At 52.5% G+C, this 49,239-nt stretch carries 47 protein-coding genes and 5 pseudogenes (1 of these 52 cut by a window edge); 20 read left to right on the top strand and 32 right to left on the bottom strand.

Going from position 1 to position 49,239, the window contains the following annotated elements:
* Positions 1–2,847, bottom strand: the beginning of a protein-coding gene (locus QMZ30_RS11835; protein ID WP_502921476.1) for an autotransporter-associated beta strand repeat-containing protein. Its footprint begins 6,357 nt before the window's first position; the window shows 2,847 of its 9,204 coding nt (coding positions 1–2,847); it begins with the start codon at positions 2,845–2,847; its stop codon lies beyond the left edge, outside the window.
* A 258-nt stretch (positions 2,848–3,105) separates the two neighbouring features.
* Positions 3,106–3,219 (bottom strand): annotated as a pseudogene (locus tag QMZ30_RS25895) (ESPR-type extended signal peptide-containing protein); the annotation flags it as partial.
* Positions 3,220–3,726: 507 nt separating this feature from the next.
* Between QMZ30_RS25895 and QMZ30_RS11840 the strand changes: the two are divergent.
* The gene (locus QMZ30_RS11840) at positions 3,727–3,993 is read left to right on the top strand and encodes a YdgH/BhsA/McbA-like domain containing protein (protein WP_283227523.1); all 267 of its coding nucleotides are present in this window, start codon (positions 3,727–3,729) and stop codon (positions 3,991–3,993) included.
* A gap of 50 nt (positions 3,994–4,043) precedes the next feature.
* On the opposite strand, the gene QMZ30_RS11845 is transcribed toward QMZ30_RS11840, so the two are convergent.
* Complete coding sequence (locus tag QMZ30_RS11845) at positions 4,044–5,066, bottom strand: DUF481 domain-containing protein (protein WP_283227524.1); 1,023 nt, start codon at positions 5,064–5,066, stop codon at positions 4,044–4,046.
* A 258-nt stretch (positions 5,067–5,324) separates the two neighbouring features.
* Between QMZ30_RS11845 and QMZ30_RS11850 the strand changes: the two genes are divergently transcribed.
* From QMZ30_RS11850 to QMZ30_RS11865, 4 genes are all read left to right on the top strand, one after another.
* The gene (locus QMZ30_RS11850; RefSeq protein ID WP_283227525.1) at positions 5,325–6,119 is read left to right on the top strand and encodes a MipA/OmpV family protein; all 795 of its coding nucleotides are present in this window, start codon (positions 5,325–5,327) and stop codon (positions 6,117–6,119) included.
* Positions 6,120–6,476: 357 nt separating this feature from the next.
* On the top strand, positions 6,477–7,508 hold the full coding sequence (locus QMZ30_RS11855; protein ID WP_283227527.1) for a tyrosine-type recombinase/integrase: 1,032 nt from the start codon (positions 6,477–6,479) through the stop codon (positions 7,506–7,508).
* A 125-nt stretch (positions 7,509–7,633) separates the two neighbouring features.
* Positions 7,634–8,407, top strand: coding sequence for a nucleotidyltransferase domain-containing protein (locus QMZ30_RS11860; protein WP_283227528.1), 774 nt, complete (start codon positions 7,634–7,636; stop codon positions 8,405–8,407).
* A gap of 79 nt (positions 8,408–8,486) precedes the next feature.
* Positions 8,487–9,389 carry an Rpn family recombination-promoting nuclease/putative transposase gene (locus QMZ30_RS11865; RefSeq protein ID WP_283227529.1) on the top strand — a complete coding sequence of 301 codons (903 nt, stop codon included), beginning with the start codon at positions 8,487–8,489 and terminating at the stop codon, positions 9,387–9,389.
* Between the two features lie 134 nt (positions 9,390–9,523).
* Here the strand turns inward: QMZ30_RS11865 and QMZ30_RS11870 are convergent, their stop codons facing one another.
* From QMZ30_RS11870 to QMZ30_RS11920, 10 genes and pseudogenes are all read right to left on the bottom strand, one after another.
* Positions 9,524–10,114: a DUF2913 family protein gene (locus QMZ30_RS11870; protein WP_283227530.1), complete on the bottom strand. Its 591-nt coding sequence runs from the start codon at positions 10,112–10,114 to the stop codon at positions 9,524–9,526.
* 743 nt (positions 10,115–10,857) lie between these two features.
* A complete protein-coding gene (locus QMZ30_RS11875; protein WP_283227531.1) occupies positions 10,858–12,138 on the bottom strand; it encodes a histidine-type phosphatase in 1,281 nt (426 codons plus the stop codon).
* 22 nt (positions 12,139–12,160) lie between these two features.
* Entirely contained in the window at positions 12,161–13,519 is a 1,359-nt protein-coding gene (locus tag QMZ30_RS11880; protein ID WP_283227532.1) for an MFS transporter, read from the bottom strand.
* 106 nt (positions 13,520–13,625) lie between these two features.
* Positions 13,626–14,435, bottom strand: coding sequence for an inositol monophosphatase family protein (locus QMZ30_RS11885; protein WP_283227533.1), 810 nt, complete (start codon positions 14,433–14,435; stop codon positions 13,626–13,628).
* A gap of 126 nt (positions 14,436–14,561) precedes the next feature.
* On the bottom strand, positions 14,562–15,542 hold the full coding sequence (locus QMZ30_RS11890; protein WP_283227534.1) for a LacI family DNA-binding transcriptional regulator: 981 nt from the start codon (positions 15,540–15,542) through the stop codon (positions 14,562–14,564).
* A gap of 97 nt (positions 15,543–15,639) precedes the next feature.
* A complete protein-coding gene (locus tag QMZ30_RS11895; RefSeq protein ID WP_283227535.1) occupies positions 15,640–15,897 on the bottom strand; it encodes a hypothetical protein in 258 nt (85 codons plus the stop codon).
* A gap of 112 nt (positions 15,898–16,009) precedes the next feature.
* Positions 16,010–17,611: a methyl-accepting chemotaxis protein gene (locus tag QMZ30_RS11900; protein WP_283227536.1), complete on the bottom strand. Its 1,602-nt coding sequence runs from the start codon at positions 17,609–17,611 to the stop codon at positions 16,010–16,012.
* 417 nt (positions 17,612–18,028) lie between these two features.
* Positions 18,029–18,599 (bottom strand): annotated as a pseudogene (locus QMZ30_RS11905) (pyrroloquinoline quinone-dependent dehydrogenase); the annotation flags it as partial.
* Between the two features lie 376 nt (positions 18,600–18,975).
* Positions 18,976–19,959 carry an SDR family oxidoreductase gene (locus QMZ30_RS11915; protein WP_283227539.1) on the bottom strand — a complete coding sequence of 328 codons (984 nt, stop codon included), beginning with the start codon at positions 19,957–19,959 and terminating at the stop codon, positions 18,976–18,978.
* A gap of 226 nt (positions 19,960–20,185) precedes the next feature.
* Positions 20,186–20,899 carry a MauE/DoxX family redox-associated membrane protein gene (locus tag QMZ30_RS11920; RefSeq protein ID WP_283227540.1) on the bottom strand — a complete coding sequence of 238 codons (714 nt, stop codon included), beginning with the start codon at positions 20,897–20,899 and terminating at the stop codon, positions 20,186–20,188.
* Positions 20,900–21,230: 331 nt separating this feature from the next.
* On the opposite strand from QMZ30_RS11920, the gene QMZ30_RS11925 reads away from it, so the two are divergent.
* Entirely contained in the window at positions 21,231–23,633 is a 2,403-nt protein-coding gene (locus QMZ30_RS11925) for a membrane-bound PQQ-dependent dehydrogenase, glucose/quinate/shikimate family (protein WP_283227541.1), read from the top strand.
* Positions 23,634–23,735: 102 nt separating this feature from the next.
* Here the strand turns inward: QMZ30_RS11925 and QMZ30_RS11930 are convergent, their stop codons facing one another.
* A complete protein-coding gene (locus QMZ30_RS11930) occupies positions 23,736–25,208 on the bottom strand; it encodes a sensor domain-containing diguanylate cyclase (RefSeq protein ID WP_283227542.1) in 1,473 nt (490 codons plus the stop codon).
* A gap of 708 nt (positions 25,209–25,916) precedes the next feature.
* Here QMZ30_RS11930 and QMZ30_RS11935 point away from each other — a divergent pair.
* The 6 genes and pseudogenes from QMZ30_RS11935 to QMZ30_RS11960 all read left to right on the top strand — a co-directional run bounded on the left by QMZ30_RS11935 (position 25,917) and on the right by QMZ30_RS11960 (position 29,315).
* Positions 25,917–26,129 carry a hypothetical protein gene (locus QMZ30_RS11935; RefSeq protein WP_283227543.1) on the top strand — a complete coding sequence of 71 codons (213 nt, stop codon included), beginning with the start codon at positions 25,917–25,919 and terminating at the stop codon, positions 26,127–26,129.
* A 130-nt stretch (positions 26,130–26,259) separates the two neighbouring features.
* Positions 26,260–26,747: pseudogene (locus tag QMZ30_RS11940) on the top strand (transposase); the annotation flags it as partial.
* 866 nt (positions 26,748–27,613) lie between these two features.
* Positions 27,614–27,760: a recombinase family protein gene (locus tag QMZ30_RS11945; RefSeq protein WP_283227544.1), complete on the top strand. Its 147-nt coding sequence runs from the start codon at positions 27,614–27,616 to the stop codon at positions 27,758–27,760.
* Between the two features lie 65 nt (positions 27,761–27,825).
* A complete protein-coding gene (locus QMZ30_RS11950) occupies positions 27,826–28,119 on the top strand; it encodes a recombinase family protein (protein ID WP_283227545.1) in 294 nt (97 codons plus the stop codon).
* A 178-nt stretch (positions 28,120–28,297) separates the two neighbouring features.
* Positions 28,298–28,732, top strand: coding sequence for a hypothetical protein (locus QMZ30_RS11955; protein WP_283227546.1), 435 nt, complete (start codon positions 28,298–28,300; stop codon positions 28,730–28,732).
* Between the two features lie 184 nt (positions 28,733–28,916).
* A complete protein-coding gene (locus QMZ30_RS11960; RefSeq protein ID WP_283227547.1) occupies positions 28,917–29,315 on the top strand; it encodes a hypothetical protein in 399 nt (132 codons plus the stop codon).
* 29 nt (positions 29,316–29,344) lie between these two features.
* Here the strand turns inward: QMZ30_RS11960 and QMZ30_RS11965 are convergent, their stop codons facing one another.
* The 3 genes and pseudogenes from QMZ30_RS11965 to QMZ30_RS11975 all read right to left on the bottom strand — a co-directional run.
* Positions 29,345–30,853: a conjugal transfer protein TraG N-terminal domain-containing protein gene (locus QMZ30_RS11965; RefSeq protein WP_283227576.1), complete on the bottom strand. Its 1,509-nt coding sequence runs from the start codon at positions 30,851–30,853 to the stop codon at positions 29,345–29,347.
* On the bottom strand, positions 30,853–31,218 hold the full coding sequence (locus tag QMZ30_RS11970; protein ID WP_283227548.1) for a hypothetical protein: 366 nt from the start codon (positions 31,216–31,218) through the stop codon (positions 30,853–30,855). The genes QMZ30_RS11965 and QMZ30_RS11970 overlap by 1 nt, the downstream gene beginning before the upstream one ends.
* A gap of 14 nt (positions 31,219–31,232) precedes the next feature.
* Positions 31,233–31,991 (bottom strand): annotated as a pseudogene (locus QMZ30_RS11975) (integrating conjugative element protein); the annotation flags it as partial.
* Here QMZ30_RS11975 and QMZ30_RS11980 point away from each other — a divergent pair.
* The 3 genes and pseudogenes from QMZ30_RS11980 to QMZ30_RS11990 all read left to right on the top strand — a co-directional run.
* Positions 31,988–32,280, top strand: a pseudogene (locus QMZ30_RS11980) (ATP-binding protein); the annotation flags it as partial. The pseudogenes QMZ30_RS11975 and QMZ30_RS11980 overlap by 4 nt on opposite strands.
* 72 nt (positions 32,281–32,352) lie before the next feature.
* The gene (locus QMZ30_RS11985) at positions 32,353–33,885 is read left to right on the top strand and encodes an IS3 family transposase (RefSeq protein WP_283227549.1); all 1,533 of its coding nucleotides are present in this window, start codon (positions 32,353–32,355) and stop codon (positions 33,883–33,885) included.
* 118 nt (positions 33,886–34,003) lie between these two features.
* Complete coding sequence (locus tag QMZ30_RS11990; RefSeq protein ID WP_283227550.1) at positions 34,004–34,687, top strand: GGDEF domain-containing protein; 684 nt, start codon at positions 34,004–34,006, stop codon at positions 34,685–34,687.
* 305 nt (positions 34,688–34,992) lie between these two features.
* Here QMZ30_RS11990 and QMZ30_RS11995 read toward each other — a convergent pair whose 3' ends face one another.
* From QMZ30_RS11995 to QMZ30_RS12040, 10 genes are all read right to left on the bottom strand, one after another.
* Positions 34,993–35,202 (bottom strand): CsbD family protein, encoded by a 210-nt coding sequence (locus tag QMZ30_RS11995; protein ID WP_017345754.1) that lies wholly within the window; start codon positions 35,200–35,202, stop codon positions 34,993–34,995.
* Positions 35,203–35,472: 270 nt separating this feature from the next.
* Positions 35,473–36,567: an SMP-30/gluconolactonase/LRE family protein gene (locus tag QMZ30_RS12000; protein WP_283227552.1), complete on the bottom strand. Its 1,095-nt coding sequence runs from the start codon at positions 36,565–36,567 to the stop codon at positions 35,473–35,475.
* Positions 36,568–36,590: 23 nt separating this feature from the next.
* The gene (locus QMZ30_RS12005; protein ID WP_283227553.1) at positions 36,591–37,112 is read right to left on the bottom strand and encodes a VOC family protein; all 522 of its coding nucleotides are present in this window, start codon (positions 37,110–37,112) and stop codon (positions 36,591–36,593) included.
* Between the two features lie 90 nt (positions 37,113–37,202).
* On the bottom strand, positions 37,203–39,017 hold the full coding sequence (locus QMZ30_RS12010; RefSeq protein ID WP_283227554.1) for a glycoside hydrolase family 15 protein: 1,815 nt from the start codon (positions 39,015–39,017) through the stop codon (positions 37,203–37,205).
* Positions 39,018–39,088: 71 nt separating this feature from the next.
* A complete protein-coding gene (locus QMZ30_RS12015) occupies positions 39,089–39,982 on the bottom strand; it encodes an SDR family oxidoreductase (RefSeq protein WP_283227555.1) in 894 nt (297 codons plus the stop codon).
* A 419-nt stretch (positions 39,983–40,401) separates the two neighbouring features.
* Positions 40,402–40,764 (bottom strand): hypothetical protein, encoded by a 363-nt coding sequence (locus QMZ30_RS12020; protein WP_283227556.1) that lies wholly within the window; start codon positions 40,762–40,764, stop codon positions 40,402–40,404.
* 376 nt (positions 40,765–41,140) lie between these two features.
* Entirely contained in the window at positions 41,141–41,407 is a 267-nt protein-coding gene (locus tag QMZ30_RS12025) for a biofilm development regulator YmgB/AriR family protein (protein WP_283227557.1), read from the bottom strand.
* 503 nt (positions 41,408–41,910) lie between these two features.
* Positions 41,911–42,228 (bottom strand): hypothetical protein, encoded by a 318-nt coding sequence (locus QMZ30_RS12030; RefSeq protein ID WP_283227558.1) that lies wholly within the window; start codon positions 42,226–42,228, stop codon positions 41,911–41,913.
* A gap of 39 nt (positions 42,229–42,267) precedes the next feature.
* Positions 42,268–42,672 (bottom strand): hypothetical protein, encoded by a 405-nt coding sequence (locus tag QMZ30_RS12035; RefSeq protein WP_283227559.1) that lies wholly within the window; start codon positions 42,670–42,672, stop codon positions 42,268–42,270.
* A gap of 139 nt (positions 42,673–42,811) precedes the next feature.
* Positions 42,812–43,054 carry a hypothetical protein gene (locus tag QMZ30_RS12040; protein WP_283227560.1) on the bottom strand — a complete coding sequence of 81 codons (243 nt, stop codon included), beginning with the start codon at positions 43,052–43,054 and terminating at the stop codon, positions 42,812–42,814.
* Positions 43,055–43,436: 382 nt separating this feature from the next.
* Here QMZ30_RS12040 and QMZ30_RS12045 point away from each other — a divergent pair, with 382 nt between their 5' ends.
* Positions 43,437–43,676 carry a biofilm development regulator YmgB/AriR family protein gene (locus tag QMZ30_RS12045; RefSeq protein ID WP_283227561.1) on the top strand — a complete coding sequence of 80 codons (240 nt, stop codon included), beginning with the start codon at positions 43,437–43,439 and terminating at the stop codon, positions 43,674–43,676.
* Between the two features lie 208 nt (positions 43,677–43,884).
* On the opposite strand, the gene QMZ30_RS12050 is transcribed toward QMZ30_RS12045, so the two are convergent.
* Entirely contained in the window at positions 43,885–44,112 is a 228-nt protein-coding gene (locus QMZ30_RS12050) for a hypothetical protein (RefSeq protein WP_283227562.1), read from the bottom strand.
* An 835-nt stretch (positions 44,113–44,947) separates the two neighbouring features.
* Here QMZ30_RS12050 and QMZ30_RS12055 point away from each other — a divergent pair.
* On the top strand, positions 44,948–46,111 hold the full coding sequence (locus QMZ30_RS12055) for a diguanylate phosphodiesterase (protein WP_282997085.1): 1,164 nt from the start codon (positions 44,948–44,950) through the stop codon (positions 46,109–46,111).
* 101 nt (positions 46,112–46,212) lie between these two features.
* On the opposite strand, the gene QMZ30_RS12060 is transcribed toward QMZ30_RS12055, so the two are convergent.
* A complete protein-coding gene (locus QMZ30_RS12060; protein WP_282997086.1) occupies positions 46,213–46,542 on the bottom strand; it encodes a hypothetical protein in 330 nt (109 codons plus the stop codon).
* Between the two features lie 186 nt (positions 46,543–46,728).
* Between QMZ30_RS12060 and QMZ30_RS12065 the strand changes: the two genes are divergently transcribed.
* The 3 genes from QMZ30_RS12065 (at position 46,729) to QMZ30_RS12075 (ending at position 47,748) form a co-directional block, all read left to right on the top strand.
* Positions 46,729–47,016 carry a hypothetical protein gene (locus QMZ30_RS12065; protein WP_283227563.1) on the top strand — a complete coding sequence of 96 codons (288 nt, stop codon included), beginning with the start codon at positions 46,729–46,731 and terminating at the stop codon, positions 47,014–47,016.
* 181 nt (positions 47,017–47,197) lie between these two features.
* A complete protein-coding gene (locus tag QMZ30_RS12070) occupies positions 47,198–47,464 on the top strand; it encodes a hypothetical protein (RefSeq protein WP_283227564.1) in 267 nt (88 codons plus the stop codon).
* Between the two features lie 86 nt (positions 47,465–47,550).
* The gene (locus tag QMZ30_RS12075) at positions 47,551–47,748 is read left to right on the top strand and encodes a hypothetical protein (RefSeq protein WP_283227565.1); all 198 of its coding nucleotides are present in this window, start codon (positions 47,551–47,553) and stop codon (positions 47,746–47,748) included.
* A 139-nt stretch (positions 47,749–47,887) separates the two neighbouring features.
* Here the strand turns inward: QMZ30_RS12075 and QMZ30_RS12080 are convergent, their stop codons facing one another.
* The 3 genes from QMZ30_RS12080 to ycgZ form a co-directional block, all read right to left on the bottom strand.
* A complete protein-coding gene (locus QMZ30_RS12080) occupies positions 47,888–48,154 on the bottom strand; it encodes a biofilm development regulator YmgB/AriR family protein (RefSeq protein ID WP_283227566.1) in 267 nt (88 codons plus the stop codon).
* Positions 48,155–48,262: 108 nt separating this feature from the next.
* Positions 48,263–48,526, bottom strand: coding sequence for a hypothetical protein (locus QMZ30_RS12085; RefSeq protein ID WP_283227567.1), 264 nt, complete (start codon positions 48,524–48,526; stop codon positions 48,263–48,265).
* A gap of 107 nt (positions 48,527–48,633) precedes the next feature.
* Entirely contained in the window at positions 48,634–48,870 is a 237-nt protein-coding gene (gene ycgZ / locus QMZ30_RS12090) for a regulatory protein YcgZ (RefSeq protein ID WP_058962400.1), read from the bottom strand.
* Between the last annotated feature and the right edge of the window lie 369 nt (positions 48,871–49,239).

Below are 49,239 nucleotides of genomic sequence, written 5' to 3' on the forward strand. Positions count from 1 at the left end.
ACCACTGCCGGTGAGCTGGACGGCCGCCAGGCCGCCATTGGCGCTCACGCTGCCTAACCGGTCCACAATCGCGCCTGCGCCCTGTACCCGGATACCGACATTGCCACTGTTTACCACGCCACCGACGCTGATGGCATTGTTATTGGTCAGTACGCCACTGTTCTCAATATCAACGCCGATATTGTCATTACCCTGCACGCTAACGGGGGCATTCACTGTCGCACTCCCGCCATCATGCAGCCACAGTCCTTTACCTCCACTGCCATTTAAATTAATGCCATTGACACCATTTAAAACCAGATTCCCCGCATGCGAGATGTCGTAGCCGGTTATGCCACTCTGGCTGGACGATGTGGTGGTTGAAGCCGTTGAGGTGACGTTAGTCAGTCGTTGATCGCTGTCTAAAGTGCCATCAATATTGTAATTTCGGCCATCAATACGAACGGCAGTTGTATTGTCGTGGTCAAGCACGATACCGCCTTCGCTGATAGTGCCTGCCGCGCCGCCTGAAACCAGCACGCCTACCGCATTGTCACCGTTGACATGAATGGTGGCGGGTCCGGTAATGAGCGAGCTGGTAATATCGTCAGACTCATCTGCTGTACCGCGATCGTCAACCCCATTTGCAATAACCCCAATCGCACTGTTACCGCTGACGGTAAGCTGATATCCGCTACCGCTGCCATTATTGCCGTTAAACACGGCGCCGTTATCCACCGCAAACAACACGGAATTTGCCTGTCCATTATCATTGATGGTGGCGTTACTGATATTGATTTTTGCCAGATTACCCCAGGCGTAATATCCAATCTGATGGTCGTTTTCGAACGTCAGCGATGCCGCGTTGCCGATATCGATTTGGGCATTGCCTCGCGCGTGCACGCCAATCGCACCGGCTGACAACAAGCGGATCGTGGCCTGAAGGTCGACTTTCGCTGGCTGATTATTGAGTCCCTCGGCATAGACCGCGTAGTTTCTGTAGGTGTACACATTGCCGTCAGAACCACCGGTGTCGCCTGCACTTCCCACCGTGATATTGCTGGTTGCCGATGAGGTGACATTCGCAGCGGAATTTTGTGCCTGCAGATAAATGGCCACGTTGTTGTCACCATCAACGAAAATATTCCCGTTATTGGTGACGCTTCCCTGGTTATCGGCCACATACAGACCGTAGTTACTCGCCGCTGCGCCATTGACCAGTTTGCCCAGCACGTTGATGGAGCCGTTGTTTATCAGTGACCCCGTGGCACCGTTGGTGAAAATACCCACAGCATTGCGTGTGCTGTCACCGATGAAAATATTGCCATCGTTAAGGATGTTGCCACTGCTGGTGGAATAAATACCGGCGGTCAGCGCACTGCCGCCGGTTAAAGAGACAGAGGCTGGGACGGTGGTGTCTGTGACCGGCGCATATCCCAGATACAGGGTCCCCTGATTGATGACACTGGCGGCTTGCTCGGCATAAATAGCATATCCCGCGGCTTTCCCTGCGCTGTTTCGGCTGTTGCCTGTGAGAACCAAAGTGCCTGTGCTGGTGTTCGTGGCACTGCTGGTGCCTGATACTGACATGCCACGGGCATTGGCCGTTGTGTTATCTGTAATCGCAACATTGATATGACTATTGTTGGTCAGTGTGCTTTGCCCGAGGCCCTGCATCGCGATGCTGCCCGCGTTGCTGACGTTCTGATTGGTCCCGTCTTTTTCTAAAAACAGTCCGGCATTGAGGGTGCCATTGTTCACCGCAGTCGCGTTGGTGACCTGCATACCGATCGACGTCGGGCTGGCGCTGTCACTTCGCCAGTGGTTAATTGCCCCGGCATTCGTGAGTACCGCCCCTGCATCGCCACGCATCACTGCGCTTGCACCATCTACGGCAAGTGAGCCCGTACTGCTTACGGTGCCTGCGGCATTGTTTCCGGTCGCATAGATGACGTTCAAATCCCCTGTAGGCAAGGTCGCATTATTGCTGTGGGCAGCTTCGTCATCCCAGACATGATAAGTCAGGTTTATAGACGTCTGCTGCTGCTGATTCAGTAAGCCTGAGATGATGGCGTTGTAAACTGACTGAGCCTCAGGCGCGGAGTCAATAACCTCACCATTCACCGAAGCTCCGGCAGTCAGCCAGTACTGCACTTGCGGCTTACCTGCGTAAGCGTTTTGTCCTGTCAGGTAATCATTAACCTCAGCAATATCAGCTGAAGAGGTGATATTAAACGTCTTAGACCCCACCTGAAGCGCCCGCTGGCCGACCTGGACATAGTTAGGAATGGTCAGCGTGTAATCATATTGCGCACTCTGCGCAGAAACACTCTGGCTGTCCCCCGAGATAACGGAAGCCGGCCGGAAATGGATCAGATTATCTGACAACCAGTTGACCTGACTGGCAGCAGCCTCCGTCCCATCCGCTTTAGCCAGTACGCTATTTTTGGCCAGTAAATCCAGGGTGTTGGCGGGTGCCGAAATCGGGGTTGTGCCAGCGGTATCATCCCCCACATTGATATTCGCCGTTCCCCCTGCTGAGGCCACTGAAACGATGCCAAAATTGTTATAAATCCGGAAAGAGTCAGGGTCATACACTGAAAGCATCAGATTGCTTACAGGAGTATCGCCTGCAGAGACAAAGGTGGTTGAGTCATAAACGTTGATGACCTGATAGCTGCCTTCAAGGCCCGGAATTTCAACATTTAACTCCTGGTTTTGCTGAGGATTTGCGGGCGAAGGCGAGTACGTAAACTGATTGATATTATCAGCAGTAATGGGCGTGATGTTTCCCTGAGAGTCGGTGGCGGTAATGACTGTGATCCGTCCTGCTTCGGCGCCACTCCCCCCCGGTAAAGCGTCAGACACACTGACTGACGTGGCTGTACCATTGCTTCCCGCTGAAAATACCGGGAGCGGTCCAAGAATGTTGAGCGTCGTGCCAGGAGAAAAATGAGTGGGTAACGATTCATTGTCGATAGTAAACGCAGACCCAGTGGTTAAAACGGAGTCATAGTTAATTCCCTGATTATCAGGAAAACTGTAACTCGGGTACGCATCTGTCCATTGAATATCGTCTGCGTAAGCGAATCCTGTTGAAAGTATTACGAAAAGCAGTCCTGTTAACTTTATTGGAAGGTTTTTCTTATGTCCGGAGACTCGATGTCTTTTTGTGACTTCGGACACGGGTACAAAAACACTGCGTGACGCACTCCAGATAAGCCTATAAACAAAGTTCATAAACGCACCCGCCCATTAGTTTTCAACCGATTGTTTTCAAAGAAAAATCAAAGTTACAATTTGTACCAGCTCATAATAAAAAACTTACAATCAACATTAGTTCAAATATGAAAAGTGGCAGGTAAAATGTTTGTTTTATTTTTCAGGGGGAGTGACCACGGCGAGGGTATTATCATATGAAGAATATGCTGAATTTCATTCCTACAGTAATTTTCGGCACCAAAACATCAAGTATTTTGGGGGGGATAAGTTTCTACATAATGCTGATGCGTAGAGCATAAGCGTGTTAAAATCAAAAAAATATTCAGCTTTTTTTGATGTTAGTCTTAATTTAAATTAATTTGACTTTATTTTCAGTTAGTTACTGAAAATAACAAAATGTTTCGTTGATATTTCATTAGTTTAAATAAATACTTGGTTTGCTTCAGAGCACTATTGCCTTAATTAAGATGAAGAAATCATAATTGGGTTATCAAGTTGTTAATTTTAACAATTCGGAGTGTATAAATGAAAAATGTGATGATGAAAGCGATGATTCTGGCCGGTGCTGCCTTCGTAACGACCAGTGTATTTGCGGCGCAGGAAATCAGTAAAGAAGAAGCTAAAAATTACACTGAAGTTGCCACCGTTTCGACATCGGGCACATTTACTGATCCAAAAGATGCAAAAGATGAGCTGTCAAAACTGGCGGATGAAAAAGGAGGAAAATACTACGTCATTACCTCTGCAAGGGTCGAAGGTAAGGTTCAGGGAACTGCTACAGTCTACAAGTGATTTTCGAACTGCCAGTCCTCATGACTGGCAGTTCTTCATCTGACAGTAAGTCATTTCCATGTCATACCTAAACCCGTTGAAAATATACGTTCATCCAGCGTATCCCGTTTTCCTTCAACGATATTCCTGTGGTACCCAATATGAAACGTTGACCAGGAAGTCAGTGCGTATCTTAGTCCAAGTTCTGCGTCCAAGGATATCACCCCCTCATTATCCAGAGAATGTCCGAGTTCACCATTACTGTATAGAGTTACGGTTTTATCGATCAGGAATCGCTGATAATCCCAGTGTATAGATGCGCCCAAATGGCTGTCACGTTTGTCATCACTGTACCCATAACTGAAGGCGCCTCCTAAAAGTGATAATGAGAGAGCCCCGGTATCATCATCCCATAACTGATAGCCCGGGCCGGTGCCAATGAGCAGCTGTCGGGATAAATCTTCAACCCAGTCACGTTTATAACTGAGTCTTGACTGCCAGAAATATTGTTCCTTAAAAATATAATCAATAGCATACCTTAAGCTGTAATTATCTGTATTAACATTGTTGTCCTCGACGGCACGATCATAAGTTGCGGATATATCGTGCCTCCATTTTTCTTTTTTCAATTTTGTATTAAGTGAAAGGCTGTAGTCATCTGTGTTAGTTGAGGAATTTTTGAGATTGACGCCAGCATCAATATTTCCCGACCAGTCCCATTGATCAGTTCTCACTTCTGACTTCATGAACTCTTCTATTCGCTTGACAGAAACTATTTCCTTCTTATTGTCATGATTGATAACGACATACCCAGCGTTATACGGGGAAACGGATACAGGATATTTTTCCTTGGTTTTGTTATTACCAATTGAAATCTGCGACTCACTCTCCATGGTGCTTACAGATGCCCATTTCATTTTTAAAAGACCAGCGTAGTCTGTCTTTAGCTCAAGTTCCCCATCACTCAGCGATTGAATCGTACCGCTCAATCGATCCCCATTGGTAAGCCAGAGCGTGTCGGCCTGAACAACACAGAGGGAAAGCGGTAAGTAAAAACACAAACAAACAGCACCATTTCTTATTGTTATACTCATGTTTATATTTCCCACAGTACTGGATTCCCACGGACGCCTTAGAAGATCCTTGCATCACACGGCCTCTTGAAATTCATCATGCATTCACATTTAACTGTAGTATATTTTAAGCATGTCTATTGAAATTACATGACCTCGGGTTTGAGATAAAATGTTTATAATCATTAAGTTAAGTCATGTGTTTTGAAAAATCATTTTCATATCTGTGTGAATGCATTTTAATGTTTTAACAGCATCGTTGACCAAAAGGCGGAGAGAATGAAATCTCTATATATTATCTGCACCTCAATATTAACATTATCATTCTGTCTTTATTCTCATGCGGAATCTGATCTTGGCTCATTAGGTTTACTGTCTGATGACCAGACTAAAAGTCCAATCCCTAAAGGAATAATAATAGGTGGCGCAGCGATATCTTCCCAGGCAAGGTATAATGAAAGCAGTAATGATAATTTAATCGTGCCCGGTGCACTCTACTTTGGCGACAACCTGATGTTTCTTGGAGACAGGGCACGTTACTACTTTAATAAAAATGACGATGTCGCATTCTTTGCTTATGGGCGTTATCGATTTTCTAACCTTAATCCGTCTGATGCTGGATTTAATGGAATGCATAAAAGAAAGGGTGAACTGGAGGCCGGATTAGGATTAACCTGGATTACACATTATGCACTGCTGACAACCCGTATTGTTTCTGATGTGACAGGCCATAGTAATGGACAGGAGTTACTGGTTTGGGCTGATTTTCCAATCGTCTGGGATCAATTGCTTGTAATGCCAGGTGTGGGTGCTGTCGTTCGCAGCGACAAACTGGCAAATTACTATTTTGGAGGCGTTTCTTCATCTGAATCATCATCAGACCGAAATAGCTGGGATACCGGTACTACTATTTCGCCGATGGCTTCAGTCGTAACCAGTTACCGATTCAGTTCCCACTGGATTGGAATGTTTGCAGCCAATTATGAGTATTACGATAAAGGGATCGCGGACAGTCCGCTGGTGCAACATAATGGTGAGTGGTTATTTATTACCGGGATTGGTTACTCCTGGTAGTTAAAACTCAGTATTAACCCTTAATTCCTCCATAAATTTTATTGAATTCAGTCCATCACATCTCTCATCATATAGACGCCAGTCAACTTTGGAATTTCTGACCTTATATAATATAAGTTATATAAGCACAGACAAACGCTCAAAACCCCTGTATCATGCGGATCCGGGCCGGATCCTGAGCTTTACGGCCATTTATACGAGACGGCAGTATCTGAACGTTATCCCTCGGCTCGGGCCCAGGCGCAGGCGGTTAAATCTCCGGCAGCGCTACGCGAAATCTGGTGGGCATGTGCCCTGCTCTCTCTTCAGAATTCACGTAGCGATGCTGTCATCAAAACGGGCAAAGACTGAGCAATCATGAATGATATATCCGGTTTCAACGGTGTGGCCCTCAGCGGCAGTGCCGGTGACGATCTCACCGCGAAGCTGGCCGCCTTTGTCCGGCACCGCGAGGCCTTTTCGCCCAATACGTGGCGCCAGCTGCTGAGCGTGATGCGGATCTGCTGGCGCTGGGCGCAGGAAAACCGGCGAACGTTTCTGCCGATGTCGCCGGAGGACATGCAGGACTACCTGTTTCACCTGCAGGCCATTGGCCGTTCAACTTCGACCATCTCAGTGCACGCCGCGCTTATCTCAATGTTACACCGTAACGCCGGACTGGTGCCTCCGACCGTATCACCTGACGTGGTACGCGCCAAAAAGAAAATTAACCGCACGGCCATCGTATCAGGCGAGCGTACCGGTCAGGCGGTGCCCTTCTGCCGGCCGGACCTGAATTGTCTCGATGCGGCCTGGAAGCATTCAACACGGCTTCAGCACCTGCGGGATCTCGCTTTCATACACGTGGCATACGGTACATTGCTGCGTATGAGTGAGTTGTCCCGCCTGAGGGTGCGGGACATTTCACGGGCGGCCGACGGTCGCATTATCCTCGACGTGGGCTGGACCAAAACCATTCTGCAGTCGGGTGGTATCGTTAAGGCGCTTAGCGCGCGCTCCTCTGAGCGGCTGATGGAATGGATTAACGCGGCCGGTCTGGCGGGTGAACCTGATGCGGTACTGTTCTGCCCCATACACCGGTCTAACAAAATTACCGCTGTTTCGACTGCCCCCATGAGCGCCCCGTGTCTGGAAGACATCTGGCGCCGGGCAAGACATCAGGCGGGAGCGAAGACTCCCCTTAAAACGAACAAGGGACGCTATTCCAGCTGGAGTGGCCACAGCGCGCGCGTCGGCGCCGCGCAGGATATGGCCAGAAAGGGCATTTCAATCGCACAGATCATGCAGGAAGGGACCTGGACACAGACTCAGACGGTGATGCGGTATATTCGTATGGTTGAAGCTCACCGGGGCGCAATGGTAGCGCTCATGGAAAGTGATGATGATTAACAGAATATCTTCTCCACAGGCCCCGACTGAACCTGTATGCCTTACGCCCAGAATGAAATCTTTCGATGCGGCTGGTAATATTCGTCTTCAGCTGAGGATGTCTTTAACAGCACGAAGGAAAAAGAATGGCGGTTGATAAAAACGGATTCATCACTGAACCTGTCTTCAGCGGCTTTCAGCCTGCTTTCGCTCCAGTGGTTTCTGAAGTGGTGCAGAAGCTGAGTTCTGCGATGCCTGACCTGATCCACAGTATATATGTGTATGGCAGCCTGGCTGAGGGCATAGCCAGGGAAGCGTTATCCGACCTGGATCTGACGGTGATATTCATGCGGGAACTGGATGACGTCACAGCAGAAAAAATGGCTGCTATTAAGTCAGAGCTTGAACAGCATTATTCTGTTATCAGTAAAATTGATATAGATCCGGGCGTTCTGAGTGAGGTGATGCTGCCTGCCAGCACCGATCGATGGGGCTACTGGCTGAAGCATCACTGCGTCTGCGTTTACGGTGAAGACCTGCGTAAGCGCTTCGAAGTATTCAGACCATCAATAAACATCGCGATTGCCGTTAATGGGGATTTTCTCACCGTGCTGAATGGCTATATTTCTCTTATGAAGCCCTCACTGGAGCCTCTCAAACGGCATGCGCTGCAGCGGGCGGCAGCACGTAAGGCCATACGTTCGACGAACATTCTGAGAGACGAAAATGATTCAGACTGGCCCATGACGCTGGAAGAACACTGTGTAAAATTTAACGACCTTTATCCGGCTCTCTCAGAAGAAATGGACTACCTGCTGAGCATCAGTAAACGGCCCCGTGGCGATATCATGACTTTCGCCAGCAGGCTCTCGACATTTGCCTACTGGCTGAATGCCGAATTCAGCACGCGCATGCGGTAATAACTAAAAGCCGGCAATGCGTTAACACCCACTTAACCTTCGGAAGTGGAAGATCATCAGGCTGACGGATATCAGTGACATGAGTAAAACAACAATACCGACACCCCACGATGCGACATTCAAAGCGTTTCTGACGCACCCGGATACCGCGCGCGACTTTATCGAACTACACGTGCCGGCAGAATTTCGCGCCATCTGCGACCTCAGTACGCTAAAGCTTGAGTCCGGCAGTTTTGTGGAAGAAAACCTTCGCGCCTATTACAGCGACGTACTTTACAGCGTTAAAACCACCCGTGGTGACGGCTATATTCACGTGCTGATTGAGCATCAGTCTACACCCGACCGGCATATGGCGTTTCGTCTTATGCGTTACGCTATAGCGGCAATGCAGCGACATCTTGATGCGGGTCATAAGCAGCTTCCATTGGTGATCCCTGTCCTGTTTTACACCGGTCGGCGGAGCCCTTACCCCTATTCGACAGACTGGCTTCAGGAGTTCAGCGATCCGGATTTGGCTGCCAGATTATACGGCGCGGCATTTCCACTTGTAGACGTCACTGCTATACCCGATGATGAGATTATGAATCACCGTAGCATGGCCGCGCTGACGTTGCTTCAGAAGCACATCCATCGCCGGGATCTGGCCGAGCTTCTCGATCGGCTGACGACAACGCTTTTGACCGGACATCTGACGGGACAGCAACTAATATCACTGATAAACTATCTTATACAGGCAGGCGAAACTGAAGACGCTGAAGCCTTTGTACGTAATCTGGCACAAAGAGTGCCGCAGCATGAGGAGGCTCTGATGACCATCGCACAGCAGCTGGAACAGAAAGGTATCGAAAAAGGTATGCAACTGGGAGAGCATAAAAGCAGAGTCGACATTGCTGAAAAGCTCCTCAAAAGTGGCATGGCTTTGAAATCTGTTAAAGAAATGACGGGTCTTTCAGAAGAAGAGCTTTCTAAGATTCGTCACTAAGGCATTTTATCCCTGTCAGGAATCAACCCTCAGACGGGCAATAATAGCCTGACATTGGCTAAGGTGATCTCCGGCTAATATAAGGGCTGTACGCTGATTACTTATCTCGTCAACTTCATACGGTATGGCCAGCCTTACTGAACATCAGTAATCAGAAGATGTAATGAGGGATCCCCCACATCTGCTTTGCGTTTCCACCCGGCACGTGACAGCAGCGCATCCACCGCAGAGAGTTCGGCGGTGATACGGGCGGCAAGCGGTTTAACCAGACTTCCCTGTTCATCAAATCCCGTTTCCAGATCGCTTTTCCGCAGGAAAACCGCCGGGATTTTAGGGTTCATTTTTACTGCCTGGCGCCCTTCCCAGTCGGACTCCGTGAGAATGCCATAATTAATACCCGTCAGCGTAACAGCGTGCATAACGTGCTGGAGGCGAAATAAATCATTTTGCGCAAGCAAATCACCGCTGCTTGCCCGCCAGAGATATTCCAGCTTGCCCGGCAGATCCGCCCGAAGCCCTTTCTCCCGTCCTTCCCTTAGCAGCCAGCGAATGTCATGGGCCAGTTCACGCCTGAACAGACGCTTCTTCTCTGCCGTCGCCAGCCATCTGCATAAAAAGAGATTTTCCTGCGCAGCGGAACTGACGGTTCCGGCCTGACGCGCCATGTTCAGTGCGATAAGCCCGCACCAGGCAAGATGATCGACGTAGAGATTTGAGATATCCATACTTTGATTTATTTTTTCGTTAATGTATCGATTTAATTGCCGATCCTAACCTGCGCGGGCTTCAATTTCATCCCTGTTTATCAGAGAGCCTCTCTGCCCCTCAGGTGGCGAGGGAGTGACGGCGTAAACGGAAGCTCGGGTTATAGAAAACTCCTATGACCAGTAACAAAAGGTAAATATAAATTCCACCCTGAGCAGAGTACTATCATGGTGCACACACAGCTACGCTGTTGCAAACGAGAATTTCTGTACTGATATATTTAGCCCGTCTTCTGACGGGTTCTTTTTCAGGATCCGCGCCGGCATTTTCCGGATGTGAAACACGCAACCCATCACGCCTCAAACGGCAGCGGTGTTCGGGCATACAGGCAAGCTGTATTCAGGACAGCGCATAAGGAAATCTGAGCATAAATACCGTGAGAGTGTCTTGTGTTGCCTGCCGTACAGCTCATGGACAACCAGCTGCCTGCCACTCTGGATCCTGACTTCCAGTACCGTCGTGACGCTGGCTGCGGTATTGTTTTCAGCTGATGCGAAACGACTGCCTACCAGTCTGGCCAGCTCCGCTTCCGTTAACCTCATGATCATGCCGTTCTTTTCCAAAAGACCTTCAACATAACCAAGATAGCTGAAATGCAGGCGCCTGGTGACGTTTGCGTTTCTTTCCTGAAAATGTCAGACCTGACCTTCGTACCGGATAATACGGGCACACAGATATCTGTGTGCCCGTACAGGTCAGTGGTTTACTGATAAGTCACTGGCGTGATGGAATCTGAGTTTAGATTCTGACCGAGTGCTTTCAGGGCTGTCTTCATCGGACACAACGTGCCCGCTTCAGTGATCCGGCAATCGGACTGGCGCCACTCTTCCCGCAGCAACGGGTGTTCCTTATCGACCGTCTGCAGGCGCCGCAGGTCATCCAGGCTCTGCCCCTGGAAATAGACGTGCAGGAACCGTTCGCCGCTTTTTGTATCGCGCCAGCGCTCAAACACCAGGCTGCTGCCCGGCGGAATGTTGCCACGCGTGTAGCCTGACAGTGTCCACGTGAAGTTCATCAGGGTGCGCACCATGGCGATGTTGGTATCGTGCGCAACCAGCAGTAGCCAGCGGGTGTCCGGCAGCCTGTCAGTCGTCCCGGAAACACCCTGTTCAACGCCTTGAAGCATAGTGTTAAGCAGGATCGACCCGCGTTTCTGGGCGGTGTACATCACATCGTTGCCCAGGTCGTAATTCGCCGTGAGCAGCGGCAGCACCGCCGTGACCTGCGCGGATGAGGTGATGTTACCCCATGCCAGCTGGCTCAGCGGCAGGTTTTCATTCCATCCAAGACGCAGAGTTTCAACCATGTTCGCCAGTACGCTCAGGCCGTCGATGGAAGCTTTCCCGCTCTTACTCTGTTTAATCTGCCAGGGCTTATCGAAGTACGAGCAGTCCGCATCCGGGCTGCACACCGCATGTTTAAGCGCCTGCACCGCCGGCTGCAACGCCTGCTGACGTGCAGCTAAATCCCCCATCTTCGCTCTGACTGCCGCCAGCTGTTTTGCCGGGTCAGTATTGGTGGCAGGAAACGCTTCCGTCTGGAACAGCGGATCGTCCTCTCCCTCAACCCGATGGACCTCGACGCCGCAGCCGGGAAAGGCACCGTCGACCAGCGCCTGTGCCGTGGCGCGGGTGCGCTGGAGTGGGCTGGCCCGCACGTATACATCCTGCGGCTGCGGGCAGCCCGCGGTCAGCAAGCCAAGCCGGCGGTAATGATCCCCCTCCCAGCGGCCCTTGTTCACCACGGCGGCATAGCCGTGACCGGTGAGTTCACCGTCGTGCGTGGTCCAGGTTGTCCAGGCACGATGGGTGGCCGCTTCGATATCCTTGCGGTTGCCCGGCGTGGGCGGGCGAATGCCGTGACGGCTGAGTTCGATGACTTTCTCCAGCTGATACTGTGCTTCTGCGTGCGCCTGAGACGCGCACAGCCACAGTGCACCGGCAATGAACAGGCGTGCGGCGACCTGATGTCTGCGTGGCATCATAATGTCTTCCTTACTGAACTGATTAAGAGGTAGAAAGGGTGCGGTGTTCGCTGGCGTTGCGTCTCGCCACCATTACGGCGGTGACAAAGCACAACAGCGCGGAAACGAGACCGGCTGCCACCCAGAACAGGGACAACGTGTGAAAATCGTAGATTTTTTTACCGTTCTCAATCACTGACGTTCTGTCGATGATGATGCCGGTGAGAAATTCCCCAAATCCGGCGCCGGCGTAGCTGACGATGCCGATGGTACCCAGTGCCGCGCCCGCCGCTTTACGGGATGAAATGTCCACGGCCAGCAGGCCGCCCAGGAAGCAGGTCAGCGCGCCGATGGTGGCACCAAAGATGACCATGGAGATGATGTCGGTGTAGTAGCTGTGTGGTGACCACAGCATCAGCGCAAAGCCACCGGTGTTAATCAGGCTGATGAAGCCGGCCATGATGCTGCGGTTCTTTGCAAAGAACCTGTCCGACAGCACGCCCGCCAGGATGGTGCCGACAATGCCCGCGATGGCATTCACGCCGATGATGGCCGAGGCCTCCACGGTGGTGTAGCCCTTGCCCTGCTGCAGGAAGAATATGCCCCAGGAGTTTACGCCGTAGCGGTCGATGTACATAAAGGCTGAGGCCAGCGCCAGCGTCCACAGTGCCGGGTTGCGCAGCGCAGACAGCTGGTTTTTCAGGATGGAGCTTTTCGCCTCGTGTTCTTCCAGGGGCTCGTTGCTGATTTCATGAATGGAGGGGAAACCACTGCTCTGCGGCGAGTCACGCATAAACAGCAGCATGATCACCACGCCTGCTGCGCCCAGCGCGGCAGTGGAGAGATAGCCCATGTGCCAGCCGTATCCGGCAATCACCGCGGCGATCACCATATAGGTCATGGCCTCACCGATGTTGTGCGCGGTCGACCAGATGGAATAGAAGGTGCCGCGCTCTTTTGTGCCGTACCAGCGCGCGAGCGACACCGCACAGGGACCGACGCCCATCGACTGTGCCCAGCCGTTGATGCCCCAGAAGATGGCCAGCAGCATGGCGTTGGTGGTCATGCCCATCATCAGGTTCATGCCTGCGCTGAGCAGCAGGCCCAGGCTCATAAAGCGCACCACGTTAGCGTGGTCGGCAATAAATCCGTTTACCAGCTTGCCGATGGCATAACTGAAAAACAGCGCGGAACCGATCATGCCCAGCTCGGAAGGTGAAATACCGAGGTCCACCAGGGCGCTTTTTGCCACGGTGAACGACAGACGGCATACGTAAAACGTCACGTAAGCGAGCGTCATCGCCAGAAACGTCTGCCACCGCACGAAGCGGAAGCGCTGTTCATTAAAGGCGCCGGCGTGTTTCTCCGGACTGGCGCGGAAATAGCTGAGTAATCCAGACATCTTGTTGTCTCCGAAAGGCGGAGGCGTTGCTGATTGCTGTGTATCATCCCTGACGGCCGGTTCCATTTTATGTAGAGTACAGAATCAGAAGCCCTGCCCGTGCAGGTTAGCGTAAGGGTTGTTTAACCCATTGTTTTAATTGTGGGTAAAGCGTTTCACTTGCCAGCAGTACCGGGTTGCCGCGCGCGATGCCCTCGTCAGCCAGGTAGTCGTTTGTGGAGCCGCCGGCCTCGCGCATCAGCACGATGCCGGGCAGGCCGTCCCACGGGTTCATATGCGGTTCGTAGTAACCAATCAGTCGCCCGGCGGCGGCCCAGGCGCTCATCAGGGCACCCGAACCGTTACGGACGAACATGCCGCCGTGCTGTAGCAGCTCGTCCAGAAACGGCAGGAAATCCGCTGATGACACGCGGTGCGAGGTCCCGACACCCATCACGCCGCCTGCCACGCTGTCCGCCGCATGCGGTGCGATCCTCTGGTCATTGAGCCATGCGCCCTGTCCCTGCAAAGCGTGGAAGAGTTCGTGATGGTTAGGGTCGTATACCACCCCAATTACCGGTTCACCGTCCACCACGATGGCCAGCGACAGGCACCAGGTGTGCAGCCCGTTGAGAAAACAGCTGGTGCCGTCTATCGGGTCAACGACCCACAGCACGCGCTGCTGCGCATCCACGGTGCCGCTCTCTTCACCAAGAAATCCATCTCCCGGGAAAGCCTCTGCGATGCGTGATTTGACGTAAGACTCCACCTCGCAGTCGGCGCGGCTGACCACGTCCTGCAGGTCATCCCCCTTGTGTTCGGTGAGCAGGCTGTCGCGCTGCTGATAAAACTCATAGGCCAGCTTTCCCCCGGACTCCGCAAGACTGCAGGCGAAACGGTAACGCGCCAAAAGCGAATCAACTTCATGGGTAGCCATAACTTCTCCTCGATAATGCACACGTGTGCATTTTGTGGCAAAAAATTAGCCCCGCAGGGCAGAAAGGAGTCTGGCTGGATTGCGAAGATTAATCTGTGAGCAAATCCACATAAAACTAATTTTCCATTATGCGCTTTGACGAACGATTAATTTCACCGGCACGGCACGCTGGCGGGACGGAAGGTCAAACTGCTCAATACGGGTCACCAGCAGATCGACCGCCTGCTGCGCCAGACCGTCCGTATCCTGCTGTACGGTGGTGAGGTGGTAGGGATCCCAGCCGGCCTGCGGAATATCGTCAAAACCGATGACCGCAGGGAGAGAGTCGCTGCTGTTCATCGCCCGCAGTCCGTCCATCGCGCCCAGAGCGAGCATGTCCGTGGCGCACAGCAGCACCTGACAATCGGTGAGTTCCTGTGCCGCCGCCCGGCCTGCCGCATAGCCGCCTCCGGCAATAAAACGGGCGTTAATGATGAGGTCTGGTGCACAGGCCCGCAGGGCCTCGTAGCGTTGTTCCGTACTGAAATTGCTGCTGTGTTCGCCGATAAAGCCAATATTCTGCCAGCCCTGCTTTCGGCAGTAGTCGGTCATCAGCTGCATGCCCTGCGCGTTATCACTGGTCACGCGGTCGCAGCCCGGCAGGTCCGCGTGGCGGTTAATCAGCGTGACCGGGATTTTGCGCGCCAGATACTCTTCAGCCAGCGACAGCGGCGGCGCCCCGGAGGTGATGATGACGCCCGCGACGTGATAGCTGAGCAGCTGTCGCAGCGAAGGCGCCAGCTGTTCCGGGTCGTCGGCATTCATCAACAGCGGCATAAAGCCGTGCAACGCCAGCTGGTGGACCAGAGGCGCGAGAAGTTTGCTGCGGAAAGGGTTGTCGAATCCGGCGGTGACGATGCCGATAAAATTGCTGCTGCCGGTATTCATGGTGCGGGCAATGATATTGACCTGGTAGCCCAGCTGCTCGGCGGCACACATCACCTTCGCGCGTGTTTTTTCCGCGACAGACGCGCCGGGCGTGAAGGTTCTGGACACGGCCGAACGGGAAACCCCCGCCAGCCGCGCCACGTCTTCTGCCTTTACCCAGCTTTTCCCTTTTTCAGTCATCCGTTGTCCACCCTGCTGATTCGTCTGCACTGATTACACAGGGAAAACTCACATCAGGGCTACAACTTTTTTTCAGAAATGCTGTCGGCACCCCTGGTCAGGCAGGCTGCATGACCTTTTTTGGAGGGATGAGTCTGCTATGTTTTTCAGTGGCCAGACTGAGTTCGTTCTGCAACTGCAGGTGCTCCCGCCGGGCCGCGCTCAGACGCTTCTCGTACAGCAACGTTTCTCTTGCCGTGGTTTTTTGTTCTTCCAGCGCACGCAGAATAATTTCTGACTCGCGCAGGTAGCACTGCAGCATTTCGATGTGCGCTTCAGAATTGCTTATCGTGCTTGCTGCTTTAAGACGGGCCATAGTGCACCTCAAATATTCCCTTTTCCTGAAGCAGATAGCGTAATCATAAAAATCCAATCCCGCCACTCACCTCTGTCCACCTGACCCTCCTCGTCTTATAAAGCTTTAAACGCTATACAGGGAGAGGTCTGAGCTGTGGCACTCCGGCATGTTCATTTTCTTTAAGCGTTGTATCGAGCCTGAAAGCACTGACGCGTTCACCCATAATGGCCGCATGCTCTGCCATCAGTTGTGCTGCCGTGGACGACTCCTCCACAAGCGCCGCATTCTGCTGCGTCGTTGTGTCAATCTGCTCCATCGCGATATTGATTTGCGCAATGCCGTCATTCTGCTCACTGGCGGCCTGAGCGATTTCGTTAATGAGCTGTTCAATGCTGCTGACGTTACTGACAATACCTTCCATCCCTTTGTGGGCTTTATCAACCAGCGTGTTTCCCGCGTCAATTCTGGACACTGAGTCATCAATCAGCGCTTTGATCTCGCGTGCCGCAGAGGCACTTCGCTGTGCGAGTGTGCGCACCTCACCGGCCACCACCGCAAACCCCCTGCCTGATTCACCTGCCCGGGCCGCCTCAACCGCGGCGTTCAGCGCCAGAATATTAGTCTGGAAGGCAATGCCATCAATGACAGAAATGATGCCCGACATCCTGGATGAAGACTCCGAAATGGCTTTCATTCCGGTGGACACGTCGCTCATTAACGAGCCGTTACTCTTCACAAGCGCGGTCGTTTCAGACGCAAACTCGCGCGCGCTGGCCGTGTGGCCGGCGGTGTTATTCAGGGTGGCGGTGAGCTGCTCCAGCGTGGCGGCAGTCTGTTCTACGCTGGCGGCCTGCTCCTCCGTCCGGGATGACAACTCCCGGTTACCGAGCGCAATCTCGCCAGCGGCAGAGGAGATACTGTCAGAGCCATTCCGCACTTTCATAACGGTATTGCGCAGGCTTTCCGTCATCTCACGCAGTGCCTCCATCAACTGGCCCACCTGGTCTCTTGAGTGAACTTCAACATCAATCGTCAGATTGCCGGAGGCTACTGCGCGGGAGACCGCAACCGCTGAGCGCAGTGGGATGACAATGCTGCGGGTAATGAATAACGCCAGAATTGCACTCAGTATTAAAGCCGCCAGACCGACACCGTACAGCGTCCAGACGGCTGTGGCGCCTGCCTGCTGGATATGTAAGGCGCTGTCATCGATGGAGCTCTGCTGATTTTTGACGACCGCGCGTACCGCCACAGAATAAGCCTTCATGGACGGCAACAGGCGGGTGCGTATTGCTTCGCTGGTTTCAGTTGCATTTCCGCCAGTGCTAATCTGAAGGACCGCTTTACGGGTTGCGTTATATGCTTCGCGCGCATCCGCCACCGCCTTCATTAATCTCTCCCCTTCACCGGAGATTACCAGGCTGACCAGTTCTTTCTGAACGACGCTGGCCCGTGCTGAATTTTTTTTCATCTCATCCGCAGCGTACTGCTTCACACCCTCGTCTCCGGAAGTCATCACCACCAGACCCAGCGCGGCATTAGAATCAATAATGGACAGCCACTCGGTCGAGAGACGTTCACGCACAAGGTAGTTGCTTGTGGTGGTGTGGGTATCCGCCATCATGCCGCGAAGGTGGAAGACGCCGATAACCACCATGGCCACCATAAGCAGCATAATCAGTGCAAATCCCCCACCCAACCGGGTGCCTACGCCCATATTCTTAATTTTCATGTCAGTATCTCGCCTGTATAAATCCCTGGGATAAATGAATTATCCGGGGGGCAGCATCTGGATAAGTTGCATGACTTCCAGCAACGCTTAGCCCGGAAATAATTAGTTAACAAATTGTTCAAATTCGTTATCGGCTTATTTTCTGCAAGGTTTAAAGAATGTACGCTTCACCGAAAAGGAATGTGCGCACCCACACAAAAACGGGTATGTGATATACCCTTCATCCCTGCCTGACTGGCGTTAAGAAGTTCGACTGGAAGACGGAAAACATCCGACGTTAAGCCTGTTTAGCGATCTGAGGACATGACTAACAACATTCAGTATGAATCAACGGGGAGCAGGTCAGGAATGGTTGAGTAACCTGCATATGTCGGCATACAGCACACGCACTGCCAGGCCATTTGTCGCGGCAAAATTCCCGGTGTTGACATCCAGTGCCGTTGTTGAGGTTCCCAGTGGAATAGCGTCTTTACGGTTACCGCCCCAGTAGTTGGGCGACGGTGAAGGGACAGGCAGGTATATAAGGCCATGCGCCACGTCGGCAGACATTTGCGTCCAGACGTTGGCTGTCCCGGTCTGCTTGCAGATATCGGCAGGGATTGCATCAAACGTCCATTCGCGCTTTCCGGTTCGGGCATTGACAGAGAAGACTGTTCCCGGCGGAGCCTCGGCATAGGCCCAGTCTTTACCTGTCCAGCCAAAGATCAGGTGATCACCCACCACGGTGGGGGGTTGTAACAGCGACAGCTGAAATTTGGCGTTAATAAATAGTATTCCACTGCTCAACATTCAGCACGCCGTGCCAGGCGAAATTTTCGCAGGGCTTGCCTGAATCAGCGTCCAGCGCATATAACTTGCCATCGACCGTTCCCATGTAAACGACCTTCTGGCAGGCCTCTTCAGCCACCGGATTTGCGGCGTGCCAGTAGGCCACTCCTCGATTTTTCAGAACGGGTTGGGTCAGCGCCTCGCGCGGCGCTTTGGTATCGTCTTTGTCCTGAAATCGTCTGAGGCTGTTCCCATCAACTCGAGTACATAAAAATATTGTCCCTGCTGAGGGCGTTGCCCCTGGAGGTCAGCTGTATCACGGCCGTACCAATGGCGCAGCCAATCATGCCTCCTCTGCCGGATGTTTTCTCAGTTATGCCTTTTCAAGATAATCGATAAACAATGAAATAAGGTTAGAACGGAACGGCAAAAAATGCCCGACTTCTGGTGGACAAAATGCCTCGGTCATCCGACGAATCAGACACCTGTTCGTCATCAACGTGATTTCGCCGCTGATGTCGGACCGGGCAACGAGAAGGGAAACCCGATGCGTCCTGGCAGGCTCTGCTGCAGGTACTCTGGCCTGCCAGTTGTGATTATTTTCTCCTGCGCCACAGCAGCCCAGCTACGCCAAGTGCGGTAACGGCCCACAGGGTATTACGGTGTCGCTCTGTAAACATCTGCCAGCTGCTGCTTTTTGCTTCATTATTAAACCGGCCATCTGCCTCCCAGTGACCGTCAGGAGATTCAAAAAGATTGTCAGGCGCGTCCGGAGACAGGCGCTGGTTCGTTATCTGTCCGTTGTACCCCGCACGTGCAAGGTAACGATCGGCCAGACCGGGCGCAATGCGATTGGCCAGGATGGCTTTTACGGTTGAAAAGCCTACCCAGACCTCCCGTCTTTTATGCGTGGCCGCAAACCAGACGGCGCGCGCGGCCACTTCAGGCTGGAATACCGGCGCCACGGGACGGGCCTTCCGGTGCATTTTGTTTCTCGCCCAGTCAAACTGCGGCGTGTTCACGGCGGGCAGGTCCACCATGGTCAGCTGAATACTGAGCCCGTCATGAATAAGCTCCGAACGCAGTGAGTCAGTGAACCCTCTGATGGCGGATTTTGCACCGCAGTAGGCAGCCTGCAGCGGCACGGAACGGTGCGACAGCGCAGACCCAACGTTGATAATCGAGCCCCGGTTCCGTATGCGCATATGACGCAGGGCGGCCATCATGCCGTATACCTGCCCCAGATAGGTGACCTGCGTGGCCCGCTCGACTTCGGCCGGTTCGAGTCCCGAAACGGGTGAAAAAACCGTAGCCATTGCCACATTAACCCAGACGTCTACTGGCCCGAGCTCGCGTTCAGTCTGGCTGGCCGCATCCGCTACCTGCTGTGCGTTTGCAACATCCACGGCAATAGCAAGGGTCTTAACGGAATACTGCTCCCTGAATTCGCTGGCGGTATGTTGCAGCCGCGCTTCGTTACGTGACAGCAGCGCAACACTGTATCCTTCACGGGCAAACTTTTCCGCCACGGCGCGTCCAACGCCGGCTCCGGCTCCGGTTATCACAGCAACTTTGCTCATTCCATTCTCCTGTTGGCAGTTAAGGGAATAAGCGTAGCAACCGAGATCTGTGAGCCAGCGGTTATACATGACTCTTCACTGAAGCTGACAGGATGAAACACTTCCGACGGTACCGTTAAGGTCCTGAACCTGCCAGCAGATACAAAGGAAACGCAGTGATGTTGGCGAAGATACCCAACCTTCTGTCGGCGCTAAAGTCAGCCAGTGTCAGGAGGGGAGTTTCAGGTCATATAAACAGCTTCACCAGTGTCCAGACGCCCATCGCTATCATCATCAGGTTCTCAGTCAGTGAGATGAACCCCAGCGGTACGTTACTGTCACCGCCCATGCAGGCGCAGCGCAATTCGCGCTTATCGATATAGACGGCTTTAACGACGGATACCGCCCCAACGGTGCCGATAAAAAGGGCAACCGGCGCGGACACCAACGGAAGTGCGCCCGCCGTCATCAGCAAGGCCGCCAGCGCCTCACCAAAAGGATACAGCCAGGCATAGGGCACCCATTGGCGCGCCAGCAGGTCATAGCCCAGGAACATGGTAGAAAAACTCTCCACGTCGCGCAGTTTCAGCAGCGCCAGCATGCCCATACTGAAGGCAACAAACCACTCTGCGGCGCGCAGTGTCATTATCTGCCCAACAGAAGCAAACTGCGCGGCCATAGCCAGCAGAGCAGCCATGATGAAGACAACCGCCACCGGCTTGTAGGAGGTTTTATTCTTATCCGGCAGCGGATGATTGAAGAAGGCCCGAAGCTGGTCATAGCCGCCGATGCGCTTTCCGCCGATAAAAGTCTGGGGCGTAGTTTTGACGTTATGCTTTTCCCTGAAGGCATCGGTCTCCTCGCGGGTTTTCAGCCAGTTATCGTCAACGTCATACCCATAGTGACGCAGCAGCCAGAGGGATTTCATTCCATACGGACAGACATGCTCTTTCATGACCATGCGATATATCGTTGCTTTTCGGGTTGTGTGCGCCAAAGTCTACTCCCTGCCCCGGTAAGGGACGGTTATTGTCTCGTTAAGCGAACGGCTCATCCGTCCTGTCAGTGTTAACTATAGGAAGATAAAAATGAGTCCGTTTTTTTCAGGTTCCTGGATATTCCGGTGAAGTCGTTTTTACGACGTGATAAATATTTTATTCCCACAGAAGTGCATTCCCTTTCGGCATCATCCCGGGCAGACACATTCCTTTACGACCTCCCGGACGCCCTGAACCGCAAAGATTTCAGTTTCAGTTAGGCTTTACTGACATTCCTTTACATCCGGGGCGCACGTGAAAAATAACCACCGTGGAAGACTGACGTTTATTTCCGGCATACTGGTCTGCCTGTGCGGTCTTGCCCTGCTCATGCTGGGCGGCTGGCTGGCAGCGGAAGGCGGGACGGGCTGGTATCTGCTGACGGGTGCCGGTTTTCTGGCCTCGGGCGTCCTGCTGGTGCTGAAACGCCCGGCCGGCTTTGTGGTTTACCTGCTGACATTTGCTGTCTGTACGCTCCAGGCACTCATGGAGGTAGGGCTGGACGGCTGGCAACTGATGCCAAGGCTGTTTACTTTTGCCCTGCTGGGCCTCTGGCTCTGTCTCCCGTGGATTCAGAAGCCGATCTTCAGCGCTGCGGTCAGAATACGTTACGGACTGGCTCCCGGCGTGCTTTACGCTGCGGCCATCCTTCTCATTTTCTGGAGCGGGTGGCGCGTTACCGACGAACGCTTCGTCACTCATCATCCGTTCCCTTCTGCAGTGTCCTCCATGACCGATACTGATAACGGCGACTGGCGATACTACGGAAATAATGCTGCCGGTCAGCGCTTCTCACCGCTCGCGCAGATCACGCCCGCAAACGTCACGGATCTGAAACCCGCGTGGCGCTATGACACCGGCGACGTGATGCGCAAGGGGGAAGACATCGCGGGGCGGGAGTTCAGTTTTGAAGTGTCTCCCGTTAAGGTAGGTAACACGCTTTATATCTGCACGCCGCACCGGCAGGTTGTCGCGCTGGACGCCACAACCGGTCAACAGCGCTGGAAGTTCGATCCGCACACGGATACTTCCGCAAACGAATACCTCGCCTGCCGCGGTGTCGCGTACAGTGCAGTTGGCTCTGACAGCGACTGCCCGGAAAAAATTATCAGCACCACCGCCGACGCGCGCATGGTGGCACTCAATGCACGAACGGGTCAGCTTTGTAAAAACTTTGGCCGTAACGGCTATGTCAGCCTGACGGACAATATGGGCGACGTGCCGCCCGGTTTTCATTTTATCACCTCACAGCCTATGGTGATGGACGGAAGGATCGTGCTGGGCGGCTGGGTTTACGATAATCAGGCCGAGGGCGAGCCCTCCGGTGTAGTACGTGCCTATGATGAAGTCACCGGTAAACCCGTGTGGGCCTGGGACCTGGGCCGGACGCCCGCCAATGCCCCGCTCAGGCCCGGGCAGACCTACACCCGCGGCACCCCTAACGGGTGGGGCACCTATACGGCGGACGCGAAGCTGGGCCTCATCTATATCCCGCTGGGCAATGCCACTCCGGATTATTTCGGCGGCAACCGGCGGCCGTCTGATGAAAAATATTCCAGCGCTGTGGTGGCGCTGGACATACAGACCGGCGAGGAGCGCTGGCACTTCCAGACCGTTCATCATGACGTCTGGGACTTTGATCTGCCGATCGGGCCGTCACTGGTGGATTTACCGGACCATCAGGGAGGCGTTATCCCCGCGCTGGTACAGACAACCAAAATGGGCCAGCTGTTTCTGCTGGATCGCCGGACGGGTAAACCGCTGGCGGACGTCCGTGAGCGCGCGGTTCCCACCTCGCCTTCGCTGCCCGGGGAGCATCTGTCCGCCACGCAGCCGGATTCCTCCGGTATGCCCGATCTCTCACCTCCCGACCTGAAAGAGACCGATATGTGGGGGGCCACGACCTTCGATCAGCTGTGGTGCCGTATCCAGTTTCACCGTTATCGATACCAGGGAAAATTTACGCCACCGGCTGAAGGCACCTCTATCGCCTATCCGGCCTTTGACGGGGTGATGGACTGGTACGGTGCCTCTGTTGACCCGCTGCACAACGTGCTCATCGCCAACACCAGCTATATCCCGTTCACCATGGAGATGATGACCCACCGGGACGCCGTGGCAAAAGGACTGATGAAACCCTGGAAAGGCTGGCAGAGCGGCCAGCCCTATCCCAAACCGAAGGCATTTGCGGTGGGTCCTCAGTATGGCACCGGCTGGGCGGCGGTGGTGAAACCCTGGCTGACGGCGCTGGGTGCCCCCTGCAGCGCGCCGCCGTGGGGCAAAGTGTATGCCATTGACCTGGCAACCCGGAAGGTCATCTGGGAACGTCCGGCAGGAACCACACGTGATATGAACGTCTTCGGGACGCACACCAATGCGTCCCTGCCCACCGGCATTTTCATGATGGGGGGCAATATTATCACCCGAAGCGGACTGATTTTCATGGGGGCCACGGCGGATGATTACCTGCGGGCCTTCGATGAGAAAAGCGGCAAAGAGCTGTGGCGCGCGCGTCTCCCCGCCGGGGGCCAGGCGACCCCGGTAACCTACCTGGGTAAAGACGGCAGGCAGTATGTGGTGATTGCCGCAGGCGGACACGGCGGTCTGGGCACGCGTTCCGGTGACGCCCTGATGGCCTGGGCGCTGCCCGGGAAATAATATATTTGTGAACGTCAGGGCCTGACGACGCGGGCCCTCACACCTCTGCAGACCAGGCTGCAGGTGAAGCGATCATCCGGTTCATGATCGGCAGCGCAACAATCAGTGCAGCGTGACGCGGATACGGGTCTGCGCGGTGGCGCAGCCTGCGCTCAGGGTCACCTTCAGGCCGGGTACGCCTGTTAAAACGTGCGGGATATTCAGCCGGGCGACGGCTTCAGTAGCACGGCGGGCCATGCTGACTGCCTGAGCTTCATCCGCCCCCGCCAGGATAATGGCAAACTCTTCCCCTCCATAGCGGGCAACCCTGTCAGTCCGGCGTTGCGTCATGCTGCTGAGGGTGGTGGCAATCTTTTTCAGACACTCATCACCCATAACATGCCCGTACTTATCGTTGTAGCGCTTAAAGTAGTCGACATCGATGAGAATAAGCGAAACCGGAAAGGTGTCTTTTTCCCCGGCATGCAGGGCATCATGCAGAAACCGGTCAAACAACCGCCGGTTGGCCAGTCCCGTCAGACTGTCGGTGTGGGCAAGACGGTCCAGGGAGTGATTTGCGGCCGCCAGTTCGCCCTGTAAGCCAATCAGCCGCTCCTGATAACGCTGGCTGAGGCGGGCCTGCCTTACGATGAAGAGGCCAAGTACCAGCACGGATATCAGCAGCGCAGAGCTGAGCGCCACATCCTGCAGATGGCTTTTCAGCCAGTGCCGGAACAGCGTGTGTTCATCATAGCCGGCGGCCACGACCAGCGGATAACGTTCGGCGCTGGCAAATCCAAAAATTCTCCGGCGTCCGTCCAGCGCCGCCGCCCACTCGCCGCTGCCGCGTTCGGCATTCAGCAGCATCTGCCGGAAAAGATGGCTGCCTGAAAGACTTTTTCCGATATAGCTGTCTGGCTTTGGCCGGGCATACAAAACGGTGCTGTCCGCGAGCATCAGTACGAGCACGTCATTCTTCCCCAGCTCATAATAGCTGTAAAAGCGCCGGAAATAGTCGACGCTGACGGTGGCCAGCAGTATGCCGCTGAAGCCATGTGAGGCATCACTGACACGAAGAGAAACAGGAATAACCAGATCGCCCGTGCTGCGGCTGCGGATAACCGGTCCGATATGCACGCTGTCACGTATGCTGTCGCGATGGTAGCGAAAGTATTCCCGGTCAGAATTATTAATTCCTGCCGGGACGTGCCTGGCCGACGTCGCTATCCATTTCCCCTGTGCATCATAATAAAATAAGCCGTGTAACTGAGGCAGCCGGGTTTGCAGCGTCCGCATCGTCTGGCTCAGTGCGGTGGCGTTAGTCCCATCAAGGGGACTATTCTGCAGATCCCGCTGCATTTCTCTTAAGGCCAGCTCGGTCTGCAGCATCGTGTCCTGTGCCTGGCGCGCCTGCGAAAGCGACAGATTGACGGCCATATCCTCCGTCTGCTGAACGGTTCTGTGCCAGTCCTCATGCAACGTCCAGGCGGTCGACCCCGCCATGGCCACCACCAGAAGTACACAGAAAAGTAAGACACTTCGCACCAGCGAAGAATAAGGTTTGTTCAGGGGGAAGGTTTTACTGCTCAGCGACATAGCGGTACCTGTTCGAAGACTGATACTGAGTTAAGCACAGATTCAGCGTGACCATCCGCGAAATAAAGGCTGTCGCATGAACGAAATCAGCGAAACAGGAGACCAGGCTGGATAACCTCCGGTATTTGAAGGGTGAGCGGAAAGTAAATGTGGGTTTCAGTCAAAACTGCCAGGCAAAACAAGGCAGACCGGACAGCTCTGACTGACTGCATAGTATTAGGCTTTTTTAACTAATGAAACTGGACGCAAAATGAGCGGTAGTGTATTTTTCGCGCAGGAACAATGCTGGTTCCGGATTGATGGTGCAGCTTATACCACCCGGCTTTATCGCCGGGTTTTATTTTTTCATTGCCTTGAACGCGCCGTACATTACTGAACCCGCCCTGCATGCTCAGACTGATGTCATGCCACGCATAATCTCAGCGGTATATTCTGTCCCCCCTCTTCTATTAAACGGCACCTGAATGACCTGCCGCTTTTGCTCCTCTTCAGTAGTAAGGTACTCACCTTTATGGATAAAGCCTCGTTTCGCTAAGAAAGCGACCTGTGGCGTGAGCGGTCTCCGTTTTGCCCACACCCTTTCAGAAATGACTGATCATCGCCTCATATCGGCAGTGATAAAGTCTTAATCAACTCGCAGTTCTTCAAAATCAGTGGATTATTCATTCTAGTTAACAGGTATAGATATACAAACAGAGAGGAACCGGTATGGATATCAATACGTCGCAGGTCACAGATGAAATCAACATGGCTATAGGGCGCGCGGTCTCTCATTTGATTGCTGCAGGTAAACGTGTTGAAAAAAACAGCATCCTTGAGCAACTGATCCAATTTGAAAAAGAAGCCGTTGATGGAAACAGGCAGGTTTACGCGACAGCCATTCACCTGGTGCTGGCCAGTTCCACCGAAGGTATTAACTGAACCGGCTTTAAACCTGACAGAGAGCGGTCAACACAGTCCTGAAGATTTCCGCTCATCGTTTATTGAAATCCCCAATGGTTATTGGGTTGTAAAGTGTAAAAACCTGCGCTGAAGCTAATGGAATACACATCGCGCAATGGCCCTTACTGAGCAGCGTGTTGCGAGTATTGAGAACGCTATGCCGTTGAAGACAGACCCGAGCGTTATAGAGGCTAATGCTTTGTTGGCAACAGCACTGGCGGCACAAATTAAAGTCGTAAATGAAATCATCAAAACCTATAACGAATGAATCGAAACGCTGTTTGACACTTTGCCTGGTGCGGGGCTGTTTAAATTACTTCCGGGCATGGGGCCTTGTATGGGCCCACGAATGCTTGCTGCACTTGGTGATAACCGCGATTGGTTTAACAGCGCTGAAGAAATTCAAAACTAAGCAGGCATTGCATCGGTGACAGAAAGAAGTGGCCAGAAATCCTGGGTTCACAGGAGATAGCAGTGTGCCAGGTTCGTCAGGCAGAGCTTTGTTGAATGGGCAGCAACTCCTCATACTGGGCCAGGTTGTATTATCAGGGACTGCGAGAAAAAGGAAAATCACACCGGTCTGCAATCTGGGCTCTTGTGACCTGTTCCCCGTTGTTCAGCACATGCTGTTGTTAGCTACTTCCGCTTCTGGCACACAACTGCCGGTCACGTAATGCCATGTCTACCCCTCAGCATCAGTAGCGATTTTTTGTTGGCGATGTTCAAGTAAAATGCAAATGGGTAGTCAAGTGAATGCAAATACCCATCTGGGCATTTTCAACGTTATACCCATCATGAATTCTGAAATACCGCCTGCCATAGCAGTCACTCGGAATTCACATGAGAATTCATTTTATTTAAAAAAAACTCTGACAGCGCACTACAGGCCTCAGAAAATCAGTGAATCCCTAAGTCCGATCACCTTCCTGTCCGACCGCCGTTTAAGCTGCGGCCTTTCAGGCGCACTGAAGTCAGACGGTCGGAGACGAAAGGAAGAACCCGCAGGAATACTCACAGCAAAGAAGAACCCAGTAGTTACAGCATTCATTTCTCAGCCTTCACGGATCCGGCCCTGCGGGCCGGGCGGCGGCGGCTGGACAGTAGGGGCAACCGGGGTGCAGATACGGCGCGGGTCCGGGCTGAGAGGGGCGCGGGGTTTCAGGTACTGCTCGGTGCCCGATGTTAAGTTGAATATTTATGTCTGTTGTAACTAATTTCATCTTGCCCACCGCTTGTCGGTCGGAGCTACATCATTATGAGTCAATTTGTATTCATCTACAGATTGAGTAAGATAATAACTATTAGAACTGTTTTTCCTTGCTAGACCGCATCGCCTTCTCTGCCGGATCCGCTTTCTTCCGCATAAAGCACTTTCCCGGAAGCGTGGCACGGCCTCTGCGGCGGATCAGGCGCCCTATCCTTCTCTGTGCCCCTCCTACACATCTCTCATGTTGTGTCCATGAGTGCTGAATCAGCCACTACATGAACAGGATGCCCAGGGGGCAAGGCATCGTCCGGAGCTTATTCGCCTACTTGAAAGTGCTGCTCCAGGCGATGCCATCCTTATCGAGCAGATAGACAGGCTGTCACGCCTTGATGATGAGGGCTGAGGCTGAAGTCTCTTATCAGCGAAAAGCATCTCTCGGTCATCAGTCTGGATTTACCTTTCAGCTACATGGCACTTGAAAAACACGCAAGCGATGACTTCACTCCAGCAATGCTGCACGCGGTTAACAGCATGATGCTGGAAATGCTGGCGGCGATTACGCGTAAGGACTATCAGGACCGCCGTCGCCGGCAAGCAGAAGAGATAGGAAAAGCGAAGGATGAAGGGAAGTTCAAAAGAAGGCTGCCTGATCTGACGCGTCATCACAACATAATCCGGTTGCGCGCGCAGAATGGGCTCAGCATATCGCTGATATGGCATCATTGTGCAAAGTTTCGGAACGAACCGTCATCCGAATCATAAATGCTTATCGACAACAGGAGGAAGAGAAATGGGCTGATTGAGGACTTCTAAGGTTCTTCCGTAAAACGCATGTGCTCACTCACCTCCCTGACACCCAAAAACTGGCAGTGACCATTGAGGTTTCCGCGAAAATCTTGGTAAGGTGAGGTAAAACATCGATTATTCAGGAATATTTAAATTGTCAAAAGAAAAGCGTCTCACTCTAGATGATTTCGATTTCAGCAAAGTTAATAAGAGCCCCGGGAAACTTACTGAAAATACAGCTAGGATTCTTCTGCGTATAGTGGAAGGTGCCGGCGTAGCGTTATGGCAATCCCGCTCAGATGCAACACCGGAAGTCCTGATTCAACGCGGTAATATCTACCCCACAACAAGCGGCTATACATGGGGATACAGGGGAGAAGGTTGCAAGCACTTGGCCTTTGCAATGGTGTCTGTAATCTATGAATTTGATTGGCTGGAGCCATCTGAGCTGAGCGAACGAGCCTACAAACTGGTGGAGGGATTCATTTCAGGCCTTAATGGTGAAAGTCCTTATGATTTACCTGTGGCTTTTATCCGTAAAACTCTTGGCGATCACGAGCTGCCGCTCATACACCGCTCAGAATTCTGAACCAGAGCTGCCAGGGTGATGGCGGTTGCCGTTTCAAAATCGATTTCTGATACCGCTTAGCGTGGTTTTTACATCCCTGGACCTCAACCCCTAGCTCATGTCGAACTGTATTTGGCAGCCAACGATTAAGCGTATAAAGAGCCAACTGCATTAACTAAAAATTTATGGTTTAGAGGTATCAAACATGGAAAATTTAGCGTTCAAACGAGGAGCCGTTGCAGCCAGGCTCTGGCTAAAATTTACGAAAAGCGCAAGGGCAGCAAATGATGTTTGTGTGGCATGGGTTTCAAAGCATGGGCTTCCTAAGTTTATGGGATATTTTCCAGTTCCTACCGCATGTGTTGTGGTTTTTAGTATCGCTATAATATGCGGTTTTTTCATTGGCACCTTTGTTATTCTTGGCAGCCTATTCGTTTATATGCTGTGCAACATAGCGGTTAGCGATACTGAAAATTGGGACGATGCTGATGAACTAAGTGGTTACCAGTATCGAGATGGGAATGACGGTTTTGGTATGTATAGTGGCCCACAAAGCATTACGGTTACATCTACTAGGACTGATCGCGATGATGAAGATGATTAGCAGGTGACACTTCCTGCTAATCATAATTATCAGAGTCTTACTGCCTTCTTAGCAGTATCTACGGCGCTACCGCCAGCTTGTTGAACTTGTGAAGTTCCACCTTTCAATGCTCCGTCCAATGCACCACCAACACGTACCCCAGCCCATGAAAGTGCACCCATCCAGAACGCTGGCAGCACCAGAAACATCGTGGCCATAACAAAGTTCATGATCAGGTCATCCGAACTGTTCTGAAAACCTGCCATGTTAAAGCTGCTGTGTGTGTCAGAACTGTATAATGCCGTCAGCAGCCAGCTGTCGAGCCATCGAGCCAGCTCCCACCAGAACGTCAGGAAGTTAAGGGCAAAAAGCACAAACGTGAGCGTAATGACGGTCTTAATTTCATAGGCTGAGAACGCCAAAATAAGCGGCAGAATCACCACCACCGCCATGAGCAATACAGCCTGCACCATTGGCAGCGCCTGGCGCATGGCATCGAACGCCGGAAACGCTGCCAGACTGCCCAACGCGGTGCCGCCGACCGCAGCCACGCGGGCTACGGAGTTATCAAGCGTGAAATCAGCGTTGCCTCCGTAGCCGGCATAGACGTGTCCACCCTGTGATACGGTCAGACTCTCAGGGCTGACCAGGCGGCGAATAATAGCCTCCCTGTAGTCTGCCGAGTTTCCCCCAATCATCGTCATGGCTGCCGACAGACGGGTCCACAATCCAGGGTCAGCCTGATCGACTACGCGGGCCTGCAGTCCGGTATCCGCTTTATTCCACCATTCGCTGCAGGTTGGGTAGCCACCCCGGCCGGTATCCGGCCTTCCGCTATCGCGGCCTTCGTTCCAGGCAAATTCCGCCCGGGGCGTTTTCGATTGCAGGCTGCCGTAATAATTACTGAGGAAGGTTTTGCTGCCTATCCACTCAATATCACGCAGCGTCGCTTTGTCTTTTGTCTGCCCCTGATCCTGACGTTTCCACATATACAGCGCGAGCGAATAGCAGTCGTTGGTAAAGTCCTGCAGCTCTTCCGCGAGAGATTTGTTGTTAATTCGCGTGTGCTGAACCTCAAAGCGCAGCTGACGCATGTCCGGGCGGCAGGGGATTGTGGCAACAGACGCCTGCGTAATGCCCTTCGCCAGCTTGTGAATCAGATACCACCAGACCGGCGCGGCAGCCGTCTGATCGTTAATGCTCGATATGACCGGTGAATATCCCGTGTCATCGGGCGCTTTTGGCGTCCACGTCCCGCAGCTCTGCGCACGCGCCGTGTCATATTTTATCGTACTCATATCGACGTTCATCAGCGGCATACAGCAGGCAATCATCACCAGAAAAGACGTGTAAATCGCATGTTCCATGCGGGGTATGGACAGAGCACCTTTATTCCCCTCATCTTCACCTTCCTCACGTACTTTCAGCCAGATGCCGATAAGCCGGAAAGCCACAGGCGCGGCAAACAGGCCGGTTGTGATGAGAATATTCCAGAGTCCGTTGTTAACCACCCAGCCGAGCAGGGTAAGGAAATATTCCAGGTAGCTGTTAGTCAGCATCATGACGCTCCCATGCCGCCGAGCAGCACCAGTTCACAGACGACGGCAAAAATGAAGCTGACAGCCGCAATGCGGATAAGAGGCTGGCGGTGTTGCGGGCCGAATCCCGGCGCACGAAAAACTTTCATAAAACCCCATGCCAGCGCACCGTAAACCGCCAGGCGCCATATCAGCCAGCCATAGCGTGCATGCTCCATCCAGTCACGTAATGCAGCGGCCTGAGCAGGATTTTTGATAGCCCGGTCCGCGACGATGAGCCCGGCCAGGAGGAATGCCAGCAGAGCGCCGGCAGTATACAGCACGCGAAACAGCGCGGGGTGCCGGCGGAAAAATGAGGCGCGTTGCGCCCCGTTTTTGGTTTTCACAGGATGCGCTCTCATCAGTTGTTTTCCGTCTCAGGCACGGCCAGGCGGTTAATACGGTTGTCGGTGCTGTCATCGCTCTGCGTCTGCGGGTTACTGTTAACGCGCCCGTTTTCCCGATCGATAATGGTGAGCACAGAATTGCGGGACAGCTCGCGCTTGAGCTCCATTTCGTTGCGTAATGCGGTGATCTCGCGGTCGATGGCCGCAACGCGACGATCGCCTTCCTCGATGGCCGCATTCTGGGCGGCAGCGTTAGGCTCTGACATGCCGGTAACGATCATGCGGCGCATAATCAGCGCGGTTTCAACCGTATCCGCCATCGCCAGCTCGCCGGCGAGGCGGGCGGTAAGTGCCGCGTTATCGGGATCTCTCTGCAGTGCTCTGATGACACCTGCCGTGATGGGTAAACTGCCGGTTTTGAGTTTTGCCAGGTTCGTCGCGTTAGGCTGTTCGATGCCGTTAACGAGTTTGACCAGCTGCTCAGTATTGTCTTTAGTGGTCTCTTCCAGGATGGGCGCAAAGCCGGTGCCGGCCTGAGTTGCACCAGGCTGCTGTTCGTCATCACCGCTGGTACACTGAGATGCGTCGCTGCAGGTGCGCAGAGAGGTGTCCCCCACGACCTGAACCACGGCTTTAGCCGCTTCTTCAGCGCTGGCATATTTTCCGCAGGCACCTCCGTTGCAGCTGTTGCTGCTGACTGAGTCAGAACTCAGTACCGGCAGGCTGTTCATCATGTTGAATCCCGCAGCGGTTAAGTCATGGGTTGGCCGGATATCTGCCAATGAACCGTGAGGAGGCCAGTCTGTTCTTCAGGTTGCTGAACCGTAGGTATGAAAAAGCGAGCATCGTTCTGACGTCAAACAAAGGGTTCGCTGACTGGGGCGAGATGTTCGGAGATAACGTGCTGGCGACGGCGATCCTGGACCGTCTGCTGCACCACTCAACGACGCTGAACATAAAAGGAGAAAGCTACCGGTTGAAAGAGAAACGCAAGGCCGGGGGCTGGCAAAAAGCGCAACGCCAATCAGTGATGATGAAATGGTGGAAAGCGGACAGCGTTAATGACCAACAGCGGACAATGAAAATGGCGAAAAGGGGGTGCGGACGATTTCCTGGACTTTCAGGAGATGAATTATGTTTACCGAAGCGGATCGCATTCGTGCGATTGAGCTCTATTTTAAATACGGCAGAAAGATTACCGCTGTCATTCGTGAACTGGGTTACCCCACCGAACGTAATCTCAGGCGCTGGGTCCGGGCATGGGAAGCCAGTGGCGGTGACATCAGCTGTCTGCCCCGCAAAGAGCGCTACTCTGATGCGCAGAAACACGCTGCCGTTGACCATTATCTTACGCACGGCTGCTGCCTGGCCTTTACCCGCAGAGCGCTGGGATACCCCTGCAGCGCACTCCTTATTCGCTGGTTAGATGAACTTCACCCGGGGAAACGGCGCATTTTTACCGGTACTCAAAACCCGAATGCTCCCTTCAGGCCGGAGGTAAAGCGGCAGGCCGTCAGGGAACTGTGTACCCGCAGTGAATCCGCCCGAAATATCGCACAGGACGCGGGTGTCAGCCGTCAGGTGTTGTATAAATGGAAAGACGAGGTCATCGGTGATGAGGCATACAGCGCCATGCGTAAACGCAGCATACCCAGTGCAGATGAAGAGACAGACGTACTGCGCAGTGAGCGGGACAAGCTCCTGCAGGAAATCCGGCAGTTGCAGATGGAACACGACATACTGAAGAAGGCGGATGAAATAATAAAAAAAGGCCCGGGCATCAGCGCCAGCGCTCTGACAAACAGAGAAAAAACGAAGATCGCTGATGCCCTCAGAGAGTCATATCCGCTGCCGGCGCTGCTGAGTATCCTCCACCTGGCCCGCAGCAGCTATTTTTACCACCGTGCCACGCTGCGTGCCGGTGATAAACATGCGGGTATACGTATTGCTCTGGCAGAGATCTTCCACGACAACTACCGCTGTTATGGCTATCGTCGTCTGCATGCAATGCTCCGTCATGAAGGTGTCAGGCTCTCAGAAAAAGTCGTGCGCAGGCTGATGTCAGAGGAAAAACTTGTCGTCAGCACAGCCCGTTGCCGGCGTTACAGCTCGTACTGCGGAGAAATCGGACCGGCACCAGCCAATCTTCTTGCACGGGACTTCACCGCCGTGTTACCCAATCAGAAGTGGCTGACGGATATCACGGAGTTCCAGCTGCCCGCAGGTAAAGTGTGGCTGTCACCTGTCGTGGACTGCTTCGACGGCAAGGTCGTGAGCTGGTCGGTGGGGACACGGCCCGACGCAGAGCTGGCCAACAGTATGCTGGAAAGCGCGATCGGCACGCTTAAACCCAATGAACGCCCGATCATACACAGCGATCGTGGCGGGCATTACCGGTGGCCGGGCTGGTTGCAGCGTATATCAGCCTCGGGGCTCACACGTTCAATGTCGCGCAAAGGGTGCTCGCCAGATAATGCGGCGTGTGAAGGGTTCTTCGGGCGGCTGAAAAACGAGATGTACTATGGCCGGGACTGGTCGGGTGTGATGCTTGACGGCTTTATGCAACAGGTGGATAGGTACATCCGCTGGTATAATAACCATCGCATCAAGCTGTCATTGGGGGCAGTCAGTCCCGAAACGTACCGGCAGATAATGGGCTACAGGTAATTAATCAGTCCAGGAAATCGTCCGCACCCCCAAAACGGTCAATAATCTTGGCGTTGACAGCCAGCGCGTGGTGGATTTCCTCCATCCTGACGACCGCGTATCCGCCGGAGATGCGTTAATGCATCTATTTGAGGGTGGTGTGCTGCCGGACGTCGTAGAGGTTCGCAAAAGGCACCGGGATGGCCACTACATCACGCTCGGTACTAAGGCTTGTGGGGTAAGTGATCCCTCTACTGGCGATAATATCGGAGCCGTGCTTGTCTCACGCGATATCACGCATGACAAGGAAAAAATGAGAAGGCTTGAGAAGCTTGCTACCCGGGACACGTTGACCGGATTGCCTAACCGGGCCTGGGTTTACGATAAAGTCAGAGGGATGCTGTCTGAGGGAGAAGATCTCACTTTCACGACAGTTCTTTTTATCGATCTTAATGGATTCAAACCCGTTAACGATACCCTGGGGCATGCGGCAGGTGACGTTTTGCTACAGCAGGTGAGTGAGCGATTAAAACACTGCATGCGCCCTGGGGACTCAGTGGCGCGCCTGGGAGGAGATGAGTTCGTCATAGCCGCTAAATGCCTTAATCGCGAGGCGGCTTCAGCGATCGCACAGCGTCTTATTGACAGCCTCCGGGAGCCATTCGTTATTCATAAAATGGAAGTGCGTATCGGGGCATCCATAGGTATCAGCCTTGCAGGCTTCGGATCAGTATCCGTCGATCAGTTATTTGATCATGCTGACAAAGCGATGTATCAGGCGAAAGCGAAAAGAACGGGCTCTTATCAGTTTTATGGTGGCTGAATAAAGGCTACAAAGGAGAGTTGAAAAAAACCGGTACATTGAGTGCCGGTTAAAAATTCAAGTTTCCAAGAGATTGGGTTTCACCCGGCACTAACTATAGATTAATTCAGAAAAAAATCGCTATCTTAAATTTAAAGTGGCTCCGCACAGGGCAGTTTTCAGAATTCCCCTTTGAAGTGAAAATCTTTAGGGTGAAATAGACGTACGGCACGAGGGCAGATTACTGGCCAGCCCTGTATCACGTACTTATGCCATGCAATAAAAAAACCGGCATGGCAGCCGGTTTCAGTATCAATTCCAGGGGGTTACCATTTATAGTGGTTAGAATCTTCCCAGTCCTTCAGCTCTTTTTCAGCCTGCTCCTTGCCGTAACCGTAACGTTCCTGGATACGGCCGACCAGCTGGTCGCGTTTACCTTCCGCGACATCCATATCGTCGTCGGTAAGTTTGCCCCACTGTTCTTTAACTTTGCCTTTGAACTGCTTCCAGTTACCGCTGATGCGATCTTCGTTCATGTCGGTCTCCTTCGTTAATTCACGGGCTGCCGCCTGGCAATCCCTCTGCAGAACTTCATGCTAATCATTATGGTTCAGGCATGGAATTTTTCCTGCTGCGCGTCACATTCTCGGAATTTTCCTGACCTGAAGTCACCTTGTCAGGTATCCAGACACTCCCCCTGATGGCTTCTATTCAGGAGCGACTTCCGTTCTATGCCTGCAATTCATTCTGTCCTGCCCTGAGACTTTGTTATGCATCGCATAGAATTGATTCACATAATCGTCTTCTTAAGTGCTATAGGGAAAGCGGTAAACTGACCAGGGACCATGCGTTGCATCTTTACCCTTGTTGTTATCTGCCAGATACTCAATCTGAGGCGCGGGCACATAGATCCAGCCGTCTGAGATAACGAGAGCGTCAGGCGTTATGAGCTTCTCATCCTGTATCAGCGTCTTCAGCGTACCGTCAGGCTGAAGTTTATCGACAGAGCGTTTCTCCACGTTGGAAAGATAAATATTCCCTGCCGCGTCAATGGCGGAGCCACCCACAGAGGGGATATCCGCAACTTTCTCAATTTGCCCCTCCAGTGCTTTATCGCTTAACCGGTGATCTTTTAATGAAGCCGTACGGATACGATAAAGCGGGCCGGTGGGGGTCGCAAAGTATAACCATTGGCCGTCAGGGCTGACCTCAATGACGTCACTGTGGACGGCGGGTCGTTTTCCGTCTTTATCCTCCAGAATCCGGCCCTGGTAGCCTTTCTGATCGATCCCCTCTGGTTTACGCAGCAATGCACTTCCGGAGAGCCGCCTTATCGTTTTTCCGGTATCAAGGTCGTGAATGATGACGCCGCCAAGCCCGGAATCAGTCACGTACACGGAGTTACCCTGTATGCGCAGGTCGTTAGGCGCACCACCCGGCGGTAAAGCTTTTTCATCAAACCGGATAACTGAAGCCGCTTCGCCTGTTGCGATGTTGAATGCGACGAGTTTTGCCGTTCCCTTTGAAGGTTGCTCACCCTGAGGAGCACCCTGATCAACCGCCCACAGCAGGCCGTCTCCGAAGTGATGGCAGGCATTAACGTTGACAAGGCTGTTGAGACCTTCATCACCCGGAGTCCATTCATTCCAGTGATTACCCGGGAAGGGGGCCAGGCCGGATTCAGTCACGCGCGCAAGCGCCGGCGACTTCCCATGCCCTTTAAAGCGGGGGAAGTTGAGAAACATGGCGCCACCGGCTGAGACAGCAATGCCGTTGGCAAGCCAGGGTGAAGTGGCGGCAACCTGTAGTTGCGGATTAACCATCGACTCTGCCACAGTGAAGGCTGCCCGCGACAGGCACAATGTTGCGAGTCCGCCCGCAATAAATTCACGTCTTTGCATCGTCTGGCCTCCGGGTAAAAGATTCAGGCTTCCGGTATCCAGCGCTGCTGAGTGGCTTCAGCGTCGTAGCGGATGCCTGAAGGCAGTGTAATAAGCTCAATGAGGACGCCAAAAGGTGTCATGCCGAACCACGTCTGATTGCCTCCCCCCTCCTCCTGAGCAAAGCAGTCTGATGGGCCTTCAAGCATTTCTGCGCCATGCGCCCGCATTCTTTCCGCAGTCTGGTGAATGTCATCCACATACACTGAGAAGTGGTTAATTCCCGGGAGCCCCGGGTGAGCAGAGCGATCCTTTGCGGGAGGATCTGTCTGGAACAGCTCCACATTGCAGCCATTCTTCAGCCGCAGCATGGACAGCCCGGTCAGCCTGAGTTCTGCAGGGAAGCCATTGAGGGGAGCCATTTTTTTACCCGGAACAAATTTATCTTCTTCAGCGGGCGGAACGATACGATAGAGCACAGATGCATCCAGTGCACCGATGAAGAAATGCTCGGCCTGCTTTAAATCAGAAACGGTAATGCCAATATGTTCAATTCCGCGGATCATCGGTTATATCCTTTTTAAAGTGATGTAAGAGGGCCAGCCGGGCTGTATCTGCAACGCTGGAACCCTGCTCTCAGAAAAAACGGTTGAGGTTCAAGCGTGATCGGTCAGCGCTTGCGCCGCACAGATGAGAGCCAGGTGGCTCAACCCCTGTGGCATGTTGCCGCGCCACTCGCCGCTGCGGACATCAAACATTTCATTGAAGGTTTCGACGTTGCCGCGCTGGCAAAGCTTATCCAGAATCTCTTCCATCGCCTTTTCGGCTGACTGCGCTTCACCCATCGCTGCCAGCGCTTCGACCATCCAGAAAGAGCAGGCAATAAACGTGCTTTCTTCCTGCTCAACGCCGCTGTAACGGTATAGCATCGCGCTGCCGTGGCCCAAGTCCTCCCGGATGGCACGATAGGTGGCACGCATGCGTTCCGGGTTAACCGTGTTGCCATAGTGGTGTACCAGTGCCAGAGCGGCATCGAGCTTACCGTCAGCGTGGGGATAGAAGAGGTAAGCCTGCTTTTCCTCTGACCAGCAGTGCTCCTCAATCCATTCACTGATTCGATCCCGCTCCCGCTCCCAGCGCTGAACCCAGGTGGGTTCGATATGTTTAGCTTTTGCCAGTGATACTGCGCTGTCGAGCGCCAACCAACAGGCCATTTTGGAGTGGGTATAATGCTGTTCGTCCGGCAACTCCCAGATCCCGCTGTCTTTCTGACGCCACTGATCGGCACAGTAGTTCGCGAGCTCTCCCAGCATGCGTGAAGTTTCAAGATCCAGGATGTGGCCGGCACGGATGAAGAGTTCTGCCGTGGCCAGCATGTCGCCGTACATGCTGAGCTGAACCTGATCGCGTGCGTTGTTGCCGATACGAACAGGAAGAGAATGCTGATAACCGCGTAAGGAGGGGTAACTTTCTGCAGGCACCACGCCGCCTTCCAGCGTGTAACAGGCGCGCAGCCGGGTGCCGTGGCGTATGATGGTTTTCGATAACCATGAAAAAGCGGCTTTACAGTCTTCCAGCGCGCCCAGAAAAACGAACGATTTGATAATCAGGCAGGCGTCGCGCACCCATGCATAGCGATAATCATAATTCTTCTCTCCGCCAATGCCCTCGGGCAGTGAGGTGGTTGCCGCAGCGGCCAGTGCACCGGTTGGCGAATACCAGAGGAATTTGAGAGACAGCGCCGAGCGTCTGACGTAATCTGCATAACGGCCTGCGTAGCTCAGGCTGTGCGTCCAGTCGCGCCACGCCGTATGGCTGGTTTCAATACGGGCATCAATGGCTTTCAAATCAGGCACTGCCAGCGGCTCGCGCTCCGTCACCAGCAGGGCGACCAGCGAGTGGCTTTCAGGTCGGGTGCGAAGCGTTGCGCGTATTATCCCATCGCCGCGCTCAGCGATCAGCCAGTCTTCAGTCGTGCGCAGCATCGCCATCAGGTTGGCAAGATGATAAACGTCTCCCTGTTCGGTGTTATCCCACCACGGAGAGCGTGTTTCGGCTGCGGTACCGAAACGTAACGTCAGGCACAGCTCAACTTCGCCCTCTGTCCCTTCAATACGTCTTGCCAGCTCGCTCCAGGGAAGACGACCGGCAAGCGTACTGTTAATCGACTCAGTAATGAGTACGCTGCCATCCTGCGTGATAAACCGTGTTTCAAGGACGTTGCTGTCAGGGCGGTAGGCCCGTTCCGTACGATAATCCTCGATGGGTTCAATCTGGAAGAAACCGCCGATTTCGGGGTCCAGCAGGCGGTCAAACAAGGGGGATGAATCAAGGTTTGGCGCACACCACCAGTCAATAGCCCCATCCGGGGCAATAAGTGCCACAGACCGACCTTCACCAATGGCCGCATAGTCCCCAAGACGGGCAAATCCATCCTCGCGCATCGGCGATCGTAGTATCTGATTATTCATTGCTCTTCCCTGCATGCTGAGACGACAACGTGGCCGCTTCCGGCCACGTTCTTCAAAAATCCTGCTGACACTCAGACCGTGCCGGTGCCGCCATCGGAGCACCAGACCTGACCGGAAGTAAAGCTGTTGGTGGTTTCGGCGAAGGTGACATAGAGAGGCGCAATTTCTGCCGGCTGGCCGGGGCGGCCCAGCGGGGCAGTGGCACCAAATTGCTCAACTTTTTCCTGTGGCTGGCCGCCGCAGACCTGCAGAGGCGTCCAGTATGGACCCGGAGCGACAGCATTAACGCGGATTTGCTGTTCACCCAGTTGTTTCGCGAGGGCTTTGGTGAAAGCCGCTATTGAAGCTTTTGTCTGAGCGTAATCCAGTAAAATGGCGCTCGGATCATAGGCCTGTACTGAAGTGGTATTTATGATGGATGAACCTGCCGGCAGATATTCCAGCGCCGCTTTGGTTATCCAGAACATCGCATAAACATTGGTCTTAAATGTGGCGTCAAAATCTTCCGTAGAGAGCGTACGAATGGATTCGTTAAACTGCTGACGCCCGGCATTATTAACCAGAATATCAAGACCATCTAATTGGCTGGCAGCTTCGTTAACAAGTTTCTGACAAAATTCTTCCGAACGAATATCGCCTGGGATAGCAACGGCTTTTCGTCCTTCGGCTTCGATTAGTTTTACGACTTCTGCGGCATCCTGTTCTTCATCCGGCAGATAATTAATTGCGACATCGGCGCCTTCACGCGCATAAGCGATAGCAACGGCACGACCAATGCCGGAATCGCCGCCTGTAATCAGCGCCTTACGCCCAGTAAGGCGTCCTGTCCCCCGGTAACTGGTTTCACCGTGGTCGGGACGTGGTTCCATTTTACTCGCCAGGCCAGGAACAGGCTGATGCTGTTTTTTAAACGGCGGCTTCGCATATTCCTGTGTGATGAGCGTTTTATTAGTAAATGAGTTCATCTGTATCTCCTTTTTGGTGAGTTAATTAAGCCTGGCAAAAATGTGATGTTTGTCACGCTGACAGACATCAAAATTATATTTATTTATAAGCGCAGCGTAATTCTGCTAGGATATTGAACAACGCTAATGAATAAGGCTGAGCGTATTGAACACCAGAAGAAAGATGAGAAGATTCTTAATGAGGGTGTCTGACTAATAAATCAAATAATAAATGTTCAGGATTTTGCCCGTTAATCTGTTCACCTTAAAGGAAAGCGCCACCCGTCAAATTAAATGTCTGGTTCTGAGTGATTTTTAATCGAAAATCAGACGCGCTGTGACTGCTCCCAGGCGCGACGGATGCCCGCACTACGGATGCCCGCACTGTACCGGGCCCCCGAATGGCCCGGAATCATGCGCTTCTCTCAAACAGGGACTGATTAGAATCGTATAGAAGGTGTTCTGATCAGTTTATCCGTCGGATAATAGTTATCATCACCATCTTTATCCGGTCGCAGGTATCCGTTTTCCGCCATCGAGCGGGTCATGTCGGATAAATCAGAAAACAGCGCTTCTCTGTTGTTATCATTAATAATATATCTGTCCAGTTCAGTGATCACATCATCTGTGCGATGGCTGAAGTTAATCCCGGGAGCAAGTGCGTGGAGTAATGAACCGCAGGCTTTGAGATGCCAGTTCAGCGTTAACTGTGGCCGGCATTCTGCGTGTTGCGGAAATTTACTGAGACAGTGTCCCCGAACGATCTTGTAGACCTCATCAAAACTGACTAACTGGTTTTTCACTTACCCTCCGGACAATCCATGACAACGTGCAATTCTAACCGCTGGCTGTCAGCTCATATTTAACTCACTGACAAGTTCACATTGATTTAAAAACTTTACGCTGCGTTTAATACTCCTTCGAATATAGCAGAGTATTAAGGCTGCTAATGAAAACCCGTATCGGGAGATATAACGGGTCATTACTTTCTCATTTCTGTCTTAATAACATTCAGGGTAAACCAACCTGTCTGCAGATATTTTTTTGTGTGGAGATGTCGGTAACGATTAAGGCGGTGGCGTGACTTTTTTGCGCATCCTGCTGACGTATACCAGCGGAAGCGTTCGTTCAGGAACAGGAAGTCTGTCAGAACCCTTCCGCTGCTTTCATCACCTGTAATCAGTCATCAGGTGTGTGTCCGACAACGATTTCAAGCGTCCTGCGAAGTGTGTCTGCCTGCCTGTCGCTGCACGCTGACTCAAGTTCCCTGATGAGATGGAGGATGAGGGATTTATTGGTCACGCGACCCTCAGCGACCAGTACGCTGCATATCACCTCATTCAGTAAAGCGGCTTCGTCTTTGGCCTCGGGTCCCGCGCTGCGCATGAAACTGGCCAGTCTGGTGTCAGTCAGTGCTGAAAGGATGTCGTCATTGTTCTGCATCATCTTGTTCCGGTTAAGGTTTACTCCAGAAAAATTATAACCAAGACGGCATAAAATGCGCGGTGCCCTTCTCTTGTGAGGGTCACGTTCAGAGTTTCGCCAGAGTCGCACGGGTGGCCAAATTAACGGGTCCCCGAATTTGTTTTAATGATGGCAGACTGGGAAGCTGAAGCTGTGTCTGACGTCAGTCAGAATTAATCCTTTACTTCCCGTACTCATCTTGAGATGCCGATAGTGATCGTTCAGGATTCAGGAAGGCCTGCTTCGGGAAGCTAGCCGCTGATGATTAAACAGCAGATATCGGTATATCTGATTTCATAGGGTGACTAGCGCCTGCCTGAGTCGTGATCGGTCCCGCAACGCTCACAGGGTTCCGACCGCCAGGTTAACTATCAGTCGAAGTCATGAGGCATGGATATGTCAGGGCACAGTGAAAGGCTGATACAACACCTGCGACGCCGTGAGGCGTAGTAATGTTCGCTGCCCTGCCAGACAGCGGGTACAAGTCATTTCAAATCATCTGTCACGAGGTCAGCCAGAAGTGACTGATCCGGGCCACACAGCATGACGGGCAGGTCTTCACGACATTTTTGCCTGAAACTCCACTTCATCAGCGGACTGATCCCCGCTCCACACCACATCAGGTGGTGCTTATGATGTTCTGAGGCACTGGCGGGATAGCCTGTCACGTCCGGCCATACCTCTACCCGGCAACCCTGTCCGGTGAGGCGGATCGCTTCCATCCATATCTCCGTGGTGTCATCATCGCTGACGGCTTCCAGGAAAACCGGTACGGCATGACGACGGTGTGCTGCGTTGATCATGGAGCAGGCAAGCCGCACGACTGCATTGTGAAAGCGCGCCTAACGTAACGGAGCGTCCGGTCTGCGGGCACGGCGTAGCATTATATTGAGCGGTCTGAGATAACAGTTTACAAAGTCATCGCCGCAGTAGTCGCTCCCCGTCTGGCGGATGCGATCCTGCAGACGCTCACTGGAAGGATCGTCCAGCTGAACATGCAGTTCATTCCGGCGCTGCTCCCAGCCGCTGGCAGGCGCAGGATACCCGTTCAGTCGCAGGCGTACTTCGCTCAGCGCATCGCCGGAGGCTGTCAGATTAAGAATCTGATAAATGTGCGTCAGCTGCGCATCGGTATATCCGTCAGGCATGGCGGGTGCGCCAACAAGGCCTGCGCGCCGCCAGTTACAAAGTATCCCCGGAAGTAAACCGGTCATTCCGCAGACGGTTTCGGTGGTGTGAGAGTTCATAGATGCCCCTTGTGGGGTGAATGGCCGCGGGCATTATTGCCCGGGAGAAAGATCAGTCTGCGCTCTCTTTATACAAAGTTAAACCCTGCAAACCTGAAAACCGCGCTATGTCAGTATTGGAGATATCAATAATTCCCTTTCATGGATAAACGCAGTACGTGGTGCGCATATTTTTTTCACGCACCACCCTATCCAGGGCCTGCCTGTCTTCTGCCAGAACATCGATACGTGCGTTAATGAGCGCAGAGAATCGCTCAGCATTATCAGCGTGAGGCGCATTCTGTTCAAGAATAGACAAGTTAAATTCACCTTCGCCTATAAGCCGCTTCAGCAGAGCGATGTGAATATCGAGCTCTGCGTTACAATACCAGATCATTTTCATTCGAACCTCACTTCAGGAGGCAAAACGAACCCTGTCTACCTGACGTTGTTAAACCGGACTGCAGGTAATTATTCAGGATGAGTATTTCATTTTTTCTATAAAATAACGAACTACTTTAATTTATGAGTTTTTGTCCTTTTTATAACGTGCATGATAAATAAGCGAGGCGGAGCGGACCCAATGCAAGTCATTGAAATATAGTGAAAAATATCGTTACTCCCCTTGAGTCAGGCTTAATAATTTAAACTTATAAGGCCCATATCTGACATGCGACATATAAGGTATTATGAAAGCATGTTTTGAAACTAGAATCTTATCTGTACATTATTTATGAGTTCAATTACGTTTCGCACTGTGAAATGACGATTACGCAGGAATGATGATGCGACAGGACGGCTTACCCCCCGGAAAAGAAACGGGGCTGCCCGGCTATTTAAACCAAATTACCGATCCGGTTCAGATGGAATTGCTGGGGAATATTACCGTCGAAATACTCAGGCAGGATAGGCGCCTGACCCGTACTGCAATATGCCTTAAGCTTGTAGGCCGGATTGACGCGACTCACGATCCGGAAGAGGAAAGGCATTTACGCGCGCTTCTGGGCATGCTGTTTAAAAGTTAGCGTAGCATCTCAGCATGCAGATGCCAGACCTGAAAGACCGGTACGATTAAAATGCTGATACGATGAAGAAAGTGTCGTCCCTGACATTTTCTCCGGCCGGTTCACGCGATGGCGCAACCGATGAGGTCGTTCACGTTGTCGTTTTCCGGCCAGAGCCGGACTACGTCTCCTGGCGTCAGTTCTTCTCGTCGTTCAGGCCTGCAAGCGTCTACAGGTATGGCACATGGCGGAAGGCCTGCTCCGGCTCATGAAAACTTCTCAGCCAGCTGGTGGCCTCCGAAATTTCAGTGAGCCTCGCATTGCTGCCGCCTGCTCTGGCCATGAAACCCAGTTCCGCAATGAGAGACTCAATGCTAATCTCCCGCTCGCTGAGTGCAAGGCTAAGTGCCGCTTCGCCAATGATGACGTGCCCTTTCCCGTCGTGTTGAATAGACAAATTACTCCCTCCATTAACGTTAATAACAACCTCACCACCAACTGTAGGCAATACAGAAGATTTTGCCGGGATAAAATTCCGAAACAGAATAATTGATTAATTTTCAAAAAATTTGAGTTAAGTCGAGTGGTTTGTCGATCCGCTGCTACACTCCTTGCGCTAGTTGTGAAATCTTTTTGTATGAATTGAGTTATTGACCCCGTGGTGAAAGCCCAGGGGTCTTTTATCAGGATTATTTGCCCTGATTTCATACCCCTTTTTGGTCCCGCTCCCCCTCCCCCTTTCAATGACGGTGGCGAATCGTCAACAATCAGCAGTTTTGAGTATCGTTATTCTTTATATACTGCCTAACATAAAAAGGAAGTTTAATCATGATTATCCTGTAACTAACGTAAATAAATGGTCGAGACACATTACTGCGAGATAACTCTCTGAAAAAATCGGTAAATAAATTCATCTAAATGGAGTGGTGAGATTTTAATATTTTTTCCTAAAGTGAAGAACGGCAGTCATGATCTTTTGCCCTGGCTTGCTATTGAAACTATATGCCCGGAAAGAAGGTTTATAAAATCTTAATCGAAAGGCATTCCTGTTCATCTTAAACCAGGTGTAAGTATTATCACTTTTCCGATTTTAAGGGGAGTTATGATTGGTTTTCAGGTGTTGTTGTCACGCTTACCGCAATGTTTCAAATGTTTATTCTTTTGGAGAGCTCAACAGCATCGCTGCATAAATAAATAATCTTTTAGCTTGCGCTCCGCTAATAATAAGGTGTCCGTAAAGCATACAGACTGCTATGGTGTGCGTGGACAATCATAATTAAGCGGAGCAGAGCATGCTGACAACTATAATATACAGAAGCCATATTTCAGACGATGTACCCGTCAAAATTCTGCCGGATATGGTCAGCCAGGCGAGCGGTTTCAACGCGAGTAGGAACGTCACGGGTATTCTGCTGTTCAATGGCACGCACTTCTTTCAGATCCTTGAAGGGCCTGAAGCAGGTGTACAGGAAGTTTATGCGCGGATCTGCTCGGACAGGCGCCATCATAACGTCGTGGAACTGATGCGGGATTATTCTCCCTCACGTCGGTTCGGTAATGCAGGTATGGAGCTCTTTGATTTGAGAACACATGCTCAGGAGACCGTGTTGCAGGCGGTACTGGACAGGGGTACCTCCCGCTACCGGCTGACTTATGACGATCGCGGACTCCAGTTCCTGAGAACCTTCGTCGAATCGCGCGAGAAAGAAAACTATTTCGAAGTGCTTCCTCCTGACTACTGGGAGTTTGTTCCGGCGGACAACGATCCCGTTACCTACGGGGATAAGGGCATCAGCTTCAGACCGGTAGTGGATCCGCTGGGTCGTGAAGTGACAGCTATTGAAGCTATTCCTGACAGATTACAGGACGGCCTTAACGATGATGAGCGCTATGAATATGACCTGAGTGCAGTATGCCTTGCGCTGAAAAAAGCCGGCAAAGCCTGCCCCGACGGGATCCCACTTTATGTCACCATTCTGCCCATGACGCTGGTAGCGATTCCGGGCGCTGTTGGCCAGATTGTCAGTGCAATTGAGTCCGCAGGGCTTGTGCCTGAGCAGGTAATCCTAGGGGTCAGTGAAAGAGAAGTCATATCGCAACTGGACGAATTCACGCGCGCCATCCGCTATCTCAGACAGGCGGGCATAAGCATTTCAATCGATAACTTTGGCGACGGTTCTGCAGGACTTTCTCTGCTGGCAACCGTTCAGCCTGACAGGGTTCGCATTGACGCCGGTATCATCCGCCATATTCACCGCAGCGGTCCTAAGCAGGCGGTTGTCCATGCCGTTATCAGATGCTGTTCAGCGCTTGAAATCAATATCATAGCCGCTGGCATTGAGCATCCGGAAGAGTGGATGTGGCTGGAAGCCGCAGGGATCATCGATTTTCAGGGGAGTCTGTTTTCCCCTGGCGGTGCTGCTGTTGCCTGGCCCGAGTCCAGAGAAGCGATGTAATCGTCATCAGATATCAGGGACTTTTCCGGGTAATTTCCCGGAAGACGTCCGGTCACTGCCTGCTCTCGGCTGCTGGCTTGTCTATAGCACACGAAATAGAGTTAAACGGATCTTGCCGCAGCACTCTGCTGAGGCGTTCTCCCTCTTACCCTTGCAAGCGCTGCAGAGGATTTATCCAGAATGCTGTTGCCCGCTAGCTTCGGCTGAACCTGTGTCCTTTTTCTGTTGACCTTATCAAGCCAGCTCCGGAAATGCCCCGTCATCGCGCTGGCATGTTGCTGATCAGGAGTACGGTAAATCAGTAACCGGCTGACCGTCTGATGGCTCTGGTCGAGAAGATAAATTTCATATCCCCCATCCCGATTTTCGCATTCAATTGCTGTGAAATGCATAGCTGGCCAGCGGTTAACCCGCTCCAGAAACTCGCTCATTATCATAATTATTCCTATTCTAATTATTCGCAGGCTTTTACTTTTTTCACTGGTCCGCCCAGATTAGTCGCAGACTGAGGCTTTGCAAGTTTCAGGGCCGTTAAAAATTGTAAAGATATGGGGACTGATGCCGGTCAGGTTTTGAAAAGCCTCTCGGGTCCACTGAAAATTTGCAGGAGCAACTGAATGATCAGTAATAAACGTCTGCAGCGCATCGCTGAAAATGACATTGATTACGTCCCCGAGGTCAGGGAAATGGCCCGGGAAATTCTGGATTACCGGCGCGCGCTGTCAAAACCCTGGGCCATCATTGAGCCACTGGGCTCAAAGTATGTTGAGGACGGGAAAGGCGCCATGGTGTGGGCCGCCCGTTACAGCGGCCGTCATGACATCCCTCTTTACCGGCTGGATGCTGATGCGCTCCCGGCTGACGTAAAAAGCGCTAAACCCGCCGGAAGGTCTGATGAAACTTAAAGTTAACCTGGTTCTGATTCAGCTTAGCCAGATGGTGTATTCAGATACGTGCAGGATAACTTCTATTAAAAAATGAAGTTCATTCGCGGGCATTGCGTTACCGGCACCCCTGATTCCGGTTGTGTTCCGGGAGGTTAGACCTGTGATAAAATATCCGGATGTTTTACCTGCCGGATAATTTATGAAAAATACACCTGAAGATGATAAGACGGAAATTCTCATCGGCGAAGCCGTGACCGAGCTTCTTGAAACCCGGGCGGCCATTTCATGGAACGCCCTCCTGCAAAAATTGCAGTTGGCGATGAATAAAGAAACCAGTGAAGTCCGGAGTCAGGCCATTCAGCGTGCCATTGATGAAGTCAGGCAGGAGATGCAGTTAAAATTCGGAGGAAACGAAACCAGGCCGGGCTCCGTGCAGAATGAGACAACACGTTCCAAACTGCACTGATGCACTTTCAGGCGTGGCCGCTTCGGTTTCTGTGGGCGGGGTAATTTGATAGACTGTATATCTATCCAAATACGGACGGAGGTCATGTGAATAATGACGACGCCGCCGAAGATATCTACGCCGTCATCGGGACGGTAGTAGCACGCCTTCTAAAGCCGGGTGAACACCTCACACTTCACGAAATAACAACGGCTCTTCACGCGATGAGCGAAACAGATGCTGGTCACGATGTGCGTAATGCGTGCCGGGCTGCCATCAGAATGCTGGCCCGCCAGATGCACTGACGTTAGTTTTCAGCGTGTCGTCAGACCATTACGTCAAGGCTGGCGAGCGCGAGACTCTCATGTTTAATGAACAGAATCTTTACACCTGCAGCAATAAATCGCCAATCAGTCATTTTTACTTAATTTCACGCCGTTAATGCTATGCCCTTTCACTTTCGGGCGTACGGCCCAGCACAATTTCCAGCGTATTGCGCAGCACATCGAGATGAACAACGTCAGTTTCATTCTCGATTTCGGCAACGAGGCACAGGATAAGGTTTTTAGTCGTTACCTTTCTGCCTTCAATGACGATGCTCCTGATAACCGCATCCAGCACCTTCGTTTCGGCAGACAAGTCGTCTCCCGCATCGCGGAAGTGGTGAATGATCGCTGCTTCGGTGGTCTGGATGTGGGTAGACTGCTGCATTTTAATTCCATATTCCTTTCGGAAGTTAATGAGTTTTGAGATAACGGTTTACGAGCCGCTTTCTCTGAAGTCCCTGTGGTTTGCAAAATACTGCTTTGCAGTTAAGGGTTAATCCTTGTCACCGGCCCCGCTGGGTGCAAAACCGGCTAACAGTGACTCAGCGGCATGTTCACTCTGTGAAATCCTGGGGGCTATTTCTTCGAGAGCCAGCTTCAGGGCTGATGTCCGTTCCGGCACCGCCTCATCTGCCATCATCTTTTCCAGGTGCTCTTTGAGCGACCGTGCGCTGATTCTGCCACCCGCGCAAAGCAGTTGGACGCTCGCCTCACCAAGAACAATATCTTTGAGTTTGCTGATGTCGTAGTTGCTCATTTCCGCCTCTACGGTTTTGACCACTCAGGGTAAAAAAATTAAGACACCACGCCGGGTGTCTTGTCTGATGTACAGTTATCAAATCGGTATAACAGGCGCTCACGGCCTCAGAACAGCATGGCAATCAGTGACTGATAGTGTCGCTCTTCATGCGCGCTCGCCGCATTTTCAAGACGCTTCAGTAAAACCGAGCAGATCGCTTTGCGATTTAGGGTTTTACCGGCCTGAAGAATTTCAACCACGACCTGCCCCATTGTCTCCTGCTGGTTAGCGTGTGCTGAAATGTTATGAAAATGTGCAATGTCGCTGGCAGTATCCGGGTGTGTATTAACGTTCTGACGCATGGGCAACCTCTCAGATGGTTAAAATTTATCGGCTCTGTCTGAGCGTAAAGTTATACAGTCACTTCAAACTTGTACACGGATTGTGTTTTGGTACAGGTGTGTTTTTGTTGCATAAAGTGCTATTTCTTAATTTTCATTAAGTTGCGTGCCATCACTTTTGTTTTAGTTCTGTGTTTATTTCACGAGCTTAGTTGTACAGAATTAGGTGCCTGTAGGAAAAATGTAGTTCACAAAGATTCCTAAGATTTACCTCTTTTGGCCGTGTAGTCCGCCCCGCGGGCTGGCCTTAAAGGCCCGGCGGGGGTTTTGCCGGGACGGTGAAAGCGTCGGCGAAGCCGGCAGCAGCCGTTGACCTCAGCCATCAGACCC

It is taken from the genome of Pantoea sp. EA-12 (assembly GCF_030053355.1).
GTDB classification, from domain to species: Bacteria; Pseudomonadota; Gammaproteobacteria; order Enterobacterales; family Enterobacteriaceae; genus Pantoea; species Pantoea vagans_C.

Coding starts and splice junctions, on each gene's coding strand:
- QMZ30_RS11950 (WP_283227545.1), top strand. CDS start 27,826: ATGGCACTTGAAAAACACGCAAGCGATGACTTCACTCCAGCAATGCTG.
- QMZ30_RS11840 (WP_283227523.1), top strand. CDS start 3,727: ATGAAAAATGTGATGATGAAAGCGATGATTCTGGCCGGTGCTGCCTTC.
- QMZ30_RS11855 (WP_283227527.1), top strand. CDS start 6,477: ATGAATGATATATCCGGTTTCAACGGTGTGGCCCTCAGCGGCAGTGCC.
- QMZ30_RS11985 (WP_283227549.1), top strand. CDS start 32,353: ATGTTTACCGAAGCGGATCGCATTCGTGCGATTGAGCTCTATTTTAAA.
- QMZ30_RS12025 (WP_283227557.1), bottom strand. CDS start 41,407: ATGATGCAGAACAATGACGACATCCTTTCAGCACTGACTGACACCAGA.
- QMZ30_RS11890 (WP_283227534.1), bottom strand. CDS start 15,542: ATGACTGAAAAAGGGAAAAGCTGGGTAAAGGCAGAAGACGTGGCGCGG.
- QMZ30_RS11875 (WP_283227531.1), bottom strand. CDS start 12,138: ATGATGCCACGCAGACATCAGGTCGCCGCACGCCTGTTCATTGCCGGT.
- QMZ30_RS12000 (WP_283227552.1), bottom strand. CDS start 36,567: ATGCAAAGACGTGAATTTATTGCGGGCGGACTCGCAACATTGTGCCTG.
- QMZ30_RS12070 (WP_283227564.1), top strand. CDS start 47,198: ATGAAAAATACACCTGAAGATGATAAGACGGAAATTCTCATCGGCGAA.
- QMZ30_RS11880 (WP_283227532.1), bottom strand. CDS start 13,519: ATGTCTGGATTACTCAGCTATTTCCGCGCCAGTCCGGAGAAACACGCC.
- QMZ30_RS11915 (WP_283227539.1), bottom strand. CDS start 19,959: ATGAGCAAAGTTGCTGTGATAACCGGAGCCGGAGCCGGCGTTGGACGC.
- QMZ30_RS11900 (WP_283227536.1), bottom strand. CDS start 17,611: ATGAAAATTAAGAATATGGGCGTAGGCACCCGGTTGGGTGGGGGATTT.
- QMZ30_RS12005 (WP_283227553.1), bottom strand. CDS start 37,112: ATGATCCGCGGAATTGAACATATTGGCATTACCGTTTCTGATTTAAAG.
- QMZ30_RS12015 (WP_283227555.1), bottom strand. CDS start 39,982: ATGAACTCATTTACTAATAAAACGCTCATCACACAGGAATATGCGAAG.
- QMZ30_RS11935 (WP_283227543.1), top strand. CDS start 25,917: ATGGATATCAATACGTCGCAGGTCACAGATGAAATCAACATGGCTATA.
- QMZ30_RS12060 (WP_282997086.1), bottom strand. CDS start 46,542: ATGAGCGAGTTTCTGGAGCGGGTTAACCGCTGGCCAGCTATGCATTTC.
- QMZ30_RS11920 (WP_283227540.1), bottom strand. CDS start 20,899: ATGGTCATGAAAGAGCATGTCTGTCCGTATGGAATGAAATCCCTCTGG.
- QMZ30_RS11860 (WP_283227528.1), top strand. CDS start 7,634: ATGGCGGTTGATAAAAACGGATTCATCACTGAACCTGTCTTCAGCGGC.
- ycgZ (WP_058962400.1), bottom strand. CDS start 48,870: ATGCGTCAGAACGTTAATACACACCCGGATACTGCCAGCGACATTGCA.
- QMZ30_RS12040 (WP_283227560.1), bottom strand. CDS start 43,054: ATGAAAATGATCTGGTATTGTAACGCAGAGCTCGATATTCACATCGCT.
- QMZ30_RS11865 (WP_283227529.1), top strand. CDS start 8,487: ATGAGTAAAACAACAATACCGACACCCCACGATGCGACATTCAAAGCG.
- QMZ30_RS11850 (WP_283227525.1), top strand. CDS start 5,325: ATGAAATCTCTATATATTATCTGCACCTCAATATTAACATTATCATTC.
- QMZ30_RS12055 (WP_282997085.1), top strand. CDS start 44,948: ATGCTGACAACTATAATATACAGAAGCCATATTTCAGACGATGTACCC.
- QMZ30_RS12035 (WP_283227559.1), bottom strand. CDS start 42,672: ATGAACTCTCACACCACCGAAACCGTCTGCGGAATGACCGGTTTACTT.
- QMZ30_RS12030 (WP_283227558.1), bottom strand. CDS start 42,228: ATGATCAACGCAGCACACCGTCGTCATGCCGTACCGGTTTTCCTGGAA.
- QMZ30_RS11895 (WP_283227535.1), bottom strand. CDS start 15,897: ATGGCCCGTCTTAAAGCAGCAAGCACGATAAGCAATTCTGAAGCGCAC.
- QMZ30_RS12045 (WP_283227561.1), top strand. CDS start 43,437: ATGCGACAGGACGGCTTACCCCCCGGAAAAGAAACGGGGCTGCCCGGC.
- QMZ30_RS11990 (WP_283227550.1), top strand. CDS start 34,004: ATGCATCTATTTGAGGGTGGTGTGCTGCCGGACGTCGTAGAGGTTCGC.
- QMZ30_RS11995 (WP_017345754.1), bottom strand. CDS start 35,202: ATGAACGAAGATCGCATCAGCGGTAACTGGAAGCAGTTCAAAGGCAAA.
- QMZ30_RS12080 (WP_283227566.1), bottom strand. CDS start 48,154: ATGCAGCAGTCTACCCACATCCAGACCACCGAAGCAGCGATCATTCAC.
- QMZ30_RS11960 (WP_283227547.1), top strand. CDS start 28,917: ATGGAAAATTTAGCGTTCAAACGAGGAGCCGTTGCAGCCAGGCTCTGG.
- QMZ30_RS12010 (WP_283227554.1), bottom strand. CDS start 39,017: ATGAATAATCAGATACTACGATCGCCGATGCGCGAGGATGGATTTGCC.
- QMZ30_RS11965 (WP_283227576.1), bottom strand. CDS start 30,853: ATGCTGACTAACAGCTACCTGGAATATTTCCTTACCCTGCTCGGCTGG.
- QMZ30_RS11845 (WP_283227524.1), bottom strand. CDS start 5,066: ATGAGTATAACAATAAGAAATGGTGCTGTTTGTTTGTGTTTTTACTTA.
- QMZ30_RS11885 (WP_283227533.1), bottom strand. CDS start 14,435: ATGGCTACCCATGAAGTTGATTCGCTTTTGGCGCGTTACCGTTTCGCC.
- QMZ30_RS11930 (WP_283227542.1), bottom strand. CDS start 25,208: ATGTCGCTGAGCAGTAAAACCTTCCCCCTGAACAAACCTTATTCTTCG.
- QMZ30_RS12085 (WP_283227567.1), bottom strand. CDS start 48,526: ATGAGCAACTACGACATCAGCAAACTCAAAGATATTGTTCTTGGTGAG.
- QMZ30_RS12065 (WP_283227563.1), top strand. CDS start 46,729: ATGATCAGTAATAAACGTCTGCAGCGCATCGCTGAAAATGACATTGAT.
- QMZ30_RS11870 (WP_283227530.1), bottom strand. CDS start 10,114: ATGGATATCTCAAATCTCTACGTCGATCATCTTGCCTGGTGCGGGCTT.